Origin of the sequence: Vibrio sp. SCSIO 43009 (genome assembly GCF_023716525.1) — a bacterium.
In the GTDB taxonomy this organism is placed as follows: domain Bacteria; phylum Pseudomonadota; class Gammaproteobacteria; order Enterobacterales; family Vibrionaceae; genus Vibrio; species Vibrio alginolyticus.
Window position 1 is genome coordinate 2,190,681 of the sequence record NZ_CP071842.1, and the last position, 57,671, is coordinate 2,248,351.

General features: G+C 43.6%; 53 protein-coding genes and 1 tRNA gene (2 of these 54 cut by a window edge). 11 read left to right on the forward strand and 43 right to left on the reverse strand.

Annotated elements, in window-relative coordinates:
- The 16 genes from J4N43_RS24640 to J4N43_RS10245 all read right to left on the reverse strand — a co-directional run.
- Positions 1 to 283 carry the 5' portion of a ParE family toxin-like protein gene (locus tag J4N43_RS24640; protein WP_503064185.1) on the reverse strand. 2 nt of this gene lie to the left of the window's left edge, so 283 of the gene's 285 nt are visible here — the first part of the coding sequence; its start codon is at positions 281 to 283; its stop codon straddles the left edge of the window (only 1 of its three bases is visible, at position 1).
- Positions 284 to 291: 8 nt separating this feature from the next.
- Positions 292 to 1,161, reverse strand: coding sequence for a viperin family antiviral radical SAM protein (locus J4N43_RS10175; RefSeq protein ID WP_182016311.1), 870 nt, complete (start codon positions 1,159 to 1,161; stop codon positions 292 to 294).
- Positions 1,162 to 1,224: 63 nt separating this feature from the next.
- A complete protein-coding gene (locus J4N43_RS10180) occupies positions 1,225 to 1,923 on the reverse strand; it encodes a hypothetical protein (protein WP_182016310.1) in 699 nt (232 codons plus the stop codon).
- Complete coding sequence (locus J4N43_RS10185) at positions 1,914 to 2,270, reverse strand: hypothetical protein (RefSeq protein ID WP_182016309.1); 357 nt, start codon at positions 2,268 to 2,270, stop codon at positions 1,914 to 1,916. The genes J4N43_RS10180 and J4N43_RS10185 overlap by 10 nt, the downstream gene beginning before the upstream one ends.
- Complete coding sequence (locus tag J4N43_RS10190) at positions 2,267 to 2,758, reverse strand: hypothetical protein (RefSeq protein WP_182016308.1); 492 nt, start codon at positions 2,756 to 2,758, stop codon at positions 2,267 to 2,269. The genes J4N43_RS10185 and J4N43_RS10190 overlap by 4 nt, the downstream gene beginning before the upstream one ends.
- Positions 2,759 to 2,791: 33 nt before the next feature.
- A complete protein-coding gene (locus J4N43_RS10195; RefSeq protein WP_252094109.1) occupies positions 2,792 to 4,159 on the reverse strand; it encodes a restriction endonuclease subunit S in 1,368 nt (455 codons plus the stop codon).
- Positions 4,159 to 5,787, reverse strand: coding sequence for an N-6 DNA methylase (locus J4N43_RS10200; RefSeq protein WP_252094110.1), 1,629 nt, complete (start codon positions 5,785 to 5,787; stop codon positions 4,159 to 4,161). Before J4N43_RS10200 ends, J4N43_RS10195 begins: the two co-directional genes overlap by 1 nt.
- A gap of 122 nt (positions 5,788 to 5,909) precedes the next feature.
- Positions 5,910 to 9,446 carry a type I restriction-modification system endonuclease gene (gene hsdR / locus J4N43_RS10205; RefSeq protein ID WP_182016306.1) on the reverse strand — a complete coding sequence of 1,179 codons (3,537 nt, stop codon included), beginning with the start codon at positions 9,444 to 9,446 and terminating at the stop codon, positions 5,910 to 5,912.
- Between the two features lie 31 nt (positions 9,447 to 9,477).
- A complete protein-coding gene (gene csm6, locus J4N43_RS10210) occupies positions 9,478 to 10,602 on the reverse strand; it encodes a CRISPR-associated ring nuclease Csm6 (protein WP_182016305.1) in 1,125 nt (374 codons plus the stop codon).
- A 20-nt stretch (positions 10,603 to 10,622) separates the two neighbouring features.
- Positions 10,623 to 12,902: an EH signature domain-containing protein gene (locus J4N43_RS10215; protein WP_182016304.1), complete on the reverse strand. Its 2,280-nt coding sequence runs from the start codon at positions 12,900 to 12,902 to the stop codon at positions 10,623 to 10,625.
- Complete coding sequence (locus tag J4N43_RS10220; protein ID WP_182016303.1) at positions 12,895 to 13,551, reverse strand: OmpA/MotB family protein; 657 nt, start codon at positions 13,549 to 13,551, stop codon at positions 12,895 to 12,897. The genes J4N43_RS10215 and J4N43_RS10220 overlap by 8 nt, the downstream gene beginning before the upstream one ends.
- Positions 13,551 to 15,632, reverse strand: coding sequence for an anti-phage protein ZorA-like protein (locus J4N43_RS10225; RefSeq protein ID WP_182016302.1), 2,082 nt, complete (start codon positions 15,630 to 15,632; stop codon positions 13,551 to 13,553). The genes J4N43_RS10220 and J4N43_RS10225 overlap by 1 nt, the downstream gene beginning before the upstream one ends.
- A gap of 8 nt (positions 15,633 to 15,640) precedes the next feature.
- On the reverse strand, positions 15,641 to 15,979 hold the full coding sequence (locus tag J4N43_RS10230; protein ID WP_025631785.1) for a hypothetical protein: 339 nt from the start codon (positions 15,977 to 15,979) through the stop codon (positions 15,641 to 15,643).
- Positions 15,980 to 15,995: 16 nt separating this feature from the next.
- Complete coding sequence (locus J4N43_RS10235; protein WP_182016301.1) at positions 15,996 to 17,081, reverse strand: HNH endonuclease; 1,086 nt, start codon at positions 17,079 to 17,081, stop codon at positions 15,996 to 15,998.
- Positions 17,078 to 17,785: an OmpA family protein gene (locus tag J4N43_RS10240; protein ID WP_182016300.1), complete on the reverse strand. Its 708-nt coding sequence runs from the start codon at positions 17,783 to 17,785 to the stop codon at positions 17,078 to 17,080. Before J4N43_RS10240 ends, J4N43_RS10235 begins: the two co-directional genes overlap by 4 nt.
- Before the next feature lie 2 nt (positions 17,786 to 17,787).
- Positions 17,788 to 19,539 (reverse strand): coiled-coil domain-containing protein, encoded by a 1,752-nt coding sequence (locus tag J4N43_RS10245; RefSeq protein WP_025631790.1) that lies wholly within the window; start codon positions 19,537 to 19,539, stop codon positions 17,788 to 17,790.
- Between the two features lie 405 nt (positions 19,540 to 19,944).
- Between J4N43_RS10245 and J4N43_RS10250 the strand changes: the two genes are divergently transcribed.
- A complete protein-coding gene (locus J4N43_RS10250) occupies positions 19,945 to 20,304 on the forward strand; it encodes a hypothetical protein (protein WP_182016299.1) in 360 nt (119 codons plus the stop codon).
- Positions 20,305 to 20,594: 290 nt separating this feature from the next.
- On the opposite strand, the gene J4N43_RS10255 is transcribed toward J4N43_RS10250, so the two are convergent.
- Positions 20,595 to 20,969, reverse strand: coding sequence for a hypothetical protein (locus J4N43_RS10255; protein ID WP_182016298.1), 375 nt, complete (start codon positions 20,967 to 20,969; stop codon positions 20,595 to 20,597).
- A 338-nt stretch (positions 20,970 to 21,307) separates the two neighbouring features.
- Here J4N43_RS10255 and J4N43_RS10260 point away from each other — a divergent pair, with 338 nt between their 5' ends.
- Positions 21,308 to 22,564: a tyrosine-type recombinase/integrase gene (locus tag J4N43_RS10260; RefSeq protein ID WP_182016297.1), complete on the forward strand. Its 1,257-nt coding sequence runs from the start codon at positions 21,308 to 21,310 to the stop codon at positions 22,562 to 22,564.
- Positions 22,565 to 22,681: 117 nt separating this feature from the next.
- The gene (locus J4N43_RS10265; RefSeq protein WP_182016296.1) at positions 22,682 to 23,065 is read left to right on the forward strand and encodes a helix-turn-helix transcriptional regulator; all 384 of its coding nucleotides are present in this window, start codon (positions 22,682 to 22,684) and stop codon (positions 23,063 to 23,065) included.
- A gap of 47 nt (positions 23,066 to 23,112) precedes the next feature.
- Here the strand turns inward: J4N43_RS10265 and J4N43_RS10270 are convergent, their stop codons facing one another.
- The 4 genes from J4N43_RS10270 to J4N43_RS10285 form a co-directional block, all read right to left on the reverse strand.
- Complete coding sequence (locus J4N43_RS10270) at positions 23,113 to 24,336, reverse strand: tyrosine-type recombinase/integrase (protein ID WP_182016295.1); 1,224 nt, start codon at positions 24,334 to 24,336, stop codon at positions 23,113 to 23,115.
- Positions 24,337 to 24,649: 313 nt separating this feature from the next.
- A tRNA-Ser gene (locus tag J4N43_RS10275) sits at positions 24,650 to 24,737 on the reverse strand.
- 144 nt (positions 24,738 to 24,881) lie between these two features.
- Positions 24,882 to 25,331, reverse strand: a complete 450-nt coding sequence (locus J4N43_RS10280; protein WP_005378276.1) for an L-alanine exporter AlaE — start codon at positions 25,329 to 25,331, stop codon at positions 24,882 to 24,884.
- A gap of 502 nt (positions 25,332 to 25,833) precedes the next feature.
- Complete coding sequence (locus J4N43_RS10285; RefSeq protein ID WP_005378277.1) at positions 25,834 to 28,254, reverse strand: hybrid sensor histidine kinase/response regulator; 2,421 nt, start codon at positions 28,252 to 28,254, stop codon at positions 25,834 to 25,836.
- A gap of 51 nt (positions 28,255 to 28,305) precedes the next feature.
- Here J4N43_RS10285 and J4N43_RS10290 point away from each other — a divergent pair, with 51 nt between their 5' ends.
- On the forward strand, positions 28,306 to 28,917 hold the full coding sequence (locus tag J4N43_RS10290; RefSeq protein WP_005378278.1) for a YecA/YgfB family protein: 612 nt from the start codon (positions 28,306 to 28,308) through the stop codon (positions 28,915 to 28,917).
- 73 nt (positions 28,918 to 28,990) lie between these two features.
- Here the strand turns inward: J4N43_RS10290 and J4N43_RS10295 are convergent, their stop codons facing one another.
- The 21 genes from J4N43_RS10295 to aspS form a co-directional block, all read right to left on the reverse strand.
- Positions 28,991 to 30,157 carry a glutathionylspermidine synthase family protein gene (locus J4N43_RS10295; protein ID WP_042522104.1) on the reverse strand — a complete coding sequence of 389 codons (1,167 nt, stop codon included), beginning with the start codon at positions 30,155 to 30,157 and terminating at the stop codon, positions 28,991 to 28,993.
- 8 nt (positions 30,158 to 30,165) lie between these two features.
- Positions 30,166 to 30,735, reverse strand: a complete 570-nt coding sequence (locus J4N43_RS10300; protein WP_025766906.1) for a DUF1190 domain-containing protein — start codon at positions 30,733 to 30,735, stop codon at positions 30,166 to 30,168.
- Between the two features lie 8 nt (positions 30,736 to 30,743).
- Entirely contained in the window at positions 30,744 to 31,160 is a 417-nt protein-coding gene (locus J4N43_RS10305; protein WP_005378281.1) for a DUF350 domain-containing protein, read from the reverse strand.
- Positions 31,160 to 32,203: a potassium channel family protein gene (locus tag J4N43_RS10310; protein WP_017635053.1), complete on the reverse strand. Its 1,044-nt coding sequence runs from the start codon at positions 32,201 to 32,203 to the stop codon at positions 31,160 to 31,162. The genes J4N43_RS10305 and J4N43_RS10310 overlap by 1 nt, the downstream gene beginning before the upstream one ends.
- Before the next feature lie 118 nt (positions 32,204 to 32,321).
- A complete protein-coding gene (gene nadA, locus J4N43_RS10315; protein WP_017635054.1) occupies positions 32,322 to 33,383 on the reverse strand; it encodes a quinolinate synthase NadA in 1,062 nt (353 codons plus the stop codon).
- A 251-nt stretch (positions 33,384 to 33,634) separates the two neighbouring features.
- Complete coding sequence (ybgF, locus tag J4N43_RS10320; protein ID WP_005387926.1) at positions 33,635 to 34,387, reverse strand: tol-pal system protein YbgF; 753 nt, start codon at positions 34,385 to 34,387, stop codon at positions 33,635 to 33,637.
- A gap of 15 nt (positions 34,388 to 34,402) precedes the next feature.
- A complete protein-coding gene (gene pal, locus J4N43_RS10325) occupies positions 34,403 to 34,927 on the reverse strand; it encodes a peptidoglycan-associated lipoprotein Pal (protein ID WP_005378293.1) in 525 nt (174 codons plus the stop codon).
- Positions 34,928 to 34,957: 30 nt separating this feature from the next.
- Positions 34,958 to 36,310, reverse strand: a complete 1,353-nt coding sequence (tolB, locus tag J4N43_RS10330; RefSeq protein WP_005387925.1) for a Tol-Pal system beta propeller repeat protein TolB — start codon at positions 36,308 to 36,310, stop codon at positions 34,958 to 34,960.
- Between the two features lie 12 nt (positions 36,311 to 36,322).
- Positions 36,323 to 37,390: a cell envelope integrity protein TolA gene (tolA, locus tag J4N43_RS10335; protein WP_017820045.1), complete on the reverse strand. Its 1,068-nt coding sequence runs from the start codon at positions 37,388 to 37,390 to the stop codon at positions 36,323 to 36,325.
- Between the two features lie 13 nt (positions 37,391 to 37,403).
- On the reverse strand, positions 37,404 to 37,847 hold the full coding sequence (locus J4N43_RS10340; protein ID WP_005378298.1) for an ExbD/TolR family protein: 444 nt from the start codon (positions 37,845 to 37,847) through the stop codon (positions 37,404 to 37,406).
- A 3-nt stretch (positions 37,848 to 37,850) separates the two neighbouring features.
- Positions 37,851 to 38,549, reverse strand: a complete 699-nt coding sequence (gene tolQ / locus J4N43_RS10345) for a protein TolQ (protein WP_005378301.1) — start codon at positions 38,547 to 38,549, stop codon at positions 37,851 to 37,853.
- Positions 38,539 to 38,958, reverse strand: coding sequence for a tol-pal system-associated acyl-CoA thioesterase (gene ybgC / locus J4N43_RS10350; RefSeq protein WP_017820044.1), 420 nt, complete (start codon positions 38,956 to 38,958; stop codon positions 38,539 to 38,541). Before ybgC ends, tolQ begins: the two co-directional genes overlap by 11 nt.
- A 172-nt stretch (positions 38,959 to 39,130) precedes the next feature.
- Positions 39,131 to 39,433: a cyd operon protein YbgE gene (gene ybgE / locus J4N43_RS10355; RefSeq protein WP_005378304.1), complete on the reverse strand. Its 303-nt coding sequence runs from the start codon at positions 39,431 to 39,433 to the stop codon at positions 39,131 to 39,133.
- On the reverse strand, positions 39,426 to 39,533 hold the full coding sequence (cydX, locus tag J4N43_RS10360) for a cytochrome bd-I oxidase subunit CydX (RefSeq protein ID WP_000270284.1): 108 nt from the start codon (positions 39,531 to 39,533) through the stop codon (positions 39,426 to 39,428). Before cydX ends, ybgE begins: the two co-directional genes overlap by 8 nt.
- A 12-nt stretch (positions 39,534 to 39,545) precedes the next feature.
- Positions 39,546 to 40,682 (reverse strand): cytochrome d ubiquinol oxidase subunit II, encoded by a 1,137-nt coding sequence (cydB, locus tag J4N43_RS10365; protein WP_053349444.1) that lies wholly within the window; start codon positions 40,680 to 40,682, stop codon positions 39,546 to 39,548.
- 17 nt (positions 40,683 to 40,699) lie between these two features.
- Positions 40,700 to 42,286, reverse strand: coding sequence for a cytochrome ubiquinol oxidase subunit I (gene cydA / locus J4N43_RS10370; RefSeq protein WP_005378311.1), 1,587 nt, complete (start codon positions 42,284 to 42,286; stop codon positions 40,700 to 40,702).
- A gap of 461 nt (positions 42,287 to 42,747) precedes the next feature.
- On the reverse strand, positions 42,748 to 43,752 hold the full coding sequence (gene ruvB, locus J4N43_RS10375) for a Holliday junction branch migration DNA helicase RuvB (protein ID WP_005378312.1): 1,005 nt from the start codon (positions 43,750 to 43,752) through the stop codon (positions 42,748 to 42,750).
- A gap of 286 nt (positions 43,753 to 44,038) precedes the next feature.
- Positions 44,039 to 44,650: a Holliday junction branch migration protein RuvA gene (gene ruvA, locus J4N43_RS10380; protein ID WP_012841979.1), complete on the reverse strand. Its 612-nt coding sequence runs from the start codon at positions 44,648 to 44,650 to the stop codon at positions 44,039 to 44,041.
- A gap of 67 nt (positions 44,651 to 44,717) precedes the next feature.
- Positions 44,718 to 45,239 carry a crossover junction endodeoxyribonuclease RuvC gene (gene ruvC / locus J4N43_RS10385; RefSeq protein ID WP_005387909.1) on the reverse strand — a complete coding sequence of 174 codons (522 nt, stop codon included), beginning with the start codon at positions 45,237 to 45,239 and terminating at the stop codon, positions 44,718 to 44,720.
- 92 nt (positions 45,240 to 45,331) lie between these two features.
- Positions 45,332 to 46,078 carry a YebC/PmpR family DNA-binding transcriptional regulator gene (locus tag J4N43_RS10390; protein WP_005378402.1) on the reverse strand — a complete coding sequence of 249 codons (747 nt, stop codon included), beginning with the start codon at positions 46,076 to 46,078 and terminating at the stop codon, positions 45,332 to 45,334.
- Positions 46,079 to 46,220: 142 nt separating this feature from the next.
- Complete coding sequence (aspS, locus tag J4N43_RS10395; RefSeq protein WP_005378401.1) at positions 46,221 to 47,999, reverse strand: aspartate--tRNA ligase; 1,779 nt, start codon at positions 47,997 to 47,999, stop codon at positions 46,221 to 46,223.
- 273 nt (positions 48,000 to 48,272) lie between these two features.
- On the opposite strand from aspS, the gene J4N43_RS10400 reads away from it, so the two are divergent.
- The 7 genes from J4N43_RS10400 to J4N43_RS10430 all read left to right on the forward strand — a co-directional run bounded on the left by J4N43_RS10400 (position 48,273) and on the right by J4N43_RS10430 (position 54,915).
- Positions 48,273 to 49,139 (forward strand): DUF72 domain-containing protein, encoded by an 867-nt coding sequence (locus J4N43_RS10400; RefSeq protein WP_053349443.1) that lies wholly within the window; start codon positions 48,273 to 48,275, stop codon positions 49,137 to 49,139.
- A 93-nt stretch (positions 49,140 to 49,232) separates the two neighbouring features.
- Positions 49,233 to 49,970, forward strand: coding sequence for a carboxy-S-adenosyl-L-methionine synthase CmoA (cmoA, locus tag J4N43_RS10405; RefSeq protein WP_053349442.1), 738 nt, complete (start codon positions 49,233 to 49,235; stop codon positions 49,968 to 49,970).
- 81 nt (positions 49,971 to 50,051) lie between these two features.
- Positions 50,052 to 51,023 (forward strand): tRNA 5-methoxyuridine(34)/uridine 5-oxyacetic acid(34) synthase CmoB, encoded by a 972-nt coding sequence (cmoB, locus tag J4N43_RS10410; protein WP_017820038.1) that lies wholly within the window; start codon positions 50,052 to 50,054, stop codon positions 51,021 to 51,023.
- A 276-nt stretch (positions 51,024 to 51,299) separates the two neighbouring features.
- Positions 51,300 to 52,046, forward strand: a complete 747-nt coding sequence (locus tag J4N43_RS10415) for an ATP-dependent zinc protease family protein (protein ID WP_005378391.1) — start codon at positions 51,300 to 51,302, stop codon at positions 52,044 to 52,046.
- Positions 52,047 to 52,057: 11 nt separating this feature from the next.
- Entirely contained in the window at positions 52,058 to 53,563 is a 1,506-nt protein-coding gene (locus J4N43_RS10420) for an inactive transglutaminase family protein (protein WP_005378389.1), read from the forward strand.
- A gap of 3 nt (positions 53,564 to 53,566) precedes the next feature.
- A complete protein-coding gene (locus tag J4N43_RS10425) occupies positions 53,567 to 54,535 on the forward strand; it encodes an alpha-L-glutamate ligase-like protein (RefSeq protein ID WP_005378387.1) in 969 nt (322 codons plus the stop codon).
- A 227-nt stretch (positions 54,536 to 54,762) separates the two neighbouring features.
- On the forward strand, positions 54,763 to 54,915 hold the full coding sequence (locus tag J4N43_RS10430; RefSeq protein WP_005378381.1) for a hypothetical protein: 153 nt from the start codon (positions 54,763 to 54,765) through the stop codon (positions 54,913 to 54,915).
- A 143-nt stretch (positions 54,916 to 55,058) separates the two neighbouring features.
- Here the strand turns inward: J4N43_RS10430 and mukB are convergent, their stop codons facing one another.
- Positions 55,059 to 57,671, reverse strand: partial view of a chromosome partition protein MukB gene (gene mukB / locus J4N43_RS10435; RefSeq protein ID WP_044129446.1) — the 3' portion only. Its footprint extends 1,851 nt past the window's final position; only the last 2,613 of its 4,464 coding nucleotides appear in the window; the start codon falls outside the window, past its right edge; its stop codon occupies positions 55,059 to 55,061.

The window sequence follows — 57,671 nt, forward strand, 5'->3', positions numbered from 1 at the left end:
AATGGTGGTTCACCCACTTATCAAACTCGTTGTGGCTCATGCAGTAGTACGGGCCAACAGTCGAACACCTGCGCTTTACTAACAAACGGTATCGTCTGTTTATCCTATAACTTAACCATCTTTTATTTCGTCGTATCACCTTGGGTCTTGCACCTCGACGAACCTCGTCAGAAAATATTTTTGTCACTAACGTCTTTGCCTTGTCCATTATTGCCGGTGACACCTTAGAGGCGACAATTTCTATTTTTGAACCACCGTTCACGCTCACATATTTAGCGTTCATATAGCCTCCTACTTGTAACGTTGCGCGAACTTGGCAACATCAAAGCCCGTCTCAGCTAAAGCGGTTTCTATTGGTGTGCAAATCAGAGGACGGCTTTTAAAATAGCCTTGTGAACCATTACCGTTCTGGAAAAATGAGCCGTCTGGGCTAAGCATTAGATAGGAGTTTGTCATTGAGTCGTTATTCTCAACTGACATCAAATGAGACACCGATTGGTGACGTTTAACGAAAGCATCAAACTGCTGATCACTGATGGTTTGGATGGAATCAAATACAGGTAAAACTCGCAAAACTTTCCACTTGTTAGGCTGAATAGCTTCCATTAAAGCGTTGAAGTCTTCCTCGGTATTAAATTGATTGACGACTGTATTGATTTTGAGCTCTGTCTTAGAGGAAACCGTTTTAACTTGTTGAAAGATTGACTGTAAGCGTTCTGGAGACAACACCTTTCCTGAAGCGGTTGTTCGTCCTATTTTCTGCTGAACATCCAAGCTACAGGCATCGTAGCTAATCCCTAACATCTGGAGTTTATGAGAATGCTGAGCAATAAATTCGTCAGTAATTAAATGACCGTTAGTAATTATCGAGGTATCAAAGCCCAACTCTAATGCGTAGTCTAGCGCATCGATAAAGCGTTGCTTTAACAGCAATGGCTCACCACCGGCAAAATTCAGGCGAACGCGTTGATAACCGAGTTGTTGCTGAATGGAATTTGGGGAAAGAAAGTAATCAGCCAGTCTATTTAGCACTAACTTCATGTCATCTAAGTTTCGATGAAGTTCGTTGGGTTTCGCCCATTTGGCGTAACAGTAATGACAGTCGTAATTACATTTTTCAGTGATGTGATAATTGATTACAAGTTGTTTTGCTTGGTTCATAACACTACTCCTTTTGGTCAGTAGGAGTAGTGTTGATTTGTGCACTGCACAAAAAAGCGTTTTTTAGTCAGGCAGGATATTTAATAGAGAATTAAAAGATTGGGCTTCCTGAAAGTCTTGGCGAACCCGCATAACCAAAGTGGCTAATAGCTGATCATCGGCCAGTAATGCCGCATCTAAATGGTCAGCGATATTCATAGCACCAGCAAGATCGTCTTCCAATAAGCAAAGAAGCAGCGACTCTTTATGAGAAAGCGCTAAACGCTGAGAACGGAGTAAATGGTAGAGCAACCCTGTGTTCAGCATAGCGATATCCATTTGCGGTAAGCGCTGCTCTACAAACGGGCTGGTTAGCCGAGTACCACGCAGGACAAACTTTGCATCACTAAGCTGGTGAAGGAATAGTTGAGCCTCACTGGTTAACTTTGAGTTGCTATCCACACATTGCGCTTCGAGCAAAACTTCTTTGCACAATTTGGCAGCTTCAGTTCTGGCTGATGCTTTTTCAAAGATATCTTTAACATGCTTGGTATCATTGAAAAAAGCATCCAACACTAAGGCATTAAACAAACAATCGACTGCTTCTGATTTGAGCAGCTTTTTACCTCGCATACCCAAATCAGAGTCAGAAAATCCGTCATCGACCACTGCCGATGACGGAATCGTACCATTGCGTAAATAACTGTTCGCTTTGGTACGGAGTTGTTTACCGTCAACACCAAACAACTGCTGCACCGCCTGATTGGTATTAACTAACGGCATACAGTATCTTCCAACAGTTTTGTTTCTGAGTAATAACTGTCTTCAATTGACGCAATCACTTCAGCCGAGCGATAAACCGATTGAGAACCATACCCGTAACGACAGGTATTATTCGCGTGCATTACCGCTCCCAGGCAGTAACCTGCACGAAAACTCTCTTCTTTTGACGTTGTGAGGTAAGCACCAAAACGTGGGTCATCTTTCTTTTTATATAGCTCAATATATTCTTGACATGACGATACCAAAAATGCCACATCTCCCGGCTTCGCTGAAGAGTGATCATAGGCGTAACTCGTTTTCCCTAGAGATAATAAAAGGAGTCCTGTTAAAAAATAGATACGTTTCATTCTACAGCTCCTTCATTAACGACTGCTTCTTCTGTTATCAATTGCTTGCCAGGATATTTATTCATGCGACGATAGCTGTACAGCAGTGTCATTGACATCAGTACATAGCTAACAAAATCCATCAATGGCATTGTGTCAAAATCTTCAAATTCCAATTCGGAAAATTGTACTGCAGCAACCCCAAGTAGAACGAAAACTAAAATCAGATACGCCTGATGTACCCAAGGGGTGATGATTTTACGAATAAGCGGCGCTTCGGTGCGGCGGCATAGTTTTATATAGTGGTAAGCAAACATCACCAATAAAACGATAAATATCGTTTCAACCAGGTCCAGTTCTGACACCGAATATGAATACTCAAATATCACCAATGGCATAACTGCATACGCCGCTATTCCCAGAACAAACATAGCCAACAGCCAAAGCCACTTCACAGTGAACTTTAACCACTTCCAAATTGACGAACCTAAATTTTTATTATCTTGCATATCCCTATCCAACTTTTTTATTAGTAATTCATTCTACGCTTTCTTCTTTCCAGCCTTCTTTGCCGCTTTCGCCAACGCCTCTGCCTCTTTACGAGCCTTTGCTATACGCTCTAAAAGCACTTCTGCTGATTCATCGTCATCATTTTGCGGGACGAGTTCCCCACGGAAGGCTTTAGCTAAAATACTTTGAGTCAGATTATCTACTCTAGCCTGCGCTTTTTTCACTTGCGCTTCGATGGTGTCGGCGAAGGCGAAGTACTGATCGACTAAGCGGACGATTTCTTTTTGTTCTGCTACTGATGGAAAATACACTTCAAGGTTTTTAATTACCTTTTGATTTAAATTAACCATTGTCGAGCCGACAGAAGTAGCGTTGAAATAACTAACTGCTATTGGGGAGCGAATAATGTAGCTCAAGTACTCTGAATCAATATTCTCATCGCAACGAAGAATCATAGACCCCGTACCACACAAACACGGTTTCGATGCAACATCATTAACGACAGCAGCTCGCCCCATTTCACCACGTCGTCCAACCACTACGTCACCATCTCCTAAATGCCAAGAAGCTAACGACTCATATTTTTCCGTCGTTATCGTCATTTGAGTAGAAGGCGTAATCTTGCCATCATTTATATGCATTGGGTTAATAACAAAAATACCATCTTCAATATAGTCTGATTTGTGTAGTGCACTACCGAAAGGGCCCGTTTTAATTTTAATACCTGTATCACCCAACTTTGAAAGCTCAGGGCGCCCGTTTTCGATGCCAGTCAACTTCCCTGAAACTGCGGAAGCGAGTACCGATTGGCGGAAGCGTTTTAGCAAATCAGGAATACCATCTAAACGGGCTTTGATGGTGTCAACCTGTGCCAATACTTCATCAAGTTTTTCAACGATGCGTTTTTGTTCGGGTAGTGGGGCTATTGGTAATCGGATCTCTTTTAACGCTTTAACTGCCGCTAAATTTTGAATCGCTCCACCAACAGACTTATTCAAGACTTGCTGCTGTATTAGTGGTGATTTAAATAGTCTTAGGAAGTAATTGGAATCTATATAATTATCTTGAAGTCGTATTCTCAATAACGCCTGATTAATCACTCCTATAGGGGCTCCTTTTGGTACGCAAGTTATCCGCCCCATAGTTCCTGAACAACTAATTAAAAAATCACCTTCATGAACCTGAAATCCTTTCAACTCATCAAATTTATCCTGTGTTATGAAATATCTAAACTGCTCACAATCATCGTTTATAGGAGCATACTGCTCATAAACCGCATAACCTTCATCCACAAAGCATGATTTTTTTAGGTTTCCTCCAAAAGGCCCCCTTCTAAAACCGTCTACGCCAACAATATTGTCCCATTTAGTTTCAACCCATCCTTTCGGCAACTGACTCATTACTCAACCTCCGGCTTTTCAGATAAGCCAAACGCTTCTTCTAACAGTTGCTTTTGCGCATCAGCTTCATCATTTGCGCCTAAAGCCTGCATCAACTGATAAATGTCAGACATCGCTTCAGTAAGCTCAGCCATTGCTTCACCCGCCAACACCTCTGGTTCTGGTAAGTTTTCAGCACTGGTTGCCTCTAAATCTTTTAGCCAAGAGATATCTAGGCTGTCGCCTTTCTGGTCTCGAATGTATTCACGGCTGAATTTACGCCAGCGCGCGCTATCTACTTTGTGCGCTTTCTCGCTCACACTTTCTGCCGTTTCACCTTCTGCGAAAGTATTTCCTAACGTTTCGTATACGCCTTCTTCACGAGGTGATTGACCGTTTTTATCTGCTCCGTAGGCCGCAATAAAGGCATCAAAGTGCTTTTCTGTCAGTGGGCGACGCTTACCAAAAGTGTTCATATTGGTTCGCATATCAAACACCCAGGTTTCTTTTGTACAATCTTTATCCTGATGTTTGTTCTCTGGCGTGCCTTTTTGGAAAAACAGCACATTGGTTTTCACCCCTTGGGCGTAGAAAATGCCAGTAGGTAAACGCAAAATGGTGTGCAAGTTACACTTATCCATTAAATCACGGCGGATCTCTGTACCTTTACCACCTTCAAATAACACGTTATCTGGAATCACCACCGCCGCACGACCACCCGGTTCTAATGCATCATAGATATGCTGCATAAAACAGAGCTGTTTGTTACCTGTTGGGTGAACAAAGGTGCGGGTAATATTAGTACTGGCGGCACTACCAAATGGCGGGTTGGTCAAAATTAAATTGGCTTTGGGCAGGCTTTCACCAGCACTGCCTAATGTGTTACCAAGACGAATTGCACCTTCGTTTACGTCACCTTCAATATCGTGCAACAAACAGTTCATCAAAGCTAAACGGCGCGTTTCAGGCACTAGTTCTAAGCCTACAAAGGCGTTTTTCATTTGAAAATCTTGATCAGACTCGTCCATTCTCACTTTCTGACCATCGACTACTTTCCATTCAAGATCTTCAGTTTGGGTTTTTATGTACTTATCAGCTTCAATCAAAAAACCCGCTGTACCCGCAGCCGGGTCCTGAATAATTTCACGCGGCTGTGGCTGCATTACTTTCACTATGGTGCTAATCAGTGCACGAGGGGTAAAGTATTGACCTGCGCCTGATTTGGTTTCATTCGCGTTCTTTTGCAGCAAGCCTTCATACATATCACCGAAATCGTCACGGCTTTTACCTTGGCTACCATCGAACCACTCAAGGTTATCCATATTGTCTACAAGCTCAGTCAATTGCGCTGGCTGAGTAATGGTGGTGTTCACGTTCTGGAAAATCGCACGCACAATGGCATGGTCGTCAGCGCCAAGCTGAACCAACATATTGCGGTAAAACTGATGCTGTTCCTGACCAATCTTCGATTTTAAATTTGCCCAACGGTAACCTTCTGGTAACAGTTCATCCTCTTGTTCTGTCTCTTCGCACATTTTCAAAAACAGCAGTGATGCCAGTTCATTCACATAGTTCTGATAAGAAACACCACCGTCACGCAGGTTGTCACACAGTTTCCAGAGTTTGGCTACTAAATCGTTGTTATTCATATTGGTTCTCTAATGCTCACACGGCTCATTGGTGGCTAAGTGAGTCTATTTAATTCTGTTTACCTTCTCTCTCAACAGAAAGAGAAGTGAGTAATAAATTCATTGCGGGTGATTGTACTTAGCTAGGCGGGCTCATCCCACATAAATTGGTTAAATTGAGAGAGAATGGTGTCTAATTCATCATTAAACACATTCATCAACTTGCGTTTGCCACCACGACGCCTGTAGTTACCGGTTTTGAAGGTGTCTTCATCCAGTACCACTTTGTCTTTAATCGATGCAGCTAAACGTTCCAGCCAGTTGAGTTGTTCTTCGTTCCAGTCATTGGCGGCTTTAATTTTGTTTAGGGCACGGTCGACACGTTCATCAAACGGCAATAAGGCATCACCAATGGAAGCTCTTCGAATATGACCAATCAATTTAGCAGCGATATCCTGATTTTTAGCTACCTTCCAAGCACTGCGTAAACTCGCATCATTAAAGTTTTGGCTGTCAAACCACTCTTGTAATTCAATCAGTCCTTTACGGGTTAAATCTCGCGGGCGATTGACAATAATGTCTAACGCTTCTTGCTGGTTGGTTGACACTTCCACTAGTTGGTCAAACGCTTCAAGGAAATCTTCAGCTTTATCAAACTCTCCCCAACGCTGAGAAACTTCCGTCACTTCATCAGGTAAATCGGTAAAGATTGGCATCTCCCGAAGAGCGTTGATTTCGTTCTTCAAATTATCCAAACGGCTGACCATATTTGTCATTTTGTTAAACACTTCAGCAGACCACTTTGGTCCTTTCTGCTTCAGTGTTTTTGCAAAGCTGGCGAAATCACACCCTGCTGCATCACCACAGAGTTCATCAAGACGCTTAATTTGGTCATCCACCCGTTTAGATTTATTACGGTTAAACTGAGCGTGGCTGATAATACGCTGCAATTTAGCAACCAGTTGTTCGTGGCTATGTTCAGCAAAGCTACGCCCGTCAGCCTCTATCACTTTATAGGTTTTCGAGTCGGTGATTTCGTTGACTAAGGTTTGCAATTCTACTTGCGGGCGAACCACCACAGGGCGCATGGTGTCGACACTTTGCAGAGTCGAATACAAATCTACCGTATCAAAAATACGGAATGAGCTCTTACCCACTTCTGGACATAAGCGAGTAGCGCGCCCTTTCATCTGTTCATAGAGAATTCGGCTGCGTACTTTGCGCATGAAGACCAGGTTACAAATGCTTGGAATATCAATACCCGTAGTGAGCAGATCAACCGTCACCACAATGTTGGGTAAGCGTTCTTTATTGAAACGGGTGATCATCGACTGCACTTTGGTGGAATCTTTATCGGAATCACCGGTGATTTTGATGATCGCATCATGCTCTAACTGAGGATACTTAGCTTTAAATGCCGTACGTAGCTCTTCAACCACAGTATCTGCATGAGTGTTATTCACACAGAACACCAGTGTTTTTTGTGGGCTTGTCGGGTCAATGTGTTTAACCAGTTCCTCACAAATCACTTTGTTAAAGTTTGATGCGATTAAGTTGCGGTTAAAATCTGCGACTTCAAAACCTTGTTCATCTTCCATCGTATCGTCTATCAGTTCTCCCTGGTTAGACAGACGCTGAACCTCAGAGCCTTGAGAAAGATAGACGCCCTCTTCACTCAACTTAGTGATAATTCTGATTGGCGGCTCCTGGTCACATAAGAAACCGTCAATAACCGCTTTACGATAGCTATAACGATAGACAGGCTGTTTCTTTTCACCGCCAAAAATATCGACGGTATGTAGTGCTGGGGTTGCCGTTAGTGCCACTTTTACTGCATCGAAATGATCAATAATTCTGCGGTATGAAGAAATGAAATCTAACTGATTACGGAACTTCTCTTCACCTTCCGTCTGCTCTTTATCCAGTATGTAACCACGGTGCGCTTCATCAACAATGATGCAATCGTAACGCCCAACAGGCATCACGTCGTCGCTTTGCAAAGTACGCTTCACCAACGACTGCACAGTCGCCACATGAATCTTAGTGCTATCTTCAGGGAAGCGATCGGTTAACCCTTTGATGTTAAAGATGGCATTAAAGGTATCGCCTTTAATATTCGTATCTTCAAACGAACCTAGAGCCTGATTTCCAAGAGAGGTTCTATCAACTAGGAATAAGACACGGTTGAAACGCTGTGACTGAATTAATCGATACATTAACGCAATCGCGGTACGGGTTTTACCTGTGCCGGTCGCCATTGCCAATAAAATATCTTGCTGACCAGAAATAATCGCGTTTTCTACCGCTTGAACCGCTTCTTCTTGATAGTAACGCAAACCAAGATCGCTCATATCTGCATTATCTTTAAACCAGCGGTTCTGCAGTTGAGTGTCGTTTTCTAACTTAGCTAACAGTTCTTCTGGACGATGCCATTCAGGTAGGGCCTGAGGCATATTGGTGGCATGACGAACATCGCGATACCAGATACCACTTTTGGTTTTTACGGCTGCACGATAATCACGACCATTAGCCGAGAAACAGAAAGGAACTTTAAAACATTCACTACCCTGTGAATCCGCCCAGGTTGGCAAATAAAGGGGCAAGGCTTCAGCCACTTGTGCTAATGAGTCATCATCGTTTGCGGCATTCTCTAATTCGTGACGAAGAAAATTAAAATCGAAATATTTGCTATATCGGTAGGCTTCGGTCAGCTTGCCTGCTACATCTTTATTGGCTTTTTTCGCTTCAACGACACCCACCGGCTTTAAACCCGCAAATAACACGTAATCTGCAAAGCCCATCTTGCCCGTTTCATCTTTGCCTGTAGGCCATTCAGCAATAGCGATATTGCGTCCTTTCTCAGGGCGAGTACCGTTCGCAAAATTGAGTAACTTTGTATCCGCATCCCAGCCTGCTTTTCGTAACTGGGTATCAATTAGATAGCGAGTTTCTGCTTCTGAAAGGTCTAAACTACGAGATGCAGCCTGATTAGTTATTTGCTGTTTATAAGCTTTACGCTCTGCTTCTGTTTTCTTTGATAGCTCTGATTCTTTTTCTGCTAGCTTTGCTTCCAGAGCTGCAATACGCGCCTCAGATTGGTCCTTTGTTTCTTCCTGCTTACTTTCTAAAACGGAGATATAGCCACTTAATGCGGTAAGTTTAGCGCTCTGCGCTTCAACCTCTGATTTAGTCTGTGTTTCAGCCTGACGAGCGATGGCAAGTTCCTGCTTAAGAGAAAGCACTTCTTGCTCATAATATTGACTATTTTCTGAGGTAGGTAAATCAAATTGAGGGACGGCAAAATCAAGGTTTTTAGATACTAAGCGGTAGTACCAAACACCCAGTCGGAATGACAACCGTAAGCACATTTCCGCGTCTTGCAAATCATCATGATATTCGTGAACTGCCTGATTACCGATTCTTCTTAGCTTATGAAAAACACCAAGTATAGAGTCATCAACAAAATGGACTTTACCCAGTTCTCTCAACAAATCATTCTGATTTTCAGGGATTTCAATATCCAATAGTTTAGCGAGATGCTTCGCAGTCGCCTCACCAAACATTCTCAGCTTTACCAGAGTCGTATTCGGATCGTCTGGATAATTTTTTTCAGCCGCACGAGCAATGGCGAACAGGAAGTCATTTACTCCTTTCAAAAACTCAAAGTTAGACCTAGCCATTCGCCTCTCCATCTCTTTTATCGATGTTCATTTAAATCCATTGTATCTGACAGTTGCTCTCTGATAATGCAACCCGGTAGCGTTGCTCCGTTCCTTCAGAGCTAGAGTTTATTTCTAGTTTATCCGCTATTTTTAACGGCAGTTCTTTTCTAAGCTTACGATTTATGTTCGAGCAGATAGGCTGAAGGAACTCTCGCTCCATGCCTGACAATGTAGCGTGATCCCCTACCTTAAAATCCTCTGGTGTTGTTTTAAAGGTATTAAACACTCTCGGGTCTGCCGCTAATTCACTGTATTTATTAAGGTAATCGATACTGTGTTGCGGGTCGTCTTCAAAATATCGGTCGACAACTAAACCTGCACTACTCTTTTCATATAACCATATATAGAAAGCCATCTCTTTAGCTGTGAGCTTAATATCCACACCTGCTGTTGTGAGAATCTTTGCGGATGTATCTATAACGACATGAAGGTCATTTTTGTGACTTGTGTTAAGCATGCCTACAGTCTGGCTAAACGAAAGGTTTGCCATTGAAGTTATCAGACTTGGTTCAACAGATTCACGCATACGAACAAAGGGAATTTCGGCTAAAGTAACTTGAGCTTGGCTTAAGTCAATTTCACCCTGACCATACTTGCCTGTCACCCACTTTGATTGCTTAGTTGGATACCAAAAGTCACGAACAAATTCATAATCATCATCAACAAAGACATGACTGAGAACATCCTGGGACCGCCCAAACATAGACATTGCGTAACCAAAGTAAAACGCCATCGTTTTACGTCCACCAGCTAAAGAAGCGTGAATACTGGTATTACTGTCTTGCGTAAGTTCATACACCTTGCGGGTGATAAAATCAGCCATTGATGTTTGATCTTCTATCGACTTGGCATCGTCAATATACTCACCATTTTCATCTTCAATCAGCCAAATATGACTTTCATTAAATTTGAAATCTGGCAATTGATATTCATCTTTCAGAGCTTGTAAGTGTCCATCTCGAAACAAGCCATTGACCAGTGTACTGAGGCTGCTTTGGGTCGTAATAACGTAAACCGCCTCAGGGAACGGTCTTCCACTTTGATGAAGAGCAAATAAGGTTTCCGTTAAAACCTGGGGGCTAGCGCCGACCGTTGAAATAAGAATATTTTTCATACTGTTAAGTCTTATAAAGCTTATTTGTTTTTATCGACTTGCTTATCCAAGAGAGCCAAACCATATATCTCTACTTTAGTAGGGCTGGCTTCCCTTGCCTTCGATACAATCGACTCTATATCCTTGGTCGTGTCAGTTCCATATTCAGAGAATATCTCGTCAAATATGGTTAGCGCGACTATCTGTTCACTTGGCATGCTTTGAGACAGAGATCTGGCGAGTTTTAATTGGAGTTTTTCATCACCGCGTGATCTCAACATTCCAATAACCTGATTGCGAATCCGCAAAACTCTAGTTCTATTCAATAGTGAATACATCCCCTCTTGTATCGCTTCGAGATCTTGATCTGTTTTGTATAATTCTTTGGCGAGATCCAACGCTTTTTGGTGTTCAGACTCAGCATCTCTATTGATAAGTTGTAAACATTGTATTCGCGTTTGGACAGCAGCATCTTTATCAAGTACATCATTTACCAAAGGTTTCGAGGGAGAAACTTGTTTCTTTTGAACAATCTGCTCTCTATCAAGCGTATGAGTGCTAGCGATTCCCATATCAAGGCGGAATTTTTGAGCAAATTCGATTGCACTTAGATGACCATTTTTCGCCGCCCTAACAATCCACTCTTCAGCGCTTTGCTTTAACTTTCGATCACTACGATTATTTCTTAAGATCGAAATTCCAGTCAGGTACATCGCTTCAGGGTTCCCTTGGTCAGCTGCTTTACGTATAAAGCGCTCATACTCATCGTTGTCACCCAATTGCTTGGCCATTAATGCTCTGGATAGATGGATATTACTTCTCTCTGAAAGACCTTTTGCTTCACCAAACTTTCCTGTCGCGTTCTCTATTTTCCAAAAGTTCTCAACCCACACCTCCAAATGCTTTTTGCGCGTATCAAGATGCTCTAGAGAAGGTTTGGGTAAGCCTGACTCAACATTAAATAATCCTAACTCTCTTGATAGGCCCTTAAATTTAGTTGTGTCCTTATTTGGTATTATTTGAAATTTAGTCCGGAGTAATTTCTCGCAGAAGAACTGCCAACAGGCTAAGTGGTCATGAACATCTAGCTGTGTCATCGCACGAATATCAGCAATAGTTAGATCTGAGCTATCAAATAGTTGCTTGGCATGCCAATCATTGTTTTTAAAAATTCTAGTTTCACCAAGCTCACCGCGTAAAAATTCAACTACGATGATGTCTTCTATTTCAAACACGTAAACTTCAATAACTTCTGTATCTCGCCCACTAATTTTAGTGACATAGTCAGGTACACCACCGTTATGAGAATCTACAAAGTGGTAACTAGTTTCAGGCAGCAAAACTCGAACTCGATCAAACCTTGTGCTGTAGTTAGACCAAAACTTTGAGCGACTTCTAATCTGACGAACTTCATATTCCGTCAACCCTAGTTCACTCTCGGCGTGGTCAGAATATAAAGCAGATGAAATGGCATATAGGTCGAAGTAGCCAGTAAGGTTAAACTTTTTCTTGAGTATTGAGCGTTCACTCTGCGTCAAAGAAGTCCAAAAACTATCTGACGTGTTTGGTAAACAGTGTTGTTCTATCACGTCATGGCATTGCTCGCCAAAGCTAAACATAGCTAAGTGACTAATCAAATTACTACAGAACTGGACACGCTGTTGTGTTGTTTTAAGAGCATAGAAGTTAGAAATTAACCAGAGGTCGTCGTTCGTCGACAGATCTGTTTTCGGGATTACATTTAAGATTTTTTGCTCAACTAGTCGCTGATAACTACTTGCTTGTGGTAAGCGCAGAAGCTTTATATAGGAAGCTACGCTCCTATTTACTTGGTAACACATTTCCACCATAGATTGGTATTGCTGTGACTTTAATGCTAATAACCAATCGAGTTTAAGTGCATCGAATTCGTTCCAATTAGGTACAGTGCGAGCTATTTCGATTGAGTCAACCAAGTCTGCAACAACTGAGCTGGGTTTGTCATCTAGGGATAAACCCAGCTTAAACATCGCAATATCACCTAGCGTCGAGTGACTTCCAATACCTGTCCAAACAGCAATACATGCCATTTGTTTCTCACTAACATCTAAATTGTTCCACTGATTTTGATTTTCTATCGCGTCCAGCCATTCAAATATGTGAATAGTGTTTGTTCTACCGGCACGAACGAGTTCAATAATTTGTTTGATCGTCTTAGGAGGGAAACTAGGTAAACTTCCCTCAAGTTCGCCCATATCAAAGAAATCATCAAACGACATTCTATCTAGGCTATTAGCTCCTAAAACCACTGGCTGATTAAAAGTAAACCCTTTGCTACTCAACGGACTTTACCTCAGAAAAATAGCCCAAGAATTGGTCATCTTTAAACTGGAATCTGAACTTTACTTTACGGTCTGACGGATCTGTTTGCTCTTGGTTTGCTTCAATAGGACCTCGACCCGAAATGACAGCCTTTTCAAAGAATGGATGTTTATGCTCAAAAGTCATGTCATTAATGTATTCGGCAACGCTATTCGCCCTTAATACACTCAGCTCCATATTACGATTAAAGGCACCTTCGGAGCTTGAGTGGCCTTCAATTACAATACGGCTAACTTCATCCGCCGTTCGATCTGACTGAAAGATCACGTTTGAGTAAATCGGCACAAACTGATCAAGAAACTCCTTACCCGATGTCTTTAATCGATATTCGTTTCGGTCAAAAAGGATGGAATCGAGGATAGATATATCACCCGTTTCGGGGTTTGCCTGCACTTCTATTCCTGCACTTTCTAACGCATCGTTAATGCCCTTAATGATGACAATACGCGTGTTCTGGCTGTTTTCATGGACTTCAGAGATCTGAACCAGTGCACTAATCAAAAGCAAGGCAAATATCATCAACAGAACAGACATTAGGTCACCTACCGATAACCAAACTCCTGACTCTTCTGCATCAGCTGTTTGTATTGCCGTTCGTAAATTACGCATTAAACTTCAGCTCCTGATACAGCTCTTTCGTCAGCTTCAAATTCTCTGCGCTGAACTTGAGAGTTAATTAAGTAGCCAGCGGCCTGCGATAACTTATTGTGGATAGAGCTAGCTGCCGCATCAAAGTCATTAAAGAAGGTCTCAAAACTTTGATTTGCCCGTGTGAAGTAATCATCCATAGCCTTAGGTAGGTTCTCAGTTACATCATTGAACGCTGCAGAAGCTTTCGAGTACTCCAACTTAAGTTGGCCAATCTCGCGACCCATCGTCTGTGCTGCGTCTTGCAACTCGGCCATTCTTGCAGAGTCACTCAACCCTACTGCTTTCACTACTTGTTCAATTGTCTTTGCAGACTTTTGTAAATTCTCATGTTGCAGCGTTAGTTCTTTAAGAAGGTTATGACGGGTTTGATATTCACTCTCAAACACTTCACGGAAGTTATTAACAACTCCATTCAAACCATCTCGCTGTTTACCTAGGCTGTCTTCTAAAAGGTTATTCTGTTGCGTAAAGTAATCCGACAAATTTTCTTGGTATTGCTTTCTAAACGCTTCTAGCTCAGTTTGAACCGTGTTCGACATGTTGAGCACTTTAGTATCAATGTCACCAAGGCCAGAAATAAGCTCAGTTTTTGCGTTCAACATCAAGTCACTTGCGTCTGAACCGACTTTCTCAAGAACATTTGTCTGCTTGTCAAAGACGGTTTGTGACTCAACTAAAAGTGTTGTAATACGTTGCTCTACATTCTCAAATAGAGCCTTTTCCGCATTTTGACGTTCCGTCAATGCATTATCCATATTGTCCTTGATACCTTCGAACGCAGATGCTGCTCTTTGCGCACTATGCTCGAACGCAGAGCGTTGCTTCTCCATCCCGTCCGTTGCACTATCAAGCATTGTTTGAACTTCTTGAGCAATCGATGTCATCGCTCCTTGAGTATCGTCTTTGAAGCTACTCAGAATTTCTTTTAGTGATTCCGCAAAACTTTGTAGCTTAACCATGGTTTCTTGTTGGAACTTATCAATCGTTTCAACAGTTTCAGCAGTGCGTGTTATTACTTTCTCAACATTGCTGTTTAGCTGTTCGGATACTTCGTTATTTTTCGCTACAGCGTCTGCTGTTTTCTCAAGTTCAATTACGACTGGCTGGACTAGATCTTTTTTCATTTGATCGACCAACAGTTCAACTAATTCTTTCTGATTTTGTTCTTTTATGTCTTTCAGTGACGCGAGCTCACTCTTTATACCTTCAATGGTTGGAACTAGCTGCTGTTCTATCGAGCTAGTTACAGCTGTTGAGACTGTTTGTCCGATCAATTCACCATTCAACGTTTGCCCAAGTTCTGAAAGCTCACCGACAACTGCACGCATGCTGCTAGCTAGCTCTTCCATTCCTTGCGCGGATTTAATCTGAGCTTGTAGGGCTTCTTGTTGATTCTCATTCGAAATATTTTTTAGATACATAACAGCACTCGCTTCCATGTAGTGCTGGGAAATGGTGCTTGTGAAAGCTCGCTGTGCTTTTGCAATTTTGCTTGATGATACCTTCATCACCGCCATAAAAATTGCTGATAGAGATAGACCTGCCAAAGAGGTATAAAACGCGGTTTTCATCCCTTCAAGTAACTGGGCAGCGGACGCGAGAAGCGCCTTTGACTCACCGGCCATTGTAAATTCGCTGAGGCCTAAAGTAATACCTAGGAATGTTCCTGTAATACCAATACTTGTCAGCAATGCCGGAACTAACTTATACCTGTTGGTATCATAATGTGGCAGCATTTGAGAGACGGGAGATTTAGAAAGCCATTTGCCATTCTTTTGCTCGATCAAATATCCATCATTTTCGACTTCGTATACTAAGTGATCAGTGACCCAAACAAGTTCTTCTGACGTCAGCGCATCCGCTTTTAGTATTGCGCTTGAGTTTCTATTGGAGATGCTAGAAATCAGCTCTAAACGGCGTATCTCTTTGTTTGTTGTCAGCCATTCCCTAACAAAAAAGAATAGGAAACACCCGATAGTTGCAGCAATGATCATCGTCGTCACTGGGTCGCTGAATAAGTTTGTGAGTAATTGAGGCATTTTTTAGTCTACTGTCTAATTAGTTGGGATAGTTCGTTTGGTGTAAAGAGCTCTTCAGCTAGTCTTTGCGGTAGGTGCTCAGCGTCATGCCTAAGAACACCATTTAAAGGTATTGGAGATGTCAATCTGACGCTATACATTGGCTCGCCATGTACTTCAGAATCAGTGGCTACCACTAAGAAAACGTCTTCAGGAAACTCTCTCAGAAGAGTGGCTTGCAAAGATGATTTAGTAGCACGAAAAGACTTTGTGGCGCTGAAGTCTGTACCGAATTCATCTCGAGCTAGTTTCCAAGCATGGTTAATACAGATGATACGTTCAAGTAACTCGTCAATACGTAGTTTCATTATCTATCCCGCTTTATTACCAACGTAAGTTATGTGCTTGAGTTCGGTAGTCAGCCAAAAACTCACTAATCGTTAGGACGTGCCAGCCTTCTTGGATCGCGTCATCAATATCATTTTGTGAGATAGCAATACCAAACTTATGAGCAGGCCAAGCCAATTCAATTTTTGCAACAATGTCGCCAAAGCCATCGCCCACGTAGTAACCTACTTCTGGTAACTTTGTTCCAAAGTCTTTACAAGCGTGAAGTACACCATGAACCCCAGGGTCAGCATATTCAAATAACCTTTTCCAACTACCTATATCCTCAAGTAATCCCTGTTCATTTCTGAGTTTATTAATGAGCTGCCTTTCCGAATGGCTTACCGCCATACGAGAGTGCATAGGCTGTTTACTGTGGCAATCGATACATAAAGCTTTGAGGTTTTTCGGCCGATTATCAGATTTCACCCCACTGATATGATGAACATGTAGAAGGTGTCGATGTGCTCTAAGCTTCACGTTGCATTGCTCACAAGTAAAATCCTTTTCGACACGATAGTGAGAAGATACCTTAGTCCAATCTTCGCTATAACCTGTTTCTGCGGTCTCAGCTTGGCGTGAGGGCATATGTGGGAAAAACGAACTGTATGTAGAAAAGAATTCCCCCATATCAAAGGTTCTTACGATTGAACTGATATCTGCAGTGGTGTTGCAACCTTTATAGTTGAGCTTACGTAAACAGTTCTGACAAACTTTCAACCTGGCTTTAGTTTCCCCATAGCCTGAGTCAACAATAAATTCACCGGAAGTATTGTTAGTGACAACATAGCGCTCAAAACGGCCGCTAGCTCTCATTGACTGAAGTGTTTTACAGTCTGAGACATGGAAGCGAGCACTTGAACCGTTCGCTTTGATATAAAGGGTTACGTGACGCCCTTTATAACTTAGAAGACCAGATTCAAGCTCAACATCCTTAAGCTCAACGTCCTTACCCTGTTCTAACTCTGCAGAAATCTTATCGATATGACTTTCTTGAAGATCCAAGGTGAACGCACCTTTTATTTCCGGCTCCATCACTTCTATCGCGTGCATTAAAGAGCTAAGGTTAAGCGTTAACTTCATCCCTCCCCCAAGATCTTTAAGATCTGCTCTTCTGCATTCGTAATTACGCGGAAAGAAACCCGACGGGATCGCTTCTCATCTTCAACACCATCATGCACAACTGCTTTGGAAGATGAATAACCTACCGCCGCTACGTTATTTTTTACCCACCCGTAATGTTCGCGACTTACTTCTTCGAGATTCATTACGTAACCAAGAACGGCACGAGTTCTCGATTGTGATAATCGCATGTTATTGAAATAAGCCTCGTAGTCGCTCGAATCATGATTCCAACGACTCGAAGTATGTCCTTCAATTTTTATTTCTTGAATAATTGGCTTGTACTGCTCAAGAACTTTAAGGTAACGAGGGAAAAAATCGTCCAAGATGATCTGAAACTGCTCAGTTAAATTTGCTGCACCATTCGCAAATAGTACTTCCGGTGCGGTAAAGTTAACGCTCAGCGTATCTCTGTCGATTTCAGCCCCCCACTTATCCAGGTCTTTAGCGAACTCTTCCAGCAATGAAATATAAATAGCTTGCTGTGTTTTTTGATATGTTTCAGCTACTTCTTTTATTTTGTCGCGTTCTAACATTGCATCACGCATTAGAGCAACCGATATAAACAAAAACACCATCATCAAACCAGCCATAAGATCTGACACTGACATCCAGTGTTCGCCACTGTCACCTGTTGTTTTAGCTTTTCCGAATAACTTTTCCATGACTAAACTGCAATTTTGCTATTAACAACATTAGACATTTCACGAGTTAGCTTTTGATAATCACGAGTAAACTGTTGCGTGATCGTCGCAAGTGCTTCGCCCATTTCATTCATTGTTCGGTTAATTTCCTGCTGCATTTGCAGGTCTAGGACTTCCACTTGTTTTTCAACTGCGCTACCAGTCTTTCCTACAGACTGCGTTACTTGATCTTCCAAACTATCAAATGTTCTTCGTATAGCTTGCGCCTGCACTTGGAATATATCTTCTAATGTGGTTTCCAAACGGTCATGAAGTTTGGTAATTGCTGACGTTGTTTCTGTCTGAATTTCTTTCGTGCTGCTTAGCAGCTCTTGATTTGCTTCTTTCAACACATTACCCGTTTCACGCGCATCATCCTTAATGTCGGCAACAAGCACGCGTAACTGGCTGTTAAGCTCGACAATTGAATCTTCCAATTGTTGCTTAACTTGCTCGGCGTTGTCTGTCAGGTATGTGGCACTATTCTGCAATGCACCCGATGCTGTAGTCACGTTGTCAGTAATATCATTTGATGCTTCTGCCAATCGTCCTCCAATTTCTACCGCTCTTGTTTCAAGCTCAGTAGAAACTTTTTTCGCGCCATCTTCTAAATTGGTACGCATGGTCTCTACACTTTGGTGGGCGGTAGAACTGAAGTTATCGATAATTTTTTGAGACTCTACAAGCATCGATTCATAATGAGTAGAAGCAGCTTTTACAGATTCTCCAATCACGGACATAGTTGTATCCATCTGCTCTTTTATTTGAGGCATTGCTTCTACTGCTTTGTCCCTCAAATCTTTAAATGCCTCAAGTCTGTGTTCAAGCTCAGTAACTTGCCCATGACCTAACTCCATAACTTGATGAAGTTTTTCCATTGTTGCAGGAATAGATTCAGCACGCTCATTGATGCTAGCAACTGATTTTTCCGTCGAAGAAATTGCATCAACCCCTAGTTGGTATTTATTTGACATATCTTCTAACTGATTTTTGTAATTTTCTTGCCAATCAACCAGCTTTTTCACCGACTCATCTAAACGCTTAAAGTTTTCACCAAACTGTTCAGTTAGCTTGTCATTGAATTCAACAATTACTTCTTTAAGCGCATTAATAACTTGCTCTGTCGCTGATTTCGATAGTAGCTCGCCAAACTCATCCATCTTTTGCCACAATTTATGTTGAAACTGTTCGCTGTTCTCTGCAGCTCTTTCCAGATGTCTGCCTAATGACTTTTGTCCATCATTGATGTCTGTACGAAGGTTCTTAATCTGAGAGGTCAACGATGAATCTTCATCACCTTTGATAGCTGATAACAGCTCATTAGATGCATTTAGCTGAGCAGACATAACAGAATAGATTTCTTCTGGCCCAACACTCTTGACAGCGGATTCCTCTTTTTGCGGAATAGCACCAAGAATCGCCTTGTAAACTATGGACGCAGCCATACCGACCAAACTGGTCAAAAAGGCAGTTTTTAACCCCGCAAGTAACGACTCAATGCTTCCATCAATATCCGACGGATTGAACTCCATTAAACCAACAACAATACCCGCGAACGTGCCTAGGATACCGAGAGAGGTAAGAATGTTGGTGGTACTTGCAGTGAACCTGGGGGCCTTGCCTAGAAATGCAAGAACACTCGACAATGCTAGAAGCAGTAAGATCACATATATGAAGGCATCTGAAATAGAACCAGCCGTATAGGACGCTATGAACGTTGCAAATAATTCTGTCATCTTTTAGTAAATTTGTTGTATATAAATTTACAATACTAGGACAAAAGCATGACACAATCTATGACTTTAATAGAATATGAGAATATGAATTTGATACAGTTGTGAGAAACCACTGATGCATCATTTAGTTAGACATTATTTCGCAACTCAATCCTTCTTAAACTCAACAACATGTATATCGTTATAAGATGCAATGCAACTAATCACTTCTGATTCTCGGGTGTTCAAATTTATCTGTGTCTTAAAGCCAAAACTAATAACCATGTGGCATAAATCTGTTAACTACCGAACAAAAATCACATCGAACTCATAGGGTAATTTCTTAATAATTAGCGGAATCTGCTAATCTTTTTAAGCAACTATCTTCTTATGTTTATATTTACTTACATTAGTGGTGTACTTTTCATGTCGAGAAAGTTCATAAGTCTTCAGATCGATGCCCTTGAAGCTCTTGTTGAGCAGCATAAGGGCGACCGAGTCACTCTAAAACAGATAGATGCTGAGTTGTCCTATAGACGCATAAGAAAGCGCAATACGGCTCTTAGAAATCATATAACGTTACTTTTGAAAGAAATTGCAGATCATAAAAGAACAAAAAGTAAGTCAACCTCAAGCAAGTCGACAAATAAAAGTGCGATTAACAATAACACCTCCCCCACCAAACATTGGGAAGCGCCAATAGAGAATTATGACAAGCCTTTAGTTTCGATTTTTGAACGGATTCGCAAAAAACTGTTAGATTTACGTCGAGCATGGATATCTTAGTTGAATGAAGTTACTCTGCGATTGAGGACAGTCTCGCAGATAAAAATGCCACACGTGCTGAATCGGACTTAAGCAATTTACTTGTACTTGCCCGTGCTACTGATGTTGCTTTTCTATTGACCTGCCCCCAAGAACTAATCCAAAAAAAGAGCCGTGCCCTGCCAACTGCAACGGCTCGTTTTGCTGAAGAGCTAGTTGGGACACTTAGCCAATAACTTTATGCTGTAGCCACCCATTCATGTCAGTCTAGCCCGTTCATAACTTAAACAATAATCGAGAACAAAGCCTATCTATGGTCTCCTGTGAGCCTTAGGACCTAGCCACCAGCGCTGTTTTAGAAAACTGTCCAGTTTAGGCACGAACATCCCAGTGGCGCGCGGGTGCCATGACGGGTCTTCTTCCTGCCTTTCTCTCAACCACTCAAGTAAAACAATGACTTCTTCATTCGTCAATGCAGCGTTATACCAAGCTCTTTCCGCATCTAATATATCCAATCGTCTGTGTTCGGGATAAGTTGAATAGAAACGTAAAAACTCCTCGTTCACAACAGGCTCTGCTTTCACCGAAGCGTCATCTGTTAATGGTTCAGCAATGCCATATGGCCTTTGCTCTGCTTGTTGTGTGGCATTGACCAAGTCAGGTTGACTGTTCGAGTCTTTTTCCATGATTTTCTCCTTCAGATTTAAAATTCATGTTTCGTCACATCGCGCGATGGACTCTTGTAATAAGTCCATACGAATAGTTTTTAAAATCTGTTGAAACACAAAAAAAGACGATCATGATATCGGGCCCATTGCACTGGGTTGTATATCTGTTTACATCTGACAATAAGCACTATCTCTGTTCAGGCTACCTCACAAGCTCTAACGATCTGTATTCTCGTCAAGCATTCAAAAAACTATTTCTGCGAGCAATCTCCACAGACTCATTTCTAATTCTGCCGGAATCTTGTTTCTTCTATATATCTATCGGCAAGAAGTAACAGCAATAAGTAAGGAACAAGATGGCAAAGAAGAATTTGCTGACTGCGTTAAAAGTTGAAAAAACATCATGCTCACCAAACGAAAAATCATGCAGGTTATACGATGGGGGTGGTCTATCTCTAGTGATATACCCTTCTCAACATAAAGCTTGGCATATGAGAATTAAGAAATTGAACGGCAAAGAGACACTTTTAACTTTTGGTTCTCTTGACTCTATCTCTTTGAGTGAAGCTCGAGAACTACGTGAGACATTGCTTTCAGCAAGGCTACAGGGAAAAGAACCAAAGCACGTTTTGAGCAAACTACGTCGAAATAGCAAGTTAACAGTAGCAGAATTAATGTTAGCGTTCCTCGACGAGAAACGAAACACGTGGAAAGAAAGTACTTACAAAGGGGAATTTAATCGCGCCAAAAAATACTTAATTGATTCTCCATTTGGTTCTATTCCCGCAGATGCATTAACTGTCGAGCATATCTATGATTTTGCACAAAATATGGACAAGAAGGGTTATAAAAGTCAACACAAAAAAGTTATCTCTTTGCTAAAGCGCGCATATGATCTCGGGAGTATAAAATATGAGTTGGACACAATTGACGTGAGTAAAATCAGTCAATTTCTTACTAAACGTAAATCTAAGCCCCACGCTTGTATAGAAATAGAGGACTTGCCTGCTGTCAACGCGCTTATTACTGAGTCAGGATGTTCTTTACAAATAAAATTGATTTGGGATTATCTATTTTTAACATCGCAACGTGTTCAAGAGGCGACGAAAAATACGTGGAACAATATTAACTTTGACGATATGACTATCACAATCCCATCCGAGCTATCGAAAAATGGTCGTAAGAACATTATCCCTATTTCACCTCAAACTCACCGCGTTTTGATGCTAGCAAAAGTGGTCTCGAATGGAAGTAATTATATTTTTCCTTCACCTCGTTTAACTCTAAACCAACCAATTAGTAAAGATGCGTTAGGGAAATTACTGAGAAAGAAAGGACTTAAAGGAAAAATGTCTACACATGGTATTCGTTCTATTTTCAGTAGCGAAATGCACGAAGAGCTCGACATCACTGAATCATTGATCATCGAAATGATACTGTCTCACACAGATAAAGATCACATTCGAGAAATCTACAATCGCAGTAAGTTTATAAGCAAGCGTCGCGATGTCCTCGAGCGTTGGGGAAACATGTACGAAGAAATCACAAAAGATTGCAGCTGCACTGATGTTGTTGAAAATGAACTCGTACGACTCAAACTTTTACCATCTTAGGAAAAGCAGCCTAACTTCTCCAATCCCATATCTGTTACCGAGCGCTAGCATGAGCTTTTGTGTCTAGCTCTCATTTATTTCACCACTCTCTTATTAATGAAATTGGAATTTATTGATATGTTCACAAAGCATCAAATTAGCGAAATATTGTCTATTTCGGAAGGAACGATAGCCAAGTTGCCGAACTTTCCCGAGAAAATTGACAGTCCATATCTAAGTAATCTGGTGCTCTACAAAAAAGACGACGTATTCACTTGGCTTTGTAACGTGATAAACACAAGAGAGGGTTGCAAACACTATCAAGGTGAAATTGAGAAAGAACGCGTGATCAGACTGTCAGAGCTGACCCGTATCTTAAACGTCTCCAAGTCACATATTTATACTCAAGTTGAGAAAGGCAACTTGCCACGCCCTATCAAACTGGGCAAAAGGGCTTCCGGTTGGCTGTTGAGCGAAATTAACGAGGTTCTTTTGCAAAGTGGCTTAGACGAGATAGCTTAATAAAAACCAAGGGCACTATACCTGTAGTGCCCTTTACTTCATTTTGCTTACAACTCGATAGTTGAGTAACTTGTTAGACCATGCGTCAAGCCCACAACATGTTTGCTCCACCACTCTAGTGCACGTTTTCTTTTCTGGAAAAACTTATTGCGGTTATAGGCATCCCGAATACCATCTCTGTCAGTATGAGAAAGCAGGGCTTCTATGACTACCGACTCAAAGTCTGTGCGCTCATAGAGTGTTGTACTGCCGAGCGAACGCGTACCGTGGGATGTCATCTTCCCTCCCAGCCCCATCCTTTTAAAAGCAGCATTTACCGTCTCACTATGCACGGGCTTTCTTAGAGAGTTTCTTGAAGGAAACACGTACTCACTGCCGCGACATAGATGCTTAGCAGCTTTCAGAATAGCGATAACCTCGGGTGTAAGAGGAATTTTATGCATTAACCTATTTTTCGCACGCTCCGCTGGTAAGTACCATATTTGCTCCTCAAAAGAAATTTCTTCCCAACGAGTACCGGTTGCTTCTTTAGAACGAGTAAGCGTGTGCAATTGGAACTCGAAAAGTAACTTATTGGCGGGTCGCATCGTCGACTGTACAACCATGGTCAATAAGTCAGGCAATTCACTGATATCAATACAAGCAAAATTACCCCGCTTGGGCTTCTCAAAAACGTCAGCCATGCTACCTATCGGATTATGGTCAATGTATTCATTATTAACGGCATAGTTCATGAGCCGACGAAACAGCGCAATAGTACGAGTCACTGTCTCCAACTTCCCTTTCTTTTCCAGCGGTCGCATCGCATCAATCAGCATCGCAGCCTTGATTTCGGAAACCGGGATAGAGCCTAATTTAGGATAGATATGTTTATTGAGCTTTTGCCGATAGCCCTCAGCGGTTTTGTGCACAACGCGTGTAGCCGCTTTCTCTAGCCACATCTCTCCAATTTGCTTAACCGTATTGCTTGCGCTGCGCTTAAGTTCGACTTTACGATTTCTTTGTACAACACTCGGATCCAAGCCCTGAGCTCTCAGTTTTCTGAATTCCGCTACTTTTTTTCTCGCTTCAGACAGAGTGATTTCTGGATATCGGCCTAAACCAAGGTTTGAGTCACGTCCATCTGGTTTCCTAAACCTAAACTCCCAAGCTTTAGTACCTGAGGCTCTAACGACTAAAGATAGCCCGTTCCCATCACTGAATCTTTGAAATGGCTTGCCGTTTGTGACCTTGGCATTCTCCACAAACTTTGTCGTCAATTTTGTCTTCATAGCACCCTCAATTTTGTCGAAAATGTATAGTTTTATCTGACTTCATTGAGCTCAATTTTGGCTATACATATTTTTGAGGAAAACAATTTAATTACAGCAAGTTATAGCATTCCGTACAGCCCTACAGGACTATACGGCTTGTATAGGTTTTCGCGTTAAAACATGTATAGTGATGCCGGCGGGAATAGTAAACTATACATTTCCCTATACATCAAATGCGTGGATTTTAGTGAGACGTGTGGACGTTAATGATAGGTAATTTCTTGATTTATAAACGAAAAAAGACGTCCTAGGACGTCTTTCTTCAAGAATGTGGCGGTGAGTGAGAGATTCGAACTCTCGATACGTTGCCGTATACACACTTTCCAGGCGTGCTCCTTCAGCCACTCGGACAACTCACCGAATCAAATTTTGGTTAGCATCATTGGCTAACGAGGCGCTAATTTAATGATTATGTGCCTGATGGTCAAGGCTAAACATAAAAAAAAGCGCCCTTTTCGAATCGATTGCTCACTAAGTAACTAAATTAAGCAAAACTGGGGCATTTACATGCTTTGAGAATAACCGGGAACACGGAACCAACGGCGGCACATATCCAAGAAGTACCCATACAACACACCCATGCCACAAGAAATAACAGCGTTACTTGCCACTGCGGTCACAATTTGATCTGTAGACGCGCCAACCGCGAATAAGATACCCGCATAAACTGGAGATTGAAATAGTACATAAGCGACCAGATCAGAGATGTTTTTCATAAAGGAAGACGGTGACACCTTACTACCTTGATGCAGCACCCAATCACGAAAAACCCCATACGGCCAAGCAATGGCGATATTCACTGGAATCGATAGCGTACGCGATGCTAGAGATTGCTCAAATGTCATCCCTGAAATCAAAATCTCGACAATCATCCCTGTGATAAAGCAAAAAACAACCATAGCAAAGGTATCCGCTGCGGCGTGACGAATACAAAATGGTCCACGAGACTTCATTTACAAAACCCTTAAAATCAAACACTGCAATTAATAAAAATAATAAAACTATTAACCACTAAAAAGACGCCAAGCCAGTTAATGATGCAATTAGAACACACAAAAACTAGCTTATGGTTCCGTATTTAAAATTAAGTTGTAAATTTATAACCAACTTTTAAAGTAAAAGTAGTTTTTTTCACCAATGACGAGTAAAAACGCCTAAAATCACGTAAAAATGGTACAAACAAACGGATTTCACTTACATAAAAAGGGGTTACGATAATTATTTTGACGTAAAGTTAGAACAAAACTCGGACTGTAAACAGTCATTCCTATAGCTTATGCTACCAAGCTGCAAAAATTCAGAGTATTACCGATATAATCACAGTAGAAGGTCTTGCAGTTTTACTCGTAAAAGTAAAACTGCAAGCCTGTTCATTGCGGGTTAGAAGAGTTTGTCACGAAGCTGGATGACGTATGAATAGTAAGAACAATTCACAGTTGCGCCATATTGATTAAATTATGGTGAGGCCAGCAAAATCGTTAATGTATCGATATCATCTTGGTCTGGGGATTGCTGACGCTTTAAGTTACTTCTTATCCGTTCGGCGACTGAAGAAACGTCGTCACTGAGTTCAAGGGGAGCCTCCGCAATGATCGCTGAAATAGCCTCAAGTGCTTCATTAAGATGTCCATTATCTAGAGCGACATAGAAGTTGAGTAACCACTTTTCAGCATTAAAGCTATCTGCTGCATTTCCATCAAAGTCCGATTGGTACTGATATAACTGTGTCGCATGAAGATACAGTGCATCATTTAATTCAGACTCCACTATTGGTTTCGCTATTATGTGGTCTGCTCCTACATTAATCATACGTTCTTGTGTTTCTTTGAACACATCCGCTGTACAGCCAAAAATCAGTACCGACTTAGCAGGTGAACTCATTGCTCGAATGGCTGATATGGCCCCAACGCCATCTAGAACAGGCATATGATTATCCATCAGTATCAAATCAAATGGTTTGCTCGCAACCTCATCGACTGCAAGCTGACCATTTTCGACACTTGTGCACTCAAAGCCCTTGGCTCGGAGGAAAGTTTCCATAATGATCGCATTTGTTCGGTTGTCTTCAACAATGAGTGCTTTCAACCCTTTACAGTTCAATTTATGTGTATTGATTGACTCTACTTTACCCGGCTTGCAAGGTGTAAGGGCAATTTCGACAGTAAAAGTCGTTCCAGCGTCCTCCTGACTCTCTACAACCACTTGCCCACCCATATGTTCCGCGATTTCTTTGACTATTGCTAAACCAAGCCCTGTACCACCAAACCGCCTAGTCGTTGATGACTCCGCTTGCTCAAAAGGACGAAAAATGCGTTTTTGTGCCTCTTTTGAAATACCAATTCCTGTATCTTTTACCTTTAGTATCAGCTTGGTGCCTGCCTTACTCGATTTCTCGGCTAGCTCTACCTCTACGATGCCACGATCGGTGAACTTAACAGCGTTATTGAGTAGATTGAACAGTACTTGACGCAAACGGGCTTTGTCATTGTTGTACCAACGACCCGTTGGTAAATGCGAGACTACTCTAAAGCGAAGACCTTTTTCTGCACATAGAGTTTGATAAACACTCTTGATACTGCCGATAATCGACTCAATTGGGAAAGGCTTATTTTCAAACTCAACATGCCCTTGTTCAATTTTTGAGTAATCTAAAATCTCATTGAGTAATGTCATCATGTGATCACCTGAATCATAAAGTGTTCTCAGGTGCTTACGCTGCTCATCGGTAAGTGGTGTTTTTAACAGTATCTGGGCAGTTCCTAGTACACCGTTCATTGGTGTGCGAATCTCGTGGGACAATGTGGCTAAGAATGCCGTTTTAGCGTTTGTCGAAGCCTGAGCTTTTATTCTCTCCTGCTCTAAATAGATCGTCTTTTCATTGAACTTCTCGATAAGCTGTCCGATTTCGTCATCGCTATCGTAGTCAATATCTATGATCCCACCAGTTTTCGAGTCATCAATCTTAGCGGCAATGCGAACAATTGGTTCAACAATATAGCGATTCAGTAAGTAGTAACCGACCAAGACACACAAGAGCAAAAATGGAATGATCCTCCCCTCAACGCTCATCACTTGTTCAAACACTTGATCGGCGACTTTAGCTTTTGCGTTGACAACTTCCATGCGCCAATCGAACTCTCCGAAATCAAGCTCGCTGACATAAATTTCGTCCGTCAGTTGAAAGTTGTGCTCAATAATCACGTTTGAGTCAGCATCGCGAACCACTACCCCCAAAGAATGCTGGTTCGTGTGCTCTCGAATAAACTGAAAAAGTGCATCAAGTGATAGGTCTACCGTTACAACTCCAGCGAATCGACCGTTTTGGTAGTACGGAGAAGACGCGGTAATCATCTGGACCTGAGTAAAGGTATCGATGTAAACCGTAGACCAACTAACAGAACCTACCGGAGCATCGGCGGCAGCGACATACCAGGGTTCATTATCATAACCGCCAGATTCGGGGTTATTGTAGGAGTGAATTTGGTCAATACCACTATCACTGTTTTTATTGAAGAATAGACTTTTATATCTCCATTGTTCTGCTTTGAGTTCGGGTTTAGGCCATACGCCACCACTAACAAGCATCTTGTCACTCAATTGAAGTATATGTGGAATTATTGTGTTGAGAGATTGAATATTTTCAGTCCCTTGGGCTAGCCCTACTAAGCTGCTCAATACACCTGTAGAACTGAGGAGGGGCTCTTTTATCTCAAGAGCCAGGAGTTGGGTACGTAACTCTAGGTTTTGCTCTAGCTTTTGTCTAACCGGTGGCTCAACAACCAAATAGGCGACAGAACCGATAGTGGCGATAAAGAAGCACAGGTAAAGTGTTAGGGCGAGAATGCTTTTTTTTCTAAGTGATGAGCGAATTTCCATAGATGTGTGAATCATTCCCTAATATCGATTTATCACTAATTGATTGGTAAGATGAGCGCAATCAACCAGCCCATTAACAAATGGTATTCTATTTTGAAACTACAAGACATCCTTTCTCTCCCAGAACTTGACGGTAAACTACTAAACCTAGCAAAAACTCAAGGCTTTGTAACAGCGATGGCTGCAGCGCCAAACGTATTAATGCCTCAAGAGTGGTTGCCATTCTTATGGGGTGGAGAAGAAACAGCGCCATTTACTGACGGTGAACAACTAGAGCAGTACATTGACGAGATTGTACAAATGTGGAACCAAACTCGTCCCGCTCTCCTAGAAGGCACTTGGCAGTGGCCTGCAGGGTGCGCGCTAGATGAGCAAGACATTGTAACAAGTCAGGCTCGCGATTTCTGTGAAGGTGTATTACAAGGCTGGCAACTTGCGCGTGATGACTGGGAAACGTTGATGCCTGAGGATAGCGAAGATAATGCCCTACTCGGTGGTGTTTTACTTTCTCTTACTATGCTTTACGACCCAGAAACAACCATTGAAACATTGGCCGAACAAGGTATGGAAGGCTTAGAGCAGTTTGAAGAGATCTTCAATGCAATGCCAGTGATGTTATGTGGTCTTACCCAGCGCGGTGTTGCATTAGCTGAAGAACAATAGACGCAACGCTGTCGACCATCAAGATTGAACGGCTGAATAGACAAAAAGCTCTCCAAATGGAGAGCTTTTTTGATCATGTTAAAATTACATGTGGAATATACCGCGCCATATCTTGAGTCACTAAGCTACTGTCTTCCCTAATCGAAATACCGGCAGCTCTATCATTGACCAACCAACTGCCAATTAACGTATGGTTGTGCCCAAACTTAGGTAGTGGATGGTATTGCTGGACGATATTGAATTTAGATTCATAAGGCCCTGACGTTTTAACAAAACGTTTTCCATCGATGACGATCTCGATGTTCGCGCCCTCTCGAGAAAATAGTGGCTTGATGACATAATCTCTCATAGTGTTCGCTTTTGAATCGTTAGCAAAATAAGCGGGCAAAAGGTTCGGGTGATTAGGAAAGCGCTCCCACAATAACGGTAAAAGTGCTTTATTGGATAGAATCGACTTCCACATCGGTTCTAACCAGTTTACGTTCGCAGTCGCTAAGTACTTCGCATATTCCTCTTCAAACATAAACTCCCAAGGGTAAAGCTTAAACATCCAACGAATCGCTCTGTCGTCAGCATCCACAAACAGACCATCTTCCGTCACTCCAATATCTTCGACATGCACGAATGCCGTTGCTAACCCTGCCTCTCGCGCGCAATCCTCTAAATACTGGACAGTCCCTTTATCTTCTTCAGTGTACTTGCAGCAGCTAAAGTGAAGTGTTTGTCCTGGTTGGTATTTTGCTATTTCGGCAAAGCGCTCGATCAAAAAGTCTTGAAGAATATTGAATTGATCCGCGCTCTGGTGAACTCGACCTTTATTTACAACATCTTCTAGCCACACCCACTGCCAAAAGCCAGTTTCAAACAAGCTGGTTGGCGTATCCGCATTGTTTTCCAGTAATTTTGCTGGCGAGGTCCCGTTGTACGCGAAATCCAGCCGCGAATAAAGCGAAGGTTCGCTTCGTCTCCATGAAGAAGCGACCTGCTCCCACATAGATTCAGGGATCGCACATTGCGTCAGCAACCGCTCACTCCGAACGACTTCATCCACAATAGCCAGGCACATCTGATGCAGCTCTTCAGTGGGCGCTTCTATATCGCGCTCAATTTGCTCCAGCGTGAATTGATAGTAAGCACTCTCATCCCAATACGGTTGGTCATACATGGTATGGAAACCAAAACCAAACTGGCGTGCTAATTCACGCCAGTTTTCGCGCTCTTGTATTTCTCGTCGAAACATAGTGCTTTTTAACCGCCTCGACTGACCGACACCGCTTTACCAAACCCGCCTCGAGACATCGCCCTGCCAATGGTGCCGCCACCACGTTTATTAAGGCTATTCGTCGCAACTTTGGTCGGCTGATTTCGGTAGGAGCCAAAGAATTGTCCTGCTCCATTATAGAATTTGGATTTATAACGGTACATCGGCTCTGAGTAATAGCTCTTGTTATAACCTTTCAACCCGCTTAATGAGCGACTGTAAAAAAAACCGCCAAAGTTAGGTACATAAGCTCGGGAACTGGAACTGTAGTAACAATCATCCTCGTAGAAATCATTCTCGCATTCGAACTCGCTGCGGTAGCGAGGGGCATTTTGTTCGGCACGAGCTAAAGCTTCTTGGTATGCAATGTCACACTGTTCACTAAACTCAGGCGAGTTAGATTTACACTCATCAGCATCAGAAAAAATGTACCCTTCTGTTTTTGACTCGTACGTAGCAAAGAAGAAAATACCACCAAAGGCAGCAAAGGGAAGAATTTTCCCAAGCTTTAAGCTTTTGTCCATGGAAGAACGTTTAACGTTAGAACTCCGCTTCATCGTTCCTCCTAGTAGGTCATGCACGCGGCATTCAATACGCCAACCGAAACAGAAACTGCTGCTAATACAATACCGGCTGGCAGTTCATCTTTTTCGATACGCTCTGCCACTTTCGGAAGTAAAATAAAGCGTACAATTGCAAATGCAATAATTTGAGCAAGCATTGCAACAACGCCCCATACCATAAAATCGACGATATTGACTGAGTTTTTTGCCGCCCCCGAAATCGCGAGACAGTAACCAAGGAAGGCCCCACTTAGCGCAATCGCTGCTGCTGTATTTTGTTTTTCTTTGATCAGATGCCACTCATCGTATGGCGTCAACTTGACGTAGATGAACTTAAACGCCAATACAAAAATAATAGAAACAGAGAAATAGAGTAAAAAGTTTGGGAAGCCTGCTAACAGGCCAGCAATCATGTGCATTATTGTTCCTTGTTCATTTCTTTCCAGGCAAAATCTTCAATACGTTCATCTGCAATGTAAAACAGCTTGGTACTCGCGGGTACTTCAGCATCTAAATCTGGGTTGAGTTGAATACCATCGCCAATATCAAAAGCAATCAGCGTGGCATGATGGCGTCTTTTGAGAAAAACGAAGAGATTCTCAATAGTGGTGGCAGACTGACCCTCGGGATAAATAACTGAGTATTGCGTCATACCTCGTGTTGAAGCCAAAAGCTCCTGATGAAGCGCACTTGAGCCCGGGTCAACCGCCGCTTTTGCCAACATTTCTGCGCCAACAGCAGGTATGCATTCCGCTTTCGGGCAATGCTGACTTAGAAGTCGGCCTAGCGCTTCATCTTTAAAGTAAGCGACCAAATGAGCGGAAGGGTTTACAGATGCGCAGTATAGAGCGGCTGACAAGGTAATGTCGTCCGAGAGATTATCCACAATAATGCAAGCGGCTTCGGCAATATTGGCGTTTTTCATTTCTTGCGAATCGGTATAACTGGTCACTTTGATAAAACTGATTTCGCCAGGTAACGGGTTCTCTATTTCTGAACGGCTGCATAAAACAATCGGACGCTTTCCCTCTTCTTCATGTTGTAACATGCGAATAAGGTGCATCGTTCTCGATCCATTCCAGCCCAACAATACAATATGGTTTTCCACTCTTACTCTCCGTTTTCCTAAAATACCCGCTCGCCAATAGTCCATCGCTGCTCCAGCGACACGCCCCAATAATGCGGCGAATAAGCTCAAACCGCCGGGGATTACAAATAGCACGACAACCCATTTACCCAAATCTGTTACTGGAGAATGGTCGCCATAACCCACCGTACTCGCCGTAACCATGAGGTAATAGATAAAGTTAGCGAAACTGTCTGTTAATGCGGTTTCACCAGCGAGAACCAGCAGCCACCATGAAAGGCTCACATATAAGCCACTAAAGATGAGAAGGCTTCGGTTGCTCAATTTAAAAAGGTGTGAACTAAGCCACTTTTTAACTACTAACCACACCGCCATAAATTTATGACCTCGATATTCATTGATTGCATCAATAGTAACTCATTGATAGTAAGACACAAAAAAACCAGCCATATTCGGCTGGTTTTTGAGATTTACTTTCAGTTACGCCTACTTTTTAAGCATTACCTTTCACTTGCATATTTAGCTGCTCAGCAAAATCTAGCATGCGGTTAAGTGGTATAAGGGATTTAACACGCAGTTCTTCGTCAACAAAAATCTCGTGCTCTTTACCACCTTCACTAAGCGCTTTCTCAATTGCTTTCAAACCGTTCATTGCCATCCAAGGACAGTGTGCACAGCTGCGGCATGTTGCGCCTGCACCTGCGGTTGGTGCTTCGATAAGTTCTTTTTCTGGCACTAGTTGCTGCATTTTAAAGAAAATACCTTTGTCTGTCGCAACGATCATTTGTTTGTGAGGAAGCTCTTTCGCTGCTTTGATCAGCTGACTCGTTGATCCAACGGCATCGGCAAGTTCTACGACGCTTGCTGGTGACTCAGGGTGAACCAAAATAGCCGCATCTGGATACACGCTCTTCATTTTTCGTAACGCATCAGCAGAGAACTCATCATGAACCACACACTCACCCTGCCAAAGCAGCATATCTGCGCCAGTTTTGTTAGCGATGTACGATCCTAGGTGACGGTCTGGTCCCCAAATAATTGGCTTATCTTCAGCGTCTAAGTGTTCCACGATTTCAAGCGCAATACTCGATGTAACGACCCAGTCGGCACGGGCTTTAACCGCTGCTGAGGTGTTTGCGTAAACTACAACCGTATGATCAGGGTGAGCATCACAAAACTCGCTGAACTTATCCGCAGGACAGCCAAGGTCGAGCGAACATTCCGCTTCCAACGTTGGCATTAGAATGCGCTTTTCTGGTGTCAGAATTTTGGCCGACTCGCCCATAAAGCGAACACCACCAATAATCAATGTACTTGCAGGGTGACGATTACCAAACTTCGCCATTTCCAACGAGTCACCAACAAACCCGCCAGTGTCTTCAGCTAGGGCTTGAATCTCAGGGTCGGTATAGTAGTGCGCGATAAGTACCGCATCTTTTTCTTTGAGTAACTTTTTAATACGCTCAATGTAAGATGCTTTTTCTTCTTCGCTTAATGGAACTGGTTTCGGTGGGAATGGGTAAACAGTGTCGATTTTATCTAATATATGGCTCATTGCTCTTGCTCTACGCAACTTCCTTTAATCCGAGTATTGTAACCTCGTTAATTTTCAAAAACCAACTTGTCGCGGGGATTTCTAGCGGTCTAGCCGTATATCTTTGTTACAGGTAGCATTTCCGAGTAGCGAAATTCGGTGCAACACAAGGTCAGAGGCTCTGCATCATTGCTATCGACTTAGCCGTTCTGCACCAACAGAAAATGGAAAAGAAAAAGGAAGCCGAAGCTTCCTTTTCAAAACATAACGTCTTACAGCTTAGAGCTGGCAAGTTTTGCAGATGCACTACCTGGGTATTCATCAACCACTTGTTGGTAGTACTTTTTCGCTTGAGCTGCATTGTTATTACGCTCAGCGATTTCGCCTAATTTAAGCAACGCATCGGCTCGCTTATTGGAGTCTTTGTAAGACACCACAGCGGCAAAACTTTTCACTGCATCCTCATCCTGCTTTTTAGCGAAGTACAACTGACCTAGCCAGTAGTGAGAATTCGCTGAATATGTAGAATCAGGATAATCTTTCTGGAACTGCTGGAACGCTGCAATTGCGCCAGTGTAGTCACGTTTCTTGAGGATGAGGTCGACTGCATTTTGGTATGCCGTTTGCTCATCAACATTTGGTGTGTACTGACCACCTGTTTTAGCCGGTTTCGCTTCTTGCGCAGGCGCGGATTTTATCTCTCCACGAACACGATCCAGCTCGACAAACAACTCACGTTGACGTTGCAACATTTGTTTCATTTCGTAGCTATTTCGCTCTAATTGACCACGCAATTCACTGATCTCTTGCGACATTTGGTCAATTTGCTGTTGCATTTGGAGCTGAACGCGATTGCGGTTTTGGAGCAAACGTTCTAGACGCTCTACTTCCGTTTCAGATGAACGGCTCTTAGAGACGGATGATGTGCTGTTGAGATCAGATACTGGAGCTGGTGCAGCGAACGCAAAGTTCGCTGCACTTGCCAGTAACGTAAGCGCAACAGCGCGCTTAGTGTTACTGAACATGAGGATTACCTCGAATTAGTATACTAGAACCGCGCGACGGTTCTTAGCGTAAACTTCATCTGATTGACCTAGAAGAAGTGGCTTCTCTTCACCGTAGCTAACGATTGAGATTTGGTCAGCTTGAACACCTAGTGCTTGTAGGTAGTTCGCTACTGCTTGTGCACGACGCTCACCTAGAGCAATGTTGTACTCAGGTGTACCGCGCTCATCAGCGTGACCTTCGATAGTTACGTTAAGTGCTGGGTTCTTGCTTAGGTAAGAAGCGTGAGCCGCTAGCATCTCTTCGTAATCTGCTGCAATTGTTGAGTTGTCAAAAGCAAAGTAGATTGTTTGAGTTTCACGTAGCGCTTGCTCTTTTAGCTCTTGCTCTGTCAACTGACCGCTTTGATCAATTGGCGTAGCTACTGTTGTTTCCACTGCGCCATTGTTGTTTGTTGCTGCACCAGTGTTAGAAGCAGCGTCGTCGCTTGAACTACACGCTGTAACAGCCATTACAGGAAGCGCGATTAGTAGCCCTTTTAGAACCTTGTTCAGTTGCATCTTATTTTCCTTTATTAATCAAACTTATTACTACAAAAACGGTGACCATGCAGGCGCTCGAACACGCCCATTTGTTGCCGGTAATCTAGCTTTGAATCGACCATCAATTGACACCATCGATAGTACGTTTTTCTTGTTGTAAATCGAGCTATACACAACCATGCCACCGTTTGGGGCAATACTAGGAGACTCATCAAGCAAGGTCTTAGTTAAGACTTGAAGAGCACCAGTTTCCAAATCTTGTTTCGCCAAATTAAATCCTGCGTTGCTGCGGTTCACCATAACTAGGAATCGCCCATCAGGAGTAATCTGACCACCCAAATTTTGGCTGCCTTGCCAAGTCAAACGGTCAATAGAACCGCTGCCCAAATTTACTTGATAAATCTGTGGTTTACCACCCCTATCCGATGTGAAAATCAACGATTTTCCATCCGGATGCCAGAACGGTTCCGTATTATTTGATCTGCCACGCGTAATTTGCGTCAGTTTACGAGTGTTAAGGTCAAACGTATAAACATGAAGCGAGCCTGTTTTAGAAAGAACAATCGCTAACTTATTGCCATCAGGCGAAAATCTTGGTGCACCATTGTGACGTGGGTATGAAGTAATTTTCTCACGTTCACCGGTGTAGATGTTCATTATGAAGATTTCTGCTTGGCCATTTTGGAAGCTAACATACGCAAGCTTTTTACCATCTGGTGACCACGCTGGTGACATTAATGGTTGCTTAGAGCGTAAAACCAGACGCTCATTGTAGCCATCGTAATCAGCGACTCGAAGTTGGTAAGGGAAACGGTCTTTATCGTTCACTACCACATATGCGATACGAGTCATGAAAGCGCCACGGTCGCCAGTCAACTGCTCATACACCAAATCAGAGATACGGTGAGCGTACTCACGCATACGAGGCCCTTGAACAGTGGCTACTTTATTGAACAGCACATGATCTTTTGACAGAACCAATTCACCGTCACTACCAAGCGCCTTACTCTTCCCACCCGTTAACTGACCACGCACAATATCAACAAGTTGATAGTTGATAACGTAGTCACCTTGGTCGTTTTGCTTGATTGAACCAGTCAATAGCGCATCCACGCCTAAATTGGTCCAAGCATCAAAATTAACTTCTGATTCACTGAACGGTGTTTGTGGCATTTTGCTCGTTGGAACTGGGCTAAATTTACCACTACGTTGTAAATCCGAGGCGATAACAGCAGAAACATCCGTTGGAAGCGCTTGTGTGCCCTCCCACTTAAACGGAACAACAGCAATTGGTCGTGCTGAATCAATACCATCGGTAATGACCAACTCTAATGCGGCATTCGCCACATTTGTCATACTGCTAAACAGTACAAACATTCCTAGTAAAAGGCGTCTAATCACGTCTTATTCCTTTTAGTCCAAAGCAACAGTTATGTTGATGTCTTTTAGTCTTTCATTGACCGCTGATTCTGAAGATTTAGGGAACGTCCCTACCTGAGCTATTGCTCGCTTCGCCGCAGCACATACTCGAGTATCACCACTCAAAACGGTAACACCAGAGACCATCATATCAGTTCCTGTCGGAATCAATTTGATGTTTACCCTACACTCCTTTCCCAGCAAGTAGTCATCCTTAATCAGCTTTTGCTGAATATTTTGAGTATAGATGGATGACATACGAGAAAGTTCGTCGTCAATAAATTGATTGCGCGCAGCACTGTTTTTACTGACCTCATCCTCGAGACCCGCAAAAATATCATCTAACGCGGCTTCTTGAGCTTTACGCTCACGCTCGGCACGCTCAGCTGCTTCTCTCGCTTTACGCTCTCGCTCCGCTGCCTCTTTTGCCGCTTTCTCTTTTGCAATGCGCTCTTGTTCAGCTTTTTCAGCAGCTTCACGCTCACGACGTGCTTTTTCTTCCGCTTCTTTTGCTGCTTTTTCACGAGCTAAACGTTCTTGCTCAGCTTTTGCTATAGCCGCTTCTTTTGCTAAACGCTCCTGCTCAGCTTTACGCACGGCTTCTTCTTTTGCCTTGCGCTCTTTTTCTAGCTTAGCAGCTCGCTCTTTTTCTTTGCGAACACGTTCTTCTTCCTGCTTGCGCTCTTGCTCTTTTTTCTTACGTGCAGCTTCTGCTTCTCGTGCCGCTTGAGCATCTTTCGCTTGCTGCTCTTTCAACTTGCGAATTTGCTCTTCTTCAGCTTTGCGGTTTTTTTCTAGCTGCTCTGCTTCGCGTCTCAGTTTATCAAGACGCTCTTGTTCTTTTTTCGCTGCCTTTTCGCGTTGCTGGCGAATTTCTTTCGCTTGTTGCTGCACAAGTTTTGGATCGATGACAACAGCTTGAACCATTTGCCCTGTAGGCTCTGGTTTAGACATGTTGAAGTCCGTCCCCCAAAGCAGGGCTGCAACTAGAATTGCATGCAAACCAACCGATATTGCTATCGGTTTGGCGTATTGGTTGGGTTTCTTCTTGTGATCTTTCATAGATAATTGATGTCTATTCCCTGATATCGGTCATTAGACCTACCTTAGGGATACCAGCTCGACTTAGTTCATCTAGCAATAGAACAACATCGGCATATGGTGTTGCCGCGTCGCCACCTACCGCAACTGGTGAATCCGGCTTAACCTCTCGCTCCGCTTTCACTCGCACAATAACATCTTGCAACGACAAACCTCGCTGAACTTCTTCATCATTTACGCTTAGGCCTAAATTACCCTCGCTATCAATTTCGATGATAATAAAGCTACTGTCAGTCTCGCCAGCAAGGTCTTGCATAGATTCTGCGGTCGATGTTTTCGGAAGATCAACGTCGACGCCTTGAGTCACAAATGGAGCGGTCGCCATAAAAATGATCAACAGTACGAGCATTACGTCGATATACGGAACAACGTTGATCTCCGCTGTCATTTTTCGCTTTTTAGGTTGATAACCCGCCATGCTTTATTCCTTATCCGCGCTGTCTCGGCCAGCCATCGCTTGACGATGAAGGATGCTGTGGAATTCTTCAGAAAATGTTGCGTAAGTGTGCTCTAGTTTACTCACTTTATTGCTTAGGCGGTTGTACGCCATTACTGCCGGAATAGCCGCAAATAGCCCCATCGCTGTCGCGATAAGTGCCTCGGCGATACCCGGTGCAACCATAGACAACGTAGCTTGCTTTACTTCACCCAGCGCAATAAAGGCGTGCATGATGCCCCAAACGGTACCAAATAGGCCGATATAAGGGCTTATAGAACCGACTGTTGCCAAAAACGGTAAGCTTGTTTCTAGCTCATCTACTTCACGAGAAACAGCAACGCGCATTGCGCGGCCAGTGCCTTCCATGATGTAAGCTGGTGAATTTGCGTTGCTCTTACGTAGGCGAGCAAACTCTGTAAAACCTGCGTAGAAGATTTCTTCTGTGCCTTCAATTTCGTCTTTACGCGCTTTTACTTTTTGGTAAAGCTGAGAAAGATCAGTACCCGACCAAAATTTGTCTTCAAACTGCTCTGCATTTTTTGATGCTTGAGAAAGCACTTTGCTGCGCTTGATGATCATTGCCCATGACACAATTGACATGCCAAGCAACGTCAGCATCACAAGCTTTACCAACAGACTGGCCTGAAGAAAGAGATCTAAAATGGAAATATCAGCAGTCACTATTTGTTAGCTCCGAATTTATAAAGGTTGGAATAGCTATTGGTTTCATTTTCTTATTATCGATACATGCTACCTTAACCGAGGCCTTGCACAATATCTTGCCTTGATCATTGACCAACTCTTGACAGAATTGCAGAGAAGCACGTTTTATTTCTGACACTCGGGTTACGACTGTCAGATGCTCGTCCAGCCTAGCCCCTTGGTTGAAATCGATATCCATGTGTCGGACAACAAAGCCGATATTTTGTTCCAGTAACACATGTTGAGAAATGCCTTTAGCACGTAACATCTCTGTCCGTGCGCGCTCAAAGAATTTTAGATAATTAGAATGATATACAACACCGCCCGCATCAGTGTCTTCATAGTACACGGTGATCGGCCAGTGAAAGAGATTTGATGTGCCTTGCAAGGGAGTACCAATATATTCAATTCTTTAAAGTAATTACTATAACTGAAGCGACAGCAATTGGTACCGAGCTAAGGAAATATTTTTGAAATTTGTAGAAAAAATAAAAGCTAGGCGAGATACCTAGCTTTTATTCGATGATTTAGTAACCGACTTTATTACAGCATATTTCAGCCTAAATGAAATAAAGTGCCGTTAGATAAATTAAGATAGCTAACGAGAAATAAGGACTAAACAAAACTTGCCAGTACCAGTTTCTTGGCTTGAAGCCCACCCCATACACCATGCTTGAACATACAGACCAAATCAGTGCTGGTGCGATGATTGAGTTAAAACCACCAATTGCTTGATGGTAAGCTTCAGGGTCCCACATCACCAATCCTACGTGCATAAAGCCAAGGATGAGAGATAAGACTCGTAGCAGAGTCTTATCCATTGGTGCGTGAAGTTTCGCTACCTTATCAGCGAGGTTACTCACTGTCTTTATCCATCATTTCTGAGTGCTCTAGCCAAAGAGCGTTGATGATACCGAATGCACAAGCAAGTAGTACACCTAGAATCCATGCGAAATACCACATAGTAAATGCTCCTTAGTAAAGTGAGTTTTTGTTGTCTTCAATGTACTGGTCATCAAGGCGACCAAACATCTTGTAGTAAGTCCAAGATGTGTAGCCAAGGATGATTGGCACCATAACAAACGCAACGCCTGTCATTAGGTTCAGAGTCAGCTCAGATGACGTTGCATCCCACATTGTTAAGCTGTGGCTTGGCATTAAGTCTGAAGGCATGATGAATGGGAACATCGCAAAACCTGCAGTAAAGATAACACCAGCAACACCCAAGCTTGAAGTAATGAACGAAATCGCACATTTTTCAAGACGAGATGCCAATACAGCGAGAAGCGGCATTGCAACACCTAGTACAGGAGCAGCCCATAGTAATGGGTAGTTTTCAAAATTCTTCATCCACGCACCAGCTTCACGGATAACCTCTTTGTTTAGAGGGTTAGAAGCTGCGTTAGTGTCGATACCGCCAACAATGACGTAGCCATCGATATTTTGGATCCAGAAACCAGCCGCTACAAACGTAGCAACCGTCAGTAAACCAGCCAACTGAGCAACGTTGCGCGCACGCACATGCACTTCGCCTGTTGTTTTCATTTGTAGCCAAGTAGAACCTTGCATCAAAATCATGAACAAGCTTACTAGACCACACAACAGTGCAAATGGGTTTAGTAGACCAAAGAATGAGCCATGGTATGTTGGCATCAAGAACTCACTCAATTGAAATGGTACACCTTGTAGAAGGTTGCCAAACGCTACACCAAAGATGATTGGCGGAACAAAACCACTGATTGAGATACAGATATCCCAGGTATTGCGCCATTTTGGATCTTCGATTTTAGAGCGGTAGTCTAGGCCCAGAGGACGAAGCCATAGCGCTGCTAGTGTCAAAATCATCGCTAAGTAGAAGCCTGAAAATGACGTTGCGTAAACCAAAGGCCAAGCTGCGAACAGTGCACCACCAGCAGTGATAAGCCAAACTTGGTTACCATCCCAGTGAGGAGCAATTGAGTTAATCATGACACGGCGTTGCGTGTCGTTTTTACCGATGATAGGTACAAGCGCGCCTACACCCATATCGAAACCGTCTGTTACTGCAAAACCAACTAGTAGAACACCGATTAGTACCCACCAGATGAGTCGCAAGATTTCGTAATCAAACATCTTGTTATCTCCTTACCTTACGCTTCTACTTGGCGACTAACTTTGTCTTCAACAGAGTCAGCATTTTGCTCGAAGTGGTAGCGACCCGTTTTCAGGCTACTTGGGCCTTTACGAGCGAATTTCAACATTAGGTAAACTTCTGCAATCAGGAATACCGTGTATAGCGCCAGAATTGCGAAGAGTGAAGTCCAGATTTCACCTGCAGTTAGCGCAGAAGCTGCAACATGCACTGGTAGAATTTCACCTACAGCCCAAGGCTGACGGCCGTACTCAGCGACGAACCAACCCGCTTCAATTGCAATCCAAGGTAGTGGAATGCTAAATAGTGCAGCTTTTAGAATCCATTGTTTCTGTTCAATCTTCTGACGACACGTTTGGATAAACGCCGCACCAAAGACAAACAACATGATGAAGCCACAAGCAACCATGATACGGAATGACCAGAATAGCGGCCATACTGTTGGGATTGAGTCGTCCGCAGCAGCTTGGATTTGCTCTTCTGTTGCATCAACAACATTGTCTGTGTAGCGCTTTAGAAGTAGACCGTAACCTAGGTCACCTTTCACTTCATCAAACGCAGTCATGTTTTCTTCTGACTTATCGCCCGCACGAAGCTTCTCTAGAAGTTCATAAGCGTACATGCCGTCACGAATACGATCGACGTGTTCATCACGTAAATCACGAAGACCTGTTACTTGCTCATCAAAAGAGCGTGTCGCGATAATACCCATTACGTAAGGGATCTTAATTGCGTAATCGGTATGCATCGTTTCCTGGTTAGGAACACCAAATAACGTAAATGCGGCAGGTGCAGGTTCAGTGTGCCACTCTGCTTCAATTGCAGCGAGTTTCACTTTTTGAACTTCACCAAGCTCGTAGCCAGATTCGTCACCAAGAACGATGGTAGATAAGATAGCTGCAATACCGAAAGAAGCAGCAATAGCAAACGAACGACGAGCAAACGCAATGTCACGACCTTTTAATAGGTAGTATGAACTGATGCCTAGAATAAACATTGCGCCACAAGTGTAACCAGAAGCAACCGTATGCACGAACTTAACCTGAGCAACTGGGTTTAGTACAACCTCAGAGAAGCTCACCATTTCCATTCGCATGGTTTCGAAGTTGAAATCTGCGCCTACTGGGTTTTGCATCCAGCCGTTTGCGATAAGAATCCAAAGAGCAGAGAAGTTAGAGCCTAGTGCCACAAGCCAGGTAACCGCTAAGTGTTGGCGTTTAGATAGACGATCCCACCCGAAGAAGAATAGACCAACAAAAGTTGACTCCAGGAAGAATGCGACAAGTGCTTCGATCGCTAGCGGTGCACCGAAGATATCACCTACATAGTGGGAGTAATAAGACCAGTTCGTACCAAACTGGAACTCCATGGTAAGGCCTGTCGCCACACCAAGTGCAAAGTTAATACCGAATAGCTTACCCCAGAACTTGGTCATGTCCTTATAGATTTGCTTGTTCGTCATTACGTACATCGATTCCATAATGGCCAGAAGGAAGGCCATACCAAGGGTCAATGGTACGAATAGGAAGTGATACATCGCTGTCAGTGCAAACTGCAACCGCGATAGATCAACTACGTCAATCATGGTAACTCCTATGTGTCGGCTGAATGACACTCTCTACATATTGCAATCCATATTCAGGTGTTATTTACACTTGAAAAATGTTGAATTATCACAACTCATTGTTGCAAAAATGTGCTTCATTGGTTAGTTAATTGTTAAGCATCAGCTAATATAGCTGGGGCTAATATTACTTGTAAAAACAGATTGTTTCAAAAGGTTTATAGCCGTAACGCGCTTTGATATACATCAATGTTTATGCGCGGAATTTGCACAAAAATCCATCACATTGATCTAGATCAACCAGTATTGGATACGGATGTTAAGAGAGAGTAATCAGGAGAGAAATTAACCAGTTGCAAGCAAACATCGAGTTAACAATCAATGCTTTTTACTTACTAAACCAGTATGAGAAAAAATTCAAAAAATGTGAGTTTGGTCAACTTTAATGAAGCGCTGGGCAACAAAGGCCCAGCGAGGGAATCTTATTTTTCAATTCCGAAATGCAAATACGCACGATCTGTCGCGATTCTTCCACGCGGAGTGCGTTGTAAATAACCTTGCTGAATAAGATAAGGCTCAAGAACGTCTTCAATAGTGTCCTTTTCTTCACCTATCGCCGCTGCCATGTTGTCGAGCCCGACCGGACCACCACCAAATTTTTCCATAATCGCGAGTAGTAGCTTACGGTCCATGTAATCGAAGCCTTCGGCGTCCACATCAAGCATATTCAACGCCTTATCAGCAACATCGGCACAAATGTGACCATTGCCTTTTACTTCCGCATAATCACGAACACGGCGTAGCAAACGGTTAGCAATACGTGGTGTGCCACGCGCACGTCTTGCCACTTCCAATGCACCTTCAGGTTCCATTGATAAACCTAAACAATCCGCGCTTCGCTGCACGATATCTTGGAGGTCTTTTATCTTATAAAACTCAAGGCGCTGAGTAATACCAAAGCGGTCGCGCAATGGTGACGTTAAAGAGCCCGCTCGGGTCGTCGCACCAATTAACGTAAATGGTGGTAAATCGATCTTAATAGAACGAGCGGCCGGACCTTCACCGATCATAATATCCAGTTGATAATCTTCCATCGCCGGATATAGCACCTCTTCAACCATCGGACTCAAGCGGTGAATCTCATCGATGAACAACACATCGTTTTCTTCAAGGTTGGTTAACAGCGCGGCCAAATCGCCTGCTTTCTCAAGTACAGGGCCTGAAGTAGTGCGAATGTTCACTTCCATTTCATTGGCAACGATATTCGCAAGTGTGGTTTTACCCAAACCTGGGGGACCAAAAATCAAAAGGTGATCAAGTGCTTCGCTACGTAACTGAGCAGCTTTAATGAAGATCTCCATTTGGTCACGGACATGGTCCTGACCTTGGTAATCCGCTAATTTTTTTGGCCGAATAGCACGGTCAATGACATCTTCATCACGAAAGGCAGGGTTTTCTGGCGCGATTAAACGATCGGCTTCAATCATCTTTTTACCTTGAAAAATGGTTACCTGAGAGAATAATGCCGCTCGTTTAACAGCAAGTGGCATATTTCTATATCTCGTCATCCTGTACAGCGACGAAGGAGCGTGATACAGGATCTTCTATCCGAGCGGTTTATGGTCAAATTGTTTCATTAACCGCTCAGCGTGCTGCTATTAGATTCCCAGTCTCGCTAGGCTCGCTGGAATGACACAAAAAACATCGTTAAGCGATTGGCATTAACCTTAGAGAATGAGTTATCTTGAACAAATGCTCACTGTGAAACCAGCGTTACACCATTGATTTTAGAGCTTCACGGATCATTTGCTCACTGCTCATGTCCGGTTTAGCAATTTGAGACACCACTTTCGATGCTTGAGTCGGCTTGTAACCCAAAGCTAGAAGTGCGCTAATTGCCTCTTCTTCCGCGTTGTTGGATGTCGCACCAGAATCCGCAGGAGCAGCATCCGTAAATGGTGTAAATAGATCGCCAGCGCCCCACCCTTTCAATCGGTCTTTCATTTCAACAACCAATCGCTCTGCGGTTTTCTTGCCAACGCCTGGAAGCTTAACCAGCGTAGAAACGTCTTCATGTTCCACACAAGTAACAAATTGCGTTGCTGTCATACCAGAGAGAATACCAAGACCGAGTTTAGGACCAACGCCATTGGCTTTGATCACTTCACGGAAAAGTGCTCGTTCTTTTACTGTGTTGAAACCGTATAGCAATTGTGCATCTTCACGGACGACAAAGTGAGTATAAATAATGGCTTCTTCGCCAACATTTGGCAGCTCGTAAAAACAGCTCATTGGCATCTGGACTTCATAACCAATGCCATTAACTTCAATTAATACTTCAGGTGGTTGTTTTTCAATCAGTGTGCCACGAAGACGTCCAATCACTATAAATACTCTTTGGAAATGAATTTGCGACAGGATAATAAAGAACTGGATAGACATCCAGTTAATTTTAACGGTAGCGCCCTTTTCTGGCACTGGTTGCTTTGCCCGCTAACGCAACGAGAGTCTTGTTAGTATTGGCATGACAAATCGCCACACCTAAAGCATCGGCTGCATCCGCTTGAGGCTTGGCGGGCAATTTAAGCATCTGCTGAACCATATGCTGAACTTGCGCTTTGTCCGCGCCACCAGTGCCGACGACAGCTTGCTTAATAAGACGAGCCGCGTATTCAAATACCGGCAACTCCGCATTCACCGCAGCAACAATTGCACTGCCACGAGCTTGGCCAAGTTTTAGCGCTGAATCCGCGTTTTTGGCCATAAACACTTGCTCGATCGCGAAAACGTCCGGTTGAAACTGGGTAATGATTTCCGTGACGCCTGCATAAATCTGTTTAAGCCGACCCGGAAGTTCTTTTTCTGAAGTACGAATGCAGCCACTACCAAGGTATTGCAAGTGGCGTCCATTTTGACGAATGACCCCATAGCCGGTAATGCGCGAACCTGGGTCGATGCCCAAAATAATTGACATGAATGTTCCTAAAAATGAGGCCTAATTCGGCCTCAGTCTTTTTATTATTACTTGCTAACTTCGGAGCAAATACCGCTCCCGACACCTTGAGTTTAATCTAGCGTAGCCGCAACGTCGTCAGAGATATCACCATTGTGATAAACCTCTTGAACGTCGTCCAGATCTTCCAAAGCGTCAATCAAACGAAGTAGTTTTGGCGCAGTATCCGCGTCCAAATCTGCTTTCGTAGATGGGATCAGCGACACCTCCGCGTTCTCTGCCTCAAAACCTGCGGCATCAAGGGCATCTTTTACGAGTCCAAAGTCGCCTGGGGCCGTGTAGACATCAATCGAGCCATCTTCTGCCGTTTCAATGTCATCAGCACCACTTTCTAATGCCACTTCCATTACCGCATCCTCATCTAAACCTGGGCCATATGAAATCACGCCTTTCTTGTCGAAAAGATAGTTGACGCTACCATCCGTCCCCAGATTACCGCCTGACTTTGAGAATGCATGGCGTACGCCAGATACCGTACGATTTCGGTTATCCGTCATACATTCAACCATGACCGCCGTACCACCTGGACCATAACCTTCATAGATCACGGTTTCCATGTTGTCGTCGCCTTCACCACCAGCACCTCGGCTGACAGCGCGGTTGACAGTGTCACGTGTCATGTTGTTAGACAGTGCTTTATCAATTGCTGCTCGCAAACGTGGGTTATTTTCTGGCTCACCGCCCCCCTCTTTTGCCGCAACAACGATTTCACGGATTAATTTAGTAAAAATTTTGCCGCGCTTCGCATCTTGCGCTGCTTTACGGTGACGAATATTCGCCCATTTACTATGACCAGCCATAATTCACCTTTTAATGTATTTTGACGCTTAATAACAAAACATGTTCTAAAAGCGTTGCTTGGGAAATTGCTTTGGAAGTTTCTTGGGTTTATTTAAACAAAAACTCCCGCAGTTGCGGGAGTTTTCTTCAAATGTTGTGCGCTTATTCTGCGTCTTTTTCTTTCGCTGCAGTTACTGCGATTGCTAGCTCTTCTAGCGCTGCTGGGTTAGCAATACTTGGTGCGTCTGTTAGTAGACACGCCGCTGCTGTTGTTTTAGGGAACGCGATAACATCACGGATGTTCTCTGTGCCACATAGCAGCATTACTAGACGGTCTAGACCAAATGCAAGACCAGCATGTGGAGGCGTACCGAATTTCAGCGCATCAAGCAGGAAGCCGAACTTAAGCTGTTGCTCTTCAGGTGTGATACCTAGAATATCAAATACGGCTTCTTGCATATCTGCGTTGTGGATACGAACAGAGCCGCCGCCCACTTCGTAGCCATTTAGAACCATATCGTAAGCGTTAGAATTTGCCGCAGCAGGGTTTGCTTTTAGCTCTTCCGCAGTCACACCTAGAGGCGATGTGAATGGGTGGTGCATCGCGTGTAGGTTGCCTTCGTCATCTTCTTCGAACATCGGGAAGTCAACCACCCATAATGGAGCCCAAGCAGATTCATCCGTTAGCTCTAGGTCTTTACCTAGTTTCAAACGTAGCGCACCCATTGCTTCTGCAACGATACCCGCTTTATCAGCGCCAAATAGGATAATGTCACCAGATTCCGCTTGAGTACGATCTAGAATGCCGTTGATCACGTCTTCATTTAGGAACTTAGCGACTGGAGATTGGATACCTTCCATGCCCGCTGCACGGTCATTAACCTTCATCCAAGCTAGACCTTTCGCACCGTAGATGCCAACGAATTCACCGTAGCCATCAATTTGCTTACGAGTCAAAGATGCACCACCTGGAACGCGAATAACGGCAACGCGGCCTTTTTCGTCGTTTGCTGGACCTGAGAATACTTTGAACTCAACATCTTTCACTAGGTCAGCAACGTCTACTAGTTCCAGTGGGTTACGTAGGTCTGGCTTGTCCGAACCGAAACGACGAATCGCTTCGCTGAACGGCATTACTGGGAATTCACCTAGGTCAACATTTAGTAGCTCTTGCCACATTTCACGAACCATTTTCTCAGTCGTTGCACGAACTTGGTCAGCCGTCATGAATGACGTTTCGATATCGATCTGAGTGAATTCTGGTTGACGGTCAGCACGCAAGTCTTCATCACGGAAACACTTAACGATTTGGTAGTAACGGTCAAAACCAGACATCATTAGAAGCTGTTTGAATAGCTGTGGAGACTGAGGAAGCGCGTAGAAGCTGCCTTTGTGAACACGGCTAGGTACTAGGTAGTCACGAGCGCCTTCTGGTGTCGCTTTTGTTAGTACTGGTGTTTCAATGTCTAGGAAGCCGTTGTCATCTAGGAAACGACGAACAAAGCTAGACGCTTTAGCTCGTAGCTTGATGCGGTCGCTCATTTCTGGACGACGTAGATCTAGGTAACGGTACTTCAGGCGCTGCTCTTCAGAGTTCTTTTGGTTGAAGTCTAGAGGTAGAACATCAGAACGGTTGATGATTTCAAGACCTTTCGCAAGGATCTCAACTTCACCTGTTGCCATGTCTTTGTTTGCTTGGCTCTCTGGGCGAACGCGCACTTCACCCGTTAGTTTGATACAGAATTCATTACGAAGTGTGTTCGCCACTTCATACGCATCCGCCATATCTGGATCAACAACTACCTGAACGATACCTTCGCGATCTCGCATATCAATAAAAATAAGACCGCCTAAATCACGACGACGGTTAACCCAGCCGCAAAGTTCTACAGTTTGTCCTGCAAGGGACTTGTTCAGGTGACCACAGTAATGGGTACGCATAATGAAATTCCCAATCTCTCAAATGTTGTTAACTACGCTCTGTCAGCCTCATTGCTAAGCAGAGTAAAGATTCAGTTATACGCTGAATGTCCACGAAAATCGACTACTCAACATACAATTACGTGTGTTTTATCATTCACTGGTGCTTTTTAGTACAACAAATGTTCAAAAGCGCACCAAAGCGAAAAAATTGGGGAGGATTATAGCGTGAAATTACCTATTTCAGCAAAACTCTCGTAAAGTATTCACACGAGTAGCAAGCAGTAAAGAATAATGGATAACTTACCTCTTCGACTTGGATTGACGATGTGGTCGCACAATCAATGGCAACAAAGTTTTTACGGCAGCGGGACAAAGCCCGCTGAACGTTTAGAAAGGTATGCGCAAGTGTTTCATACCGTGGAAGGCAACACGACATTTTATGCCACACCGACGCTCAATACAGTGCAAAACTGGAGAGCCGCAACCCACGATGATTTTCGCTTTACTTTCAAACTTCCTAAAGCCATCACTCATGAGCAAATGCTAAGAGGTTGCAGCGAACAACTGAGAGACTTCATGAAAGTCATGGAGCCTTTGCATGACCGTGTGGGCCAATGGACAATTCAATTGCCAGCCGCATTTGGTCCTGAACACCTTGTTCGACTGAAAAAGTTCTGTGCGAGCTTTCCACCTAACTTCCCTCTCGGTGTTGAGGTTCGCCATATGGCATTTTTCTCCAAAGGCGAAGAAGAGCGAGCACTTAACCAATGGTTAGTAGAGAATAATATTGACCGCATTATTATGGATAGCCGCCCAGTCTTTGCCGCTAAGCCCGACAATGAGGCGATTATTGATGCACAAATGAAAAAACCACGAGTCCCTGTTCACGCCATTGCTACCGCTTCACATCCTTTGATTCGCTTTATTGGTCATCCAGAAGAACAGCAAAACTACGAGTTTTTTAAACCATGGCTCAGCAAGTTGCCACAATGGATTGCCGAAGGTAAGCAGCCATATGTCATGATCCATACTGCAGACAATATAATTGCGCCAGAGTTGGCTGCAAACCTATATAAAGACATACAAAAGCGTATCACGCTCCCTGAGTTAGCGCCTTTCCCAGCTGACGATGGTAACTCGCAGTTACAGATGTTCTAACGCAACACATGACAGAGGCGCGAAATTCCCATAAAATACGCGCCTTTTTTGGTGCCTGACATTTTCAGGCGGCTTGTATGCAGAGACTTAGTTATGAACCCTAAGAGCAATCCAGATACTATTTTTTCGGCTCCAATCGATAAAATTGGGGATTTCACGTTCGATGAACGCGTAGCGGAAGTATTTCCTGACATGATTCAACGATCGGTACCGGGTTACAGCAATATCATTTCTGCAATCGGTATGCTGGCAGAGCGTTTTGTAAAACCTCACTCAAACATCTATGACCTTGGCTGTTCTTTGGGTGCTGCAACATTGTCTATGCGTCGCCATATCAAACAAAAAGGTTGCCAAATCATCGCAGTGGACAACTCTCCTGCGATGGTTGAGCGTTGTAAACTTCACGTCAACGCTTACCGCAGTGACACTCCTGTGGATGTAGTAGAAGCAGACATTCGCAATATCGAAATTGAAAACGCGTCAGTGGTGGTGTTGAACTTCACTTTGCAATTCCTCTCTCCAGAAGATCGTTACTCCTTGCTCGAGAAAATTTACGCAGGCCTGCGTCCAGGCGGCATTTTGATTCTATCGGAGAAGTTCGTCTTCGAAGATGAAGTGTCGAACGAACTGTTAATTGACCTTCACCACGACTTTAAACGTGCGAATGGTTATAGCGAACTAGAAATCAGCCAAAAGCGTAGCGCGATAGAAAACGTAATGCGCCCAGATTCAAAGAAAGAACATAAAGAGCGTTTCGCTAAAATTGGCTTTTCTAGCTATGACGTTTGGTTCCAATGCTTTAACTTCGGCTCCATGTTCGCGATTAAATAGACCATGCATACCAAGCCTGAACCATACCGATTTCGGCTTTTGTTAATAATTTATACCCATCAACTCAGCGATTGACTAACTATGTTTAACTTTGCAAATTTCTACCAATTGATTGCCCAAGACACTCGTCTTCAACCTTGGCTTAATGTGCTTCCGCAACAGCTAACGGATTGGCAAAATGCAGAGCACGGTGACTTTGGTCGCTGGTTGAAAGCCCTGAACAAAATCCCAGCGGGTAGACCGGACAACATCGACATTGTTGATTCTGTCACGATTTCAAACAATGAGCCCATGCCTCAAGGGGAACTTAAAAAGCTAGAAAGCTTACTTCGTACATTCCATCCTTGGCGCAAAGGCCCATACAACGTACACGGCATCCATATTGATACTGAGTGGCGCAGTGATTGGAAATGGGACCGCGTGCTTCCGCATATTTCACCATTAAAAAATCGCAGCGTACTCGATGTAGGTTGTGGTAACGGCTACCACATGTGGCGCATGCTAGGCGAAGGTGCACGCTTAACTGTCGGTATCGATCCATCTCACCTGTTTCTAATTCAGTTCGAAGCAATTCGTAAACTAATGGGCGATGACCAACGTGCACACCTATTGCCATTGGGTATTGAACAACTACCTAAGTTAGAAGCGTTCGATACGGTATTCAGCATGGGCGTGCTTTACCATCGCCGCTCGCCTCTCGATCATTTAGTGCAACTAAAAGATCAATTGGTATCTGGTGGTGAACTCGTATTGGAAACACTCGTGATTGAAGGTGATGAGAATGCAGTACTGGTCCCGACTTCTCGTTACGCGCAAATGCGTAATGTCTATTTCTTCCCTTCAGCAAAAGCCCTAAAAGTGTGGTTAGAATTGGTCGGTTTTGAAGATGTTCGTATCGTTGATGAAAACATCACATCCGTAGATGAACAACGTACCACAGATTGGATGACGCATAACTCTCTACCTGACTACTTAGATCCGAACGACCCAAGCAAGACTGTAGAAGGCTACCCTGCCCCTCGCCGCGCGGTTCTTGTCGCTCGCAAATCATAATTCGCTGAGATTCCTGACATTGTCTTAACTCATTTTACGAGTTAAGACATTACCCTCTTTCCTCGTAATGAGCGAGTTTGATTTTTGAATCCATTTTTCACGTCAAAATATAAGCACGCTCTAAATAAGGATGCGCTTTTATGTCCTTGATTTTTGGCTTTTCATCACTATTCCTCAAACAATAAGTAATAGAGAAACATTCTTACTTGTGAGGCTTTATCGATATAAGCTAAACTCCTAAAAAATAAACAACTTAATCCAATCCCAAGGTTTTCAATGTTATTACGATTGACCCCGATTGTTGCCATCGCCTTACTATCTGGATGCTCACTAACCAAAGGCGAACAGTACCACCAAGAAACGTTAGCGGCGATTCAAAATTCAGAAGCGAATGTCAATAATCGCATTACCAACCTAGAGCTACAGCTCAGCAACCAATCGGACTATATCGACAGCCTTGAAGAACAAGTCGATAAACTACAGGTTGAACTTCTTACATTTCGCGATGAAGCAATGGCAGAAGTAAAAAAACCGAAAGAGCCGATTATTGTCCAATCTCCCGCTCCTGTGGAACCAACCCCAACTCACGATATTGTCCTTGGCTCTATCGAAAAGGTCACTGTAGAGTCGATTAAGCAAACTTTTGATGCACGTATCGACACTGGTGCCGCGACGTCGTCTTTAAATGCCGTTGATATTGAAGAGTTCGAAAGAAATGGCAAAAAATGGGTCCGATTCCACTTAGCAGACACCAGTAAATCCGAAGAAGAGAAAAGTACTTGGATCGAAGCTCCTGTCATTCGCTACGTCAAAATCCGCCAGGTTACCAGTGAAGAGTTAGAACGCCGCGCTGTGGTAGAACTTTGGGTGCGCGTTGGAAAAATTCATGAAAAAGCGCAATTTACGTTGGCAGATCGCTCACATATGAACCATCCTATTTTACTGGGTAGAGAATTTATGCGCGACATAGCACTTGTCGATGTAAGTCGTACCTATATCCAAACGGACGAAGATAAAAAATAATAAGGTAGATTATGACGTCAAAAATACCGTTTTACCTTTCTATCATCTTATTGGTGATTGCGGGCATTGCTCTGAGTGTTTTCAGACATGAAAACTACGGCGTGCCTTGGACGCCAGGCGAAACTCGCCAGGTATGGGATGTAGAAGCTCGTATTGAGTTCAATGCTAACGGCAACGAAGTAAAAGCGTCACTTGCAGCACCTCATACACAAAGTGGTTACACACTTATCGGTGAATCTGCTTCCTCATCAGGTTATGGCGTTTCCTACATCAATGACGATTCAGGCCGTCGTGCAGAATGGTCAATTCGCCAAGCTCAAGGGCCACAAACCATATACTACAAAGCCCAGTTCTTAGTAGACCCTCAGGCTAAAGTCACTCCTTTACCGCCAACGGAAGACATTACGCCACCAACGCTATCAGCACCACAAGCAGCAGCGGCAAATGCCCTTATCGAACGTGCGATGAGTCGCTCAGCCGATAATGTGACGTTTACTCGTGAGCTTATCAAAGCGCTTAATGACCCAGATAGCCAAAACTCGTCGCTACTACTGAACGATTTCAGCCGTACTGATGCACTGCATAATATTTTGCTTACCGCAGGTATACAAAGCAAAACCGTCGGTGTTATCGAACTAGAAGATGGTCGTCGACGCCAAACAATTCAACCAATGGTTCAGGTTTGGTCAGGTAAAGATTGGGTACTGTTTTCGCCAAAATCCGAACAAAAAGCAGTGAAACCCAACTTGTTAGTGTGGGATGAATCAAACGTATCCTTACTTGACCTTGTTGGTGGTAAAAATAGCCAAGTGCATTTCTCGATGATTAAGCAAGAAATGACACCACAACAAGCTACAAACAACAAAATAGAAGCAGATGGATTACTGAATATTTCAATTCATAGCCTACCTTTGGAAGAGCAAGCGATGTTCAAAACCATCATGCTCATCCCTATTGGTGCTCTGATCGTTGTGTTCTTGCGTGTGATTATCGGCCTGAAAACATCCGGTACCTTTATGCCTGTGTTGATTGCCGTTGCTTTTGTTCAAACTCAACTATTAACGGGTATTGTCGGTTTCTTGCTAATTGTAGGTACAGGCCTGATTATTCGAAGCTATTTGTCTAGGTTGAACTTATTGCTGGTAGCAAGGATATCTGCGGTCATTATTACCGTTATTATGATCATCTCGGTGTTCACCGTTGTTGCGTTTAAAATGGGCTTAACAGAAGGCCTAACAATTACCTTCTTCCCTATGATCATCTTGTCTTGGACGATTGAACGTATGTCAATCCTATGGGAAGAAGAAGGTGCGAAGGAAGTTGCTCTGCAAGGTGGTGGTTCATTGCTGACAGCGGTATTAGTTTACCTTGCAATGACGAACTCATACATTCAACACTTAACCTTTAACTTCATTGGTCTACAGTTGATTGTTCTGGCCGGTATTCTATTACTAGGTACTTACACAGGTTACCGCCTCACTGAGCTACGACGCTTCAAACCACTAGCGGAGGACTAAACGATGTTCGAAAGTTTTACTTCGCCGTCTAAGCTTCGCCATAAAGGCATTATGGGGATGAACAAGCGTAACCACAGCTATATTGGCCGTTACAATGATCGTTCTAAATACCCACTTGTCGATGACAAGCTAAAGACCAAAATTATTGCACAGGCAGCAGGAGCAACAGTTCCTGCCCTGATCGGTGTCATTCATAACCAAGCTGAAGTTAAGACTATCCACAAAATGGTTGAGAACTGGCCTGGTTTTGTAATCAAACCTGCACAAGGTAGTGGCGGTAAAGGCATTCTGGTTGTTACGTCTCACAAAAACGGGGTATATACCAAACCCTCCGGCTCTACAATTGGTAGGGATGAGGTCGAGCGTCACATTAGTAATGCGCTTGCTGGCCTTTTCTCTCTTGGTGGTAAAAATGACGTTGCTGTGGTTGAAAACTTAATCAAGTTTGATGACTGTTTTGATGGCTTCAGTTATGAAGGCGTACCAGATGTTCGGATCATCGTATTTAAAGGTTATCCAGTTATGGCGATGATGCGCTGTTCTACAGCGGCTTCCGACGGCAAAGCAAACCTTCACCAAGGTGCGGTAGGAGTAGGCATTGACATCGCGACAGGTAAAGCCGTCAGAGCGGTGCAGTTCGATCATCCAGTGACTCATCACCCTGATACAGGTAAAGACCTTTCGACCCTTCAAGTACCGCATTGGGAGCGCTTGCTGGAGCTTGCGTCAAGTGCCTGGGAAATGACAGGTTTGGGATACATGGGTACGGATATGGTGCTGGATAAAGATGAAGGGCCTATGGTTTTAGAGCTTAACGCTCGCCCTGGTCTGGCAATCCAAATCGCTAATGGTGCAGGCTTGCTTCCTCGTTTGAAACACATAGAGAGCCTTGGCACACCTGCTGAGTATCCAAAACCGATTGAACGCGTCGCTTACGCGGCAGAGCAGTTCGGTGTGAAGCCGTTGTTCTAACCCTTCGACATAATGTTCGTTATTACTCGCCAGTAATTGTCATGATTACTGGCGTTTTTGTTCCCGCATCCAAAAACCTTGCACTTGCTCTCCTTATTAAACACATCCTTCTCATATATAAGTTGAATCAATGATCGAGCTAACAAAATCAACATAGATCGTTTCTTTTCTACTTTGCCTTTTGAGTATGATGAGAGCTCCCCTTACTCAACTTGAGAGGTTGAGAAATGCTAATAAAAGAAACAAATAATGATGAACCAGAGCTTGAAGAACAAGAGAGCTTAGACCAACACCTACAACGCTTGTCTGAGCTTTCTGTCCAAGCACTTGAAGAGCTTGCTGAAATGATCGAAGTCAGGGACGATATTCCAGAGGAATAAACGTAGCTTCCTCATTAAGTTCCGCTAATAAGCCGAGACTCCCGTCCTACAGTCTCGGCTTGTCTTATGTTGTTCGAAGCCTGCCTCGCAAACAGATACAAAAACGCCCGCGTTCATTGCGGGCGTTTTGTTAGATTCGAAGTTTACGATTCAAACTCTTCAATCATCTCTTGTGCTTCAGTCTTAGGCTTATCCGTTTGACCAAAACCACGCAGACCAACCACGTGTACGTGTTCGTGATCTTTAAACACCTTACGCACCAGTTTGTAGGTCGTACCTTTCTCTGGGCTGATGTTTTCAGGCGCCGCGATAAGAAGCTGCATATCCAGACGGTCACACAATTCGAACAATGTCGCGATCGATTTCGCATCCAGACGCGCTGCTTCATCCAAGAAAAGCAAACGACAAGGCACAATGTCTTTGCTGCGTAGACGACGAGACTCTTCTTCCCAGCTTTGAACAACCATCAGAAGGATTGACTGACCGGTACCGATCGCTTCACCTGTTGATAGCGCGCCAGACTCAGCCTGTAGCCAACCATCTGTACCACGGTTCACTTCTACACTTAGCTCTAGGTAGTTACGGTAATCCAGTAGCTCTTCACCCAGAACCTGAGGAGAACGTTGACCCATATCGATGTGTGGGTTCACGCGTTGGAACAGCTTCGCCATTGCTTCAGAGAAGGTAAAGCGAGTCGATTCAAACAGATCTTTATGCTGCTCTTGTTGTGTCGCTAGGCCGTTCAGTAGCACTTCGTGACTTTCGCGGATCTTCACGTTTAGACGTACGCCCTTCACCTGACCAAACGAAATGTTCGACAGGCCTTGGTTCAGCATACGAATACGGTTTTGCTCACGCTGAATCGTCTTCTTGATGATGCTCGCTACCGACTCAGAGCTGATCGCTAGGCGGTTTTCACGTTGCGTTAGCTCTTCTGTTAGACGCGCTAGCTCCACTTCCATCTCTTCGATCGCTTCAACTGGATCATCAGTACGGATGATATCCTGACGAATGCGCTCGCGAAGATGTTGGTAAACCGCGATGTAGAACAGAACTTTACGCTCTGGACGTGCATTGTCTTCTGATAGACGCAGCGCATCACGCAGGTCGTCATTGTTCGCAACAGCTAGACGCAGCGCACCCAATGATTTATCCGACATTGAACGCAGTTCATCCGCAGACATGTAAGCCAGTTCACGCTTGTGTAGACGACGCTCAACATCGTTCTCGCGCGCCAGACGAAGTACTGAACACCAGCCAGCTTTCGCAGCAACCACGAACGTACGCAGCTCAACGTATTCTTTCTGAACTTTCTTCAGACGTTTTGCCAAGCCTTTCATCTCTAGTTCAGTAGAGGTGATCGTGCGCTCGTATTCGCTCTTACGGCTGCGAGACGTGTGTAGACGCTCGTGCAATTCGTCACGACGACGCATTGCGCGCTCTTCTGCACCTTCGTCAGCGTTCACGCCAAACTCTTGAAGCTCTTGTTTGAACTCTTGAACCGTTTCCAGTTTCGCTTGGTGTGAACTCTTCAGAGAAGCCAATACTTGGTTGTATTGGTTCATTTGACCTTGCGATTGCTTCAACTCTTCACGAGAGCGAGTACGCATTTGTTCAGCTTGAACCAGTTTAGCTTTTAGCTGCTCACTCAGTTCGCTACTCTTGTTCAGTAGGTCTACTGAATCTGAGTAAGCGAAGTAGTGACGACGTTCAACGAGATCCGAGAGTGCAAAGATTTGCTTCTTAAGATCTTGTAGCCGCTCGTCTGCCGCTTTGTATTCTGCTTCTAGTGCATCGAATTGCTCTGGGTCAGCATCAAGCGCAGACGCAATATTCTCTAATTGCGTGACGGCTTTTGCATGGTTGTTTAAGAAGTTTTTTGCCTCTGCAAGCTGAGCGATTTTCTCTTCTAGCTCATCAAAACGCGCTTGCAATGACTCATCTTCAACAAGCACCATGTGTGACGCTAGCTTGTCCAGAGAAGACAACGCTTGCTTGCTGGTTTGAAGCTGAGAACGTTGTTGTTGCTCTTTCGCATCCAGATCCGCCAACACGCGAGCAATTTGGTTACGCTTATCACGAATAGTTGCCAGTGCTTGTTCTGGATCGGCGTCAAAAGCAACCTGAATGTGGTTAGACACAAATAGGTTAAACGCTTGGTACAAGCGCTGCATTTTCTGAGAATCAAACGCCGCTTTCGCGTGTTTCTCTACCACTTCTTCTCGTTCGTTACGCAGCAACTCTAGACGCTGCTCACGTGCCGCACGGCCAAACAATGGGATCTCAGGCAAGCGAGAGTAACGCATTTGGCGATCGTTCATACGAACGCAAACCGCGCCCTCTAACTCTTCTGCATCGAACGAGCTGTCATCAAAGGCATCGATGTCACCTTCAATGATGTACAAGTCTTCTGGACAGTCGTCTAGCTCTACCAGTTTTTCTTCGATGCCTGACAAGTCAGAAACAACGATAGCGTGACGAGCCGGACCGTACATCGCACTGAAGTAAGGCGCGTCATCAATCGTGATGTCATCGTAGATCTCAGACAGCAATACACCGCCCAGCGTATCTGCCAAACCTTTCAGGCGAGGGTCATTTGAACCACCAGGAGAAGCAAGACGCTCAATCTCAGCGTCTAGCTGGCTACGGCGCTCAGCAAGCTTATCTTTAGCTAAAGACAGCTCCCTTTCTTGTTCAAGGACAACTTGCATGTGGTTCATTACCGCATGGCGATCCTCAAGCTCTTCACCGCTCTG

Bases quoted from the DNA above. Each gene is read 5' to 3' on its own strand.
- cydA (WP_005378311.1), bottom strand. From the start codon at position 42,286: ATGATTGACGTAGTTGATCTATCGCGGTTGCAGTTTGCACTGACAGCG.
- J4N43_RS10430 (WP_005378381.1), top strand. From the start codon at position 54,763: ATGCTAATAAAAGAAACAAATAATGATGAACCAGAGCTTGAAGAACAA.
- J4N43_RS10190 (WP_182016308.1), bottom strand. From the start codon at position 2,758: ATGCAAGATAATAAAAATTTAGGTTCGTCAATTTGGAAGTGGTTAAAG.
- J4N43_RS10265 (WP_182016296.1), top strand. From the start codon at position 22,682: ATGTTCACAAAGCATCAAATTAGCGAAATATTGTCTATTTCGGAAGGA.
- J4N43_RS10300 (WP_025766906.1), bottom strand. From the start codon at position 30,735: ATGAAGCGGAGTTCTAACGTTAAACGTTCTTCCATGGACAAAAGCTTA.
- J4N43_RS10195 (WP_252094109.1), bottom strand. From the start codon at position 4,159: ATGAGTCAGTTGCCGAAAGGATGGGTTGAAACTAAATGGGACAATATT.
- J4N43_RS10255 (WP_182016298.1), bottom strand. From the start codon at position 20,969: ATGGAAAAAGACTCGAACAGTCAACCTGACTTGGTCAATGCCACACAA.
- nadA (WP_017635054.1), bottom strand. From the start codon at position 33,383: ATGAGCCATATATTAGATAAAATCGACACTGTTTACCCATTCCCACCG.
- J4N43_RS10200 (WP_252094110.1), bottom strand. From the start codon at position 5,787: ATGAATAACAACGATTTAGTAGCCAAACTCTGGAAACTGTGTGACAAC.
- J4N43_RS10220 (WP_182016303.1), bottom strand. From the start codon at position 13,551: ATGCGTAATTTACGAACGGCAATACAAACAGCTGATGCAGAAGAGTCA.
- ybgF (WP_005387926.1), bottom strand. From the start codon at position 34,387: ATGTTCAGTAACACTAAGCGCGCTGTTGCGCTTACGTTACTGGCAAGT.
- tolA (WP_017820045.1), bottom strand. From the start codon at position 37,390: ATGAAAGATCACAAGAAGAAACCCAACCAATACGCCAAACCGATAGCA.
- J4N43_RS10425 (WP_005378387.1), top strand. From the start codon at position 53,567: ATGTTCGAAAGTTTTACTTCGCCGTCTAAGCTTCGCCATAAAGGCATT.
- J4N43_RS10175 (WP_182016311.1), bottom strand. From the start codon at position 1,161: ATGAACCAAGCAAAACAACTTGTAATCAATTATCACATCACTGAAAAA.
- J4N43_RS10310 (WP_017635053.1), bottom strand. From the start codon at position 32,203: ATGGCGGTGTGGTTAGTAGTTAAAAAGTGGCTTAGTTCACACCTTTTT.
- J4N43_RS10420 (WP_005378389.1), top strand. From the start codon at position 52,058: ATGACGTCAAAAATACCGTTTTACCTTTCTATCATCTTATTGGTGATT.
- J4N43_RS10280 (WP_005378276.1), bottom strand. From the start codon at position 25,331: ATGAAGTCTCGTGGACCATTTTGTATTCGTCACGCCGCAGCGGATACC.
- ruvB (WP_005378312.1), bottom strand. From the start codon at position 43,752: ATGATTGAAGCCGATCGTTTAATCGCGCCAGAAAACCCTGCCTTTCGT.
- J4N43_RS10295 (WP_042522104.1), bottom strand. From the start codon at position 30,157: ATGTTTCGACGAGAAATACAAGAGCGCGAAAACTGGCGTGAATTAGCA.
- cmoA (WP_053349442.1), top strand. From the start codon at position 49,233: ATGAACCCTAAGAGCAATCCAGATACTATTTTTTCGGCTCCAATCGAT.
- J4N43_RS10180 (WP_182016310.1), bottom strand. From the start codon at position 1,923: ATGCCGTTAGTTAATACCAATCAGGCGGTGCAGCAGTTGTTTGGTGTT.
- J4N43_RS10225 (WP_182016302.1), bottom strand. From the start codon at position 15,632: ATGCCTCAATTACTCACAAACTTATTCAGCGACCCAGTGACGACGATG.
- aspS (WP_005378401.1), bottom strand. From the start codon at position 47,999: ATGCGTACCCATTACTGTGGTCACCTGAACAAGTCCCTTGCAGGACAA.
- J4N43_RS10390 (WP_005378402.1), bottom strand. From the start codon at position 46,078: ATGGCTGGTCATAGTAAATGGGCGAATATTCGTCACCGTAAAGCAGCG.
- J4N43_RS10290 (WP_005378278.1), top strand. From the start codon at position 28,306: ATGAGCGCAATCAACCAGCCCATTAACAAATGGTATTCTATTTTGAAA.
- J4N43_RS10245 (WP_025631790.1), bottom strand. From the start codon at position 19,539: ATGACAGAATTATTTGCAACGTTCATAGCGTCCTATACGGCTGGTTCT.
- cydX (WP_000270284.1), bottom strand. From the start codon at position 39,533: ATGTGGTATTTCGCATGGATTCTAGGTGTACTACTTGCTTGTGCATTC.
- hsdR (WP_182016306.1), bottom strand. From the start codon at position 9,446: ATGGCTAGGTCTAACTTTGAGTTTTTGAAAGGAGTAAATGACTTCCTG.
- J4N43_RS10185 (WP_182016309.1), bottom strand. From the start codon at position 2,270: ATGAAACGTATCTATTTTTTAACAGGACTCCTTTTATTATCTCTAGGG.
- pal (WP_005378293.1), bottom strand. From the start codon at position 34,927: ATGCAACTGAACAAGGTTCTAAAAGGGCTACTAATCGCGCTTCCTGTA.
- J4N43_RS10415 (WP_005378391.1), top strand. From the start codon at position 51,300: ATGTTATTACGATTGACCCCGATTGTTGCCATCGCCTTACTATCTGGA.
- J4N43_RS10285 (WP_005378277.1), bottom strand. From the start codon at position 28,254: ATGGAAATTCGCTCATCACTTAGAAAAAAAAGCATTCTCGCCCTAACA.
- J4N43_RS10240 (WP_182016300.1), bottom strand. From the start codon at position 17,785: ATGGAAAAGTTATTCGGAAAAGCTAAAACAACAGGTGACAGTGGCGAA.
- J4N43_RS10235 (WP_182016301.1), bottom strand. From the start codon at position 17,081: ATGAAGTTAACGCTTAACCTTAGCTCTTTAATGCACGCGATAGAAGTG.
- csm6 (WP_182016305.1), bottom strand. From the start codon at position 10,602: ATGAAAAATATTCTTATTTCAACGGTCGGCGCTAGCCCCCAGGTTTTA.
- J4N43_RS10260 (WP_182016297.1), top strand. From the start codon at position 21,308: ATGGCAAAGAAGAATTTGCTGACTGCGTTAAAAGTTGAAAAAACATCA.
- J4N43_RS10230 (WP_025631785.1), bottom strand. From the start codon at position 15,979: ATGAAACTACGTATTGACGAGTTACTTGAACGTATCATCTGTATTAAC.
- J4N43_RS10250 (WP_182016299.1), top strand. From the start codon at position 19,945: ATGTCGAGAAAGTTCATAAGTCTTCAGATCGATGCCCTTGAAGCTCTT.
- cmoB (WP_017820038.1), top strand. From the start codon at position 50,052: ATGTTTAACTTTGCAAATTTCTACCAATTGATTGCCCAAGACACTCGT.
- J4N43_RS10270 (WP_182016295.1), bottom strand. From the start codon at position 24,336: ATGAAGACAAAATTGACGACAAAGTTTGTGGAGAATGCCAAGGTCACA.
- J4N43_RS10400 (WP_053349443.1), top strand. From the start codon at position 48,273: ATGGATAACTTACCTCTTCGACTTGGATTGACGATGTGGTCGCACAAT.
- cydB (WP_053349444.1), bottom strand. From the start codon at position 40,682: ATGTTTGATTACGAAATCTTGCGACTCATCTGGTGGGTACTAATCGGT.
- J4N43_RS10305 (WP_005378281.1), bottom strand. From the start codon at position 31,160: ATGCACATGATTGCTGGCCTGTTAGCAGGCTTCCCAAACTTTTTACTC.
- ruvC (WP_005387909.1), bottom strand. From the start codon at position 45,239: ATGTCAATTATTTTGGGCATCGACCCAGGTTCGCGCATTACCGGCTAT.
- J4N43_RS10340 (WP_005378298.1), bottom strand. From the start codon at position 37,847: ATGGCGGGTTATCAACCTAAAAAGCGAAAAATGACAGCGGAGATCAAC.